We start from the raw sequence: 55,217 nt of genomic DNA, 5'->3' as shown, positions 1-55,217 counted from the left end.
TCTACATGTCCTCGCAGGGGTTCTATCGCTTCGCCGCGACCGACACCGCGCCCGAGGATTACGCCCCCCGCGCGATTTCTTGGGTCATGGCGGGAGGGCTGGCCGCGGCGATCATCGGCCCGGCCATCGTGCGCGGGACCGATGGGCTGACGGCGGTGCCGTTCCTTGCGACCTATATGGCGGTGATCGGGCTGAACCTGGTCGGTCCCTTCCTGTTCGCATTTCTCGACATCCCGAAACCCCCGGCACCTGCGGCCGATGCCGCCGCACCACGCCCCATGTTCGAGATCGTGAAGCGCCCCGCCATCGCCGTCGCGATGATCTGCGGGATGGTGTCCTATGCGCTGATGAACCTGGTGATGACCTCGACGCCGCTGGCGGTGGTGGGCTGCGGCTTCGCGCCGTCAGACGCGGCCAATATCGTCAGCGCGCATGTGCTGGCCATGTTCGCGCCGAGCTTCGTGACAGGCCACCTGATCGCCCGCTTCGGCGCCGAGCGGATCGTCGGCGCGGGGCTGGTGATCCTCGCCCTGGCGGGAGGGGTGGCCCTGTCGGGGGTCGAGCTGGGGCAGTTCTTCCTGGCGCTTATGCTGCTGGGGATCGGCTGGAACTTCGGTTATATCGGCGCGACCGCCATGCTGACCCGCGCCCACGCGCCCGAGGAACGGGGACGGGTTCAGGGGATGAACGATTTCTTCGTCTTTGGGGGGGTGTTTCTGGCCTCTCTGTCGTCCGGCGGGCTGATGAACTGTGCGGGCGGCTCGGTTCAGGCGGGCTGGAACGCGGTGAACCTGGCGATGCTGCCGTTTCTGGTATTGGCCGGTGGCGCGCTGATCTGGCTGGTCATGCGCCCGAAAGAGGCCTGAGCGCTGCGCCGTGAGGACCGGGGGCTTCACGCCCCCGGACCCCCGTGGGATATTTGGACCAAGGCAAATCAGAGCAGGGTTTTCTGCTCGGGCGGGGGGGTGCGGCGTCGGGGCTTGTCGGCGGCCGGGCGTGCCTCGATCCGGGCATCGGCGAATTCGATCTGGAATTGCGGCGCGCGGGCGGCGGCGGCGGCGCTGGTGATCAGCCCGTCCGGACCGTGGACGACGGCAAAGCCGCGCTTGAGCGTTTCCTTGTAGCCGAGCGTCTGGCGGATACGGTCGAGCCGGATCAGCGCGTCATGGCGCTGGCGCTGGCCCCGTTTGAGCGCGGCGTCGAGGCGATGGGAAAGGTCTGTCAGACGGGCATCCTGCTGCGTGATGGCGCGGCGTGTGGTGGCCGTGACGCGCCGCAGCGAGGCGTCGAGCCGTTCCTGAAGCTGGGTCAGGCGGTCGCGCGGGCGTTCCAGCCGCCTGAGCCGCGCCTGATCCAGCCGCGCCGCGATGCGATCCAGCCCGTGGCGCTTGGCTTGCGTGAACTGGCGAAGCGTCGCGGAAGGCATCGGCCGTAGCGCGAGCCGGTTTCGGCGCGATTGCAGCCAGAGCCGCAGCGCCGGTTCGAGCCTTGCGCCTTGCAGATCAAGGCGCTGGCGCGGCCCCTCAGTCAGGGCGGCGGGGCGACCCATCGCGCGGGCCAGATCGCGCAGGCGCTGGCGGGGGCGCTGGATCCCTTGGGCATTGGCGCGCAGCATCCGGGCGCCGGTCTCGGCCAGCCGCGCGGCCAGATCGGCGCGGACGGGAACGGCCATCTCAGCCGCTGCCGTCGGCGTGGGCGCGCGCCGGTCGGAGGCGAAGTCGATCAGCGTCGTGTCGGTTTCGTGCCCCACGGCCGAGATCAGCGGGATCGCGCTGTCGGCCGCGGCGCGGACGACGATTTCCTCGTTGAAGCCCCAAAGATCCTCGAGGCTGCCCCCTCCGCGCGCCACGATGATCAGGTCGGGCCGCGGGATGGCCCCACCCGGTGTCAGCGCGTTCAGGCCCCTGATCGCGGCGGCGACCTGCGGCGCGCAGCCCTCGCCCTGAACGGCCACGGGCCAGATCAGGACGCGGCTGGGGAAACGGTCGCGCAGGCGGTGCAGGATGTCGCGGATCACCGCCCCCGATGGCGAGGTGACGACCGCGATCACGCGCGGCAGGAAGGGCAGCGGCCGCTTGCGGGCTTCGTCGAACAGACCCTCGGCGGCCAGCGCCTTGCGGCGCCGTTCCAGCATCGCCATCAGCGCCCCCGCGCCCGCAGGTTCGATCTGGTCCACGATCATCTGGTATTTCGACTGGCCCGGAAAAGTGGTCAGGCGGCCGGAGGCGATGACCTCCATCCCCTCTTCGGGGCGCTGGATCAGGCGGGCGGCCTGGCCCTTCCAAGTGACGGCGGCCAGCACGGCGCGGTCATCCTTGAGGTCGAAATAGAGATGCCCCGACGACGGCCGCGAAACGCGCCCCACCTCGGCCCTGACGCGGACGCGGCCGAACTGATCCTCGATGCTGCGCTTCACCGCGCCGGACAGTTCCGAGACGGTGAATTCATGCGCGTTGCTGCCCGGCGCGGGCTCGTCCTCTAGCAGGTCCATGTGGCTTGTTCCCTTTCGCGACGCAGACTAGAACGCCGCAGGACCAAGCGAAAGGGCGGCAGATGAATATCCTGATCCTGGGCGGCGGCGGGCGTGAACATGCGCTGGCCTGGGCGATCCGGCAGAACCCGAAATGCGACCGGCTGATCGTGGCGCCGGGCAATCCGGGCATTGCGGGCGTCGCGGAATGCGCCGATCTGGATATCCTGTCGCGCGTGCAGGTGCTTGAATTCGCCCAAGAGAACGCCATCGACTTCGTGGTGGTCGGCCCCGAGGCGCCGCTGGCCGCGGGCGTGTCGGATGCGCTGCGCGACGCGGGTTTCCTGGTCTTCGGCCCCAGCCAGGCGGCGGCGCAGCTGGAAGCATCGAAGGCCTTCACCAAGGAAATCTGCGATGCCTGCGGGGCCCCCACGGCGGCCTGGGCACGGTTCGACGCGGCCGGCCCCGCGCGCGATTACGTCACCACGCAGGGCGCGCCCATCGTGGTCAAGGCCGATGGGCTGGCGGCCGGCAAGGGCGTCACCGTGGCCGAAACCGTGGAACAGGCCCACGACGCCATCGACGCCATCTTCGACGGTGAGTTCGGCGACACCTCGGTCGTGATCGAGGAGTTCATGGCCGGCGAAGAGGCCAGCTTCTTCATCCTCTCGGACGGGACGGATTGTCTGGCCATCGGCACCGCGCAGGACCACAAGCGCGTGGGCGATGGCGACACCGGGCCGAACACGGGCGGCATGGGCGCCTACAGCCCGGCCCCAGTGCTGACGCAGGCGATCCAGGATCAGGTCATGGCGCAGATCGTGCGCCCGACCATCGCGACAATGGCCGCGAAAGGCACGCCTTTCCAAGGGGTTCTCTATGCCGGGCTGATGATCGACCAGGGCCGCGCGCGGCTGGTGGAATACAATGTCCGCTTCGGAGACCCGGAATGCCAGGTCCTGATGATGCGCCTTGGCGCCCAGGCGCTGGACCTGCTCCTGGCCTGCGCCGAGGGGCGGCTGGCCGAGACCTGCGTCACATGGGCCGACGATCACGCCCTGACCGTGGTCATGGCCGCCGAGGGCTATCCGGGCGACTACGAAAAAGGCAGCGCGATCAACGGGCTGAACGCATTGCCCGAGACCGGCTTTCAGATGACGTTCCATGCCGGAACGGCGATCAGGGATGGTCAGATCGTCGCCAGTGGGGGCCGCGTTCTGGCCTGCACCGGGCGCGGCGCGACCCTGGCCGAGGCGCATCAGCGCGCCTATGCCCTGATCGACGCGATCGACTGGCCGCAGGGCTTCTGCCGCCGCGATATCGGCTGGCGGGCCCTGTAACCGACCGTGCACCCGATGTGCACCGTGCGTACACAGGCATGACATCAAAGGAAAAAACCGGCCCGCCCCTCTGGCGCGCCGGTTTTCTCTTCTTCTTCACTCAAATATCCCCGCCGGAGGCATCCGACGGCGCGGCCTGGATCAGGCGGTCGAATAAAGTCCCTCGTAGATCGGCAGCAGGGTGTCCGTCTCGAACAGACTGCTGACCGAGGTGCCGTTCCAGATGTTCAGGACCGCCTGCGCGAACATCGGCGCGGTCGGCACGATGCGGATATTGGGCGCGTTCTTCACCGCTTCGGTCGGCTGGATCGAATCGGTGATCACCAGCGACTTCATCACCGATTTCGTCACGCGATCGACCGCCGGACCCGACAGGACGCCATGGGTGATATAGGCATGGACCTCGGTCGCGCCATTGTCGGTCAGAACCTGCGCCGCCTTGCAGAGCGTGCCGGCCGTGTCGCAGATGTCGTCCACGATGATGCAGGCCTTGCCCGATACGTCACCGATCACGGTCATCTCGGCCACTTCGCCCGCCTTCTCGCGGCGCTTGTCCACGATGGCCAGCGGCGCACCGATCCGGGTCGCAAGCTCGCGCGCGCGCGCCACGCCGCCGACATCGGGCGAGACGACCATCAGATCGCCCATCCGGCCCTTGAAGTGATGCTGCACATCCAGCGCAAAGACCGGCGCGGCATAGAGGTTGTCCACCGGAATGTCGAAGAAACCCTGGATCTGGGCGGCATGCAGGTCCAGCGTCAGGACGCGGTCCACACCGGCCTCGGTCAGAAGGTTCGCCACCAGCTTGGCGCTGATCGGCGTGCGGGCCTTGGCGCGGCGATCCTGGCGGGCATAGCCGAAATAGGGGATCACGGCGGTGATGCGCGCGGCCGAGGACCGTTTCAGCGCATCGACCATGATCAGCAGTTCCATCAGGTTGTCATTGGCCGGGTTCGAGGTCGGCTGGATGATGTACATGTCCTCGCCGCGGACATTCTCGTAGACCTCGACGAAGATCTCGGCATCGTTGAACCGCTCGACCCGCGCATCCAGCAGGTTCACGCTCATGCCGCGATGCATGGACATGCGCCGGGCGATGGAATGCGCCAGCGGGCGGTTGGCATTGCCTGAGATCAGCTTGGGTTCGGTCATGACGGGCATGGAGGGCGGCCTTTGGCGGTTGCGTCAGATTGCGGCTGCCTTAGCACCGCGATAGCCTGCGGGCAAACCCGGAAATAAGGACAGGTCATGGCGCATATCGACTATTACCTCGGCACGATCAGCCCCTGGTGCTATCTGGCGGGCGAAAGGCTGGAACAGATCGCGGCCCGGCACGGCGCGACGATCACCTACAAGCCGCTGGATCTGATGCAGCTCTTTGACCGGACGGGGGGCGTGCGCCCCGCCAACCGCCATCCCAGCCGCATGGAATACCGCGCGCAGGAATTGCCGCGTTGGGCCGATCATCTGGGCATGGCGCTGAACCTGAAACCCGCGCACTGGCCGGTGAACATGGCGCCCTCGTCCTATGCGATCATCGCCGCGCAAGAGGCGGGCGGCGGCGATCTGGGCGGGCTGGTCCAAGGCTTTCTGCGCGCGGTCTGGGCCGAGGAACGCGACATCAGCGACGATGCCGTCATCCGCGACATTCTGGGCGCGCATGGTTTCGACCCTGCCCTGGCCGACAAGGGCCTGTTCGTCGGCGCCGAGACCTATGGCCGCAATCTGGAACAGGCGGTCGAGGCCGGGGTCTTTGGCGCGCCCTTCTATGTGGTGCGCGAGACCGGGGCGCGGTTCTGGGGTCAGGACCGGCTGGATTTCCTGGACCGGCATCTGGCGGACGCATGAGCGGGCTGAACATCCGCCATTGGCCGGGCGATCCCGACCGCCCGGCATTGGCGCTGCATTGCATGATGGGCAGCGCGGGCGGCTGGGCGCCGGTCGCGGCGGCGCTGGCGGGCGCGGTCGATCTGCGCGCCTTCGACATGCCGGGCCACGGGCGCAGCGATCCGTGGCAACCGGGGCCGGAGGGGCCGGACTACCACACGGCGGTCACCCGTCTGGCCGCCGCGATGATCGAGCGCCCCCTGGATTTGATTGGCCACAGTTTCGGCGCGACCGTGGCGCTGCGCATCGCGGTCGCCGCACCCGAGGCAATCCGGACCCTGACCCTGATCGAGCCGGTCCTGTTTGCCGCAGCGCCCTCGGCCGAACAGGATGCGCTGGATGCGCGTCTGGCCGAACTTCTGGAAGCAGGGCGCGACGCCGAGGCGGCCTCGGCCTTTCTGGCGGTCTGGAACGGGCAGGATCTGGACGCCCTGCCCCCGCCGATCCGTGCGCAGATGGTGCGCCAGATCCGGCTGGTGGCCGAGACCGGCCCCGCCTTGCGCGGCGACAGCGCCCGAATCCTGCGCGAGGGCGGGCTGGAATCGCTGGATGCGCCGGTGCTGATCGTGGCTGGCGGCGACAGCCCCCCGGTGATCCATGCCATCGCGGATGCGCTGGCCGCGCGGCTGCCCGATGTGGGGCGCGCGCTGATCCCCGGCGCGGGGCATATGGCGCCCATGACCCACCCCGCGCAGGTGGCGGGGCTGATCGGCGCCAATCTGGAACGCGGCTAGAGCAGGAAGTCCTGATCGTCGGGCAAGGCGCCGATCGCCGTCCACTGGACGCGCATCCGCGCCACCCGGCTGTCGCCCCATGTCTTGAACACCAGGTCGAACCCGGCCGAGGTCACGTTCTCGACCCCCAGATCGCCGCGCTGGTTGGTGCTGCCGTCGATGTCCCACATGGAGGGCGCGACCTGCACGGCGGGCGGGGTCAGGAAGCGTTCGGGAAAGACGACGCTCTGTCGGGTCACGCGCTCTCCTTCGCCGGTCCAGAGGGGGCCGCCTGTGTCGTAATCTGTGACAAGCATGACCATGCCCTGGCTGACGCCGATCTCGGACGAGTGAAAACGCAACATGACAACTCCGGTGGTGAAGACGGGCACAAGATAAGCACCCGGCGCGGGAAAGCAAAAGCCCCGGCGCAAGACCGGGGCCGATGCCGCGACGCCCGAGGGCGCGCTGAAGCGTTTTCCGGCGATCAGTCGGGCACGGTGGACTGGTTCGGGTCCAGTCCGATATGCGTGCCCATGGCGACCATGTCGCCCACCAGCTTGACGGCGGCGGTCACGGCCTCTTCGCCCACATGCTCGCGGCGCGATTCGGCGCTTTGCTGCGCACGGCGGGCCTGGGCCAGCATGTCGTTATAGACAGCCTGCGTCAGTTCGGCGCGCGGATGACCGCGTTCGGCCAGCAGGCTGACCGACTCGGCGTTGATCTCGGCAAAGCCGCCGGTCACGGCGAATTCGCTGGTGGAACCGTCGGCACCGACCAGCACGACCATGCCGGGGCGCAGGGTGACGATCGCGGGCGCATGGCCGGGCATGGCGGTCAGATCGCCATTGCTGCCCGGCAGGCGCACCTCGCGCACGGGAACGGAGGCAAGCCTCCGTTCCGGCGACACGAGGTCGAACTGCATCGTATCGGCCATCTTGCCCCCTTATGCCGCTTCGGCGGCCAGACGCTGCGCCTTGGCTTTCACTTCCTCGATGTCGCCAACCATGTAGAAGGCGGCCTCGGGCAGGTGATCGTATTCGCCGGCAACCACGGCCTTGAACGAGGCGATGGTCTTTTCCAGCGGAACCTGCACGCCGTCCGAACCGGTAAAGACCTTGGCCACGTCGAAGGGCTGCGACAGGAAGCGCTGGATCTTGCGCGCCCGGGCCACGGTCAGCTTGTCCTCTTCGGACAGTTCGTCCATCCCGAGGATGGCGATGATGTCCTGAAGCGACTTGTACTTTTGCAGGATACCTTGGACGTCACGGGCGACCTGGTAATGCTCCTCGCCGACGACGGCGGGGTCCAGGATGCGCGAGTTCGAGTCCAGCGGGTCCACGGCCGGGTAGATGCCCAGTTCCGAGATCGCGCGCGACAGAACGGTCGTGGCGTCGAGGTGGGCAAAGGTCGTGGCAGGCGCCGGGTCGGTGAGGTCGTCGGCCGGAACATAGACGGCCTGGATCGAGGTGATCGAGCCGTTCTTGGTCGAGGTGATGCGTTCCTGCATCGCGCCCATGTCCGTGGCCAGCGTCGGCTGGTAGCCCACGGCCGAGGGGATGCGGCCCAGAAGCGCCGACACCTCGGAACCCGCCTGCGTGAAGCGGAAGATGTTGTCGACGAAGAACAGAACGTCGGTGCCCGAGGCATCGCGGAACTGTTCGGCCAGCGTCAGGCCGGTCAGCGCCACGCGCATCCGCGCCCCCGGGGGCTCGTTCATCTGGCCGTAGACCAGCGCCACTTTCGATTCGGTCAGGTTGTCGGGGACGATAACGCCCGACTCGACCATCTCGTGATAGAGGTCGTTGCCCTCGCGGGTCCGCTCACCAACGCCTGCGAACACGGAATAGCCCGAGTGCACCTTGGCGATGTTGTTGATCAGTTCCATGATCAGAACGGTCTTGCCCACGCCGGCGCCGCCGAACAGGCCGATCTTGCCGCCCTTGGAGTAAGGCGCCAGCAGGTCGATGACCTTGATGCCGGTGACAAGGATTTCCGACGAGGTCGCCTGCGCCGCGAAGTCGGGCGCGGGCTGGTGGATGGCGCGGGTCTCGGTCGCGGTGATGGATGCGCCCTCGTCCACGGGCTCGCCCACGACGTTCAGGATGCGGCCAAGCGTCACGTCGCCGACCGGCACCGTGATCGGGCCGCCGGTGTCGCGCACGGCCTCGCCGCGGACCAGACCTTCGGTCGCGTCCATGGCGATGGTGCGGACGGTGTTCTCGCCCAGGTGCTGTGCGACTTCCAGAACCAGCTTCTTGCCGTTGTTCTCGGTCTCCAGCGCGTTCAGAATCGCGGGCAGGTGGTTGTCGAACTGCACGTCAACGACGGCGCCGATCACCTGCGTGATTTTACCAGTGGCCTCTGCCATGTTTCACCTCTGCGTTACGGTCAGAGCGCCTCGGCGCCCGCAATGATTTCGATGAGTTCCGTGGTGATCGCGGCCTGACGCGAGCGGTTGTACTGCGTCGTCAGCCGGTCGATCATGTCGCCCGCGTTGCGCGTGGCGTTGTCCATGGCACTCATCCGCGCGCCCTGTTCGGACGCCGCATTTTCCAGAAGCGCGGCGAAGATCTGCGTCGCGACCGAGCGCGGCAGCAGTTCGGCCAGCAATTCCTCTTCGCCCGGCTCGTATTCATAGAGCGCGTTGGCGGGGGCCGCATCCGCGGGCACCTCGGCGGGGATCACCTGCTTCGCGGTCGGGATCTGGCTGATCACGGTCTCGAAGCGGTTATAGAAGATCGTCGCCACGTCGAAGCTGCCCGCGTCGAAGCGCTGGAGCAGGTCGTCGGTGATAATGCGCGCCGTGTCGTAGCCCACGCGCTTGACCTCGGAGAGGTCCACGTGATGCACGAAAAGATCGCCGTAATCGCGTTTCAGCTGCTCGCGGCCCTTCTTGCCGACGGTCAGGATCGCGACCTGCTTGCCTTCGCCCCGCAGACGGTCGGCATGCTGGCGGGCCAGCTTGACGATCGAGCTGTTGAAGCCGCCGGCAAGGCCGCGTTCAGCGGTCATCACCACCAGCAGGTGACGCTGATCGCTGCCCGTCCCGGCCAGCAGGCGCGGCGCGCCCGCCTGGCCTGCCGCATTCGCGGTCAGGCCAGCCATGACGGCCGACATGCGGTCGGCATAGGGGCGCGCGGCTTCCGCCGCCTCTTGCGCGCGGCGCAATTTGGCGGCGGCGACCATCTGCATCGCCTTGGTGATCTTGCGCGTGTTCTTGACGCTGCCGATCCGGTTCTTGAGATCCTTGAGACTGGGCATCTATTCCCCCTCTCAGGCGCGGGTGCGGTTGTATTCGTCCAGCGCCGCCTTGATCGCATTCTCCAGATCGCCGCTGACCTTGCGGTCGTTGCGGGTCATGTCGTCCAAGAGGTCGGACTTCTGGCTGCGCAGGAACTGGATCAGGCCCTCTTCCCAGGCGACGACCTCCTTGACGGGGACGTTGTCGATATAGCCCTTGGTGCCGGCATAGATCACGATGACGATCTCGGCGTTGGTCAGGGGGCGATACTGGGGCTGCTTCATCAGCTCGGTCAGGCGCGCACCGCGGTTCAGCAGGCGCTGCGTCGCGGCGTCGAGGTCCGAGCCGAACTGCGCGAAGGCCGCCATCTCGCGGTACTGGGCCAGTTCCAGCTTGACCGGACCGGCGACGGATTTCATCGCCTTGGTCTGGGCGGCCGAACCCACGCGGCTGACCGACAGACCGGTGTTCACGGCCGGGCGGATGCCCTGGAAGAACAGTTCGGTTTCCAGGAAGATCTGGCCGTCGGTGATCGAGATCACGTTGGTCGGGATATAGGCCGACACGTCGCCCGCTTGCGTCTCGATGATCGGCAGAGCGGTCAGCGAACCGGCGCCGTTATCCTCGTTCAGCTTGGCCGAACGCTCGAGCAGGCGCGAGTGCAGGTAGAACACGTCACCCGGATAGGCTTCGCGCCCGGGCGGACGGCGCAGCAGCAGCGACATCTGGCGGTAGGCCACGGCCTGCTTGGACAGGTCATCATAGATGATCAGCGCGTCCATGCCGTTGTCGCGGAAATATTCGCCGATCGCGGTGCCGGAATAGGGCGCCAGGAACTGCATCGGCGCGGGGTCCGAGGCGGTCGCGGCGACGACGGTCGTGTAGGCCATGGCGCCGGTTTCTTCCAGCTTCTTGACCAGCTGGGCGACGGTCGAACGCTTCTGACCCACGGCGACGTAGATGCAGTGCAGCGTCTTCATGCCCTCGGCCTCGCGGCCGTTATAGCTCATCTGGTTCAGGATCGTGTCCAGGGCGATGGCGGTCTTGCCGGTCTGGCGGTCACCGATGATCAGCTCGCGCTGGCCACGGCCGACCGGGATCATGGCGTCAACCGACTTGAGGCCGGTCGCCATCGGCTCGTGCACCGATTTGCGCGGCATGATGCCGGGGGCCTTGACGTCGGCCACGCGACGCTCGGTCGCCTCGATCGGGCCCTTGCCGTCGATCGGGTTGCCGAGGCCGTCCACGACGCGGCCCAGCAGGCCCTTGCCGACCGGAACGTCCACGATCGAGCGCGTGCGCTTGACGGTGTCGCCTTCCTTGATCTGGCGGTCATCGCCGAAGATCACGATACCGACGTTGTCGGTCTCGAGGTTCAGAACCATGCCGCGGACGCCGCCGGGGAATTCCACCATCTCGCCGGCCTGGACCTTGTCCAGACCATAGACGCGGGCGATCCCGTCGCCGACCGACAGCACCTGGCCGACTTCAGCAACTTCGGCGTCCTGGCCGAAATTCTTGATCTGCTCCTTGAGGATCGCCGAAATCTCGGCAGCCTGGATTCCCATTATCCGACCTCTTTCATGACATTCTGAAGGGAAGCGAGCTTCGAGCGGACCGAGCTGTCGATCATCTGCGAGCCCAACTTGACAATCATGCCGCCGATGAGGGTCTCATCGACGCGCGTGTTCAGCTTGACCGTCTTGCCCGATTTCTCGGCCAGGGTCGCCTTGAGCCGTTCCTGCTGCTCGTCGCTCAGGGCGACGGCGCTGGTGACTTCGGCGGTGACCTCGCCGCGCGCATCCGCGATCAGCGCGGCCAGGCGCTCGGCCAGCTGCGGCAGCACGAACAGGCGGCGGTTCTTGGCCATCAGCTGCAGCGTGTTGGCCATGACCGGCGACAGGCCCATCTTCGACGCGATCGCGGCGATGGCGGTGGCCTGTTCGGCGCGGGAGTATTTCGGGCTGGAGATCAGCGCGCGGAGATCGGCGCTGTCGGCCAGGGCGGCGGCCAGGCTCTCGGTCTCGCGGGCGAGGCTGTCGATCTGCCCCTCTGCCATCACGATGTCGAAAACGGCCTGCGCGTAACGCCCGGCGATGCTGTGGGACATGGAAACAGAGTTGGCCACGGTCATCCTTTACGGTTTGCGCAAACCCCACTGGCGGGCCGGATGCGAAATCCGGTCTGTCATGGGGCGCGGGTCGCGGTCGCGCGGCTTTTGGAGGGCCGCCCGGAATTCTGCGGCGTCTCTAGCAGCAGTTTCACCGCCCGGCAACCGTCATGCACACGCAGATGCGAGCCTGTGCGACAAAGGTCGCGGCTGACCTGTTTTGACCTTGTGGATAGCGCCAACACCCCCCTTTCGGCGGGGGTTCCATCCTGCGGCAGGCTGTCGCACCTGGTTGAAAAGCGGCATTTCCGGTCGGGAATCGGCGCCGACTCAGCCCGCCGCGTCGGGCGGGGATTCGGGCGCTCGGGTCGCCCTGCGCGTCAGGGCGGGCGCGCGCGATGCCGGGGCCGCGCGGCCCGGCAGGGGCCGGGCGACACCGTCGAGGATTTCGAGCGGGCTCGGCACGCGGATCTTCAGACCCGGCCCGACCGGCGCACGGCTCTGCTTGGCCAGCTCCACCAGCACCACGCCCGCGATCAGCACGCGGCTGATCCTCAGCCCGGTCCGTTCCCAGAACTGCGCGCTGCGCAGCCAGAAGCGGCGGTCCGAGGGCGGGATATAGACCGCCGAGCCGTGCCATTCCGGCTGAAAGCCCGCATGGCGCATCTGGGTCTCGATCTGGCCGGCCGTGTAGGCCCGCCCCGAACCGAAGGGCGTGCGCTCGGACGCGGCCCAGAGCCCGGCGCGGTTCGGCACCATCACGATGACGCGCCCCCCCGGCCCCAGGCAGCGCCATGCCTCGGCCAGAAGCTGGCGCGGATGCTCGCTGCCCTCGATCCCGTGCAGCATGACCAGCCGGTCGATGCTGCCGGTCTCGACCGGCCAGGCGGTCTCGTCGCAGAGGACCGAATGGTTGGGCAGGCCCGCGGGCCAGGCCATGACCCCCTGCTGGCCGGGCATCAGCGCGGTGACGCGCCGCGCATGGGCCAGATAGGGCCGCAGAAGCGGCGCGGCGAAGCCGTAGCCCGCGACGTTCATCCCCGTCGTCGCGGCGGGTGTCCAGCGTTCCGTCAGCCGATCGCGCAGGATGCGCTGGACCACGCGGCCCAATGCGCGCTGGTAGTAGAAGCGTCTCAACTGGTCGATGTCGTGATGCATTGCGCCCCGGCCCGGCATTTGTCAGGCTAGAGGACCACAAGGAGAGGGCTTTGCCAATGCCGCTGGATCTGGTCACGCTGCGCTGTCTGCGCGACAATTACGCCTATCTGCTGCATTCCGAGGCAGGAACCGTGCTGATCGACGCGCCCGAGGCGCAGCCCATCCTGACCGAATTGTCGGTGCGCGGCTGGGGGCTGGATGCGATCCTGCTGACCCATCACCATGACGACCACATTCAGGCCGTGCCCGAACTGGTCGCGGCCACCGGGGCGCGTGTGATCGGGGCGGCGGCGGACGCCCATCGCCTGCCCCCGCTGGATGTGAGCCTGGTTCCCGGCGAGCCGCTGGAGGTTCTGGGCGAGCCGGTCGAGATCCTCGACGTGTCGGGCCACACGATCGGGCATCTGGCCTTTCACTTCCCGCAAAGCGCGCTGGCCTTCACCGCCGACAGCCTGATGGCGATGGGCTGCGGGCGCCTGTTCGAGGGGGACGCCGCGATGATGTGGGCCAGCCTGTCGCGGCTGGACGCCCTGCCCGGCGAGACGCTGATCTGCTCCGGGCACGATTATTGCAGCGGCAATGCAGCCTTCGCCCTGACGGTCGATCCCGACAATGCGGCGCTGCGCGAGCGGATGCGGGCCATCGCCGAGGCGGAGAGCCCCTGCGCGCCGGCGACGCTGGCTCTGGAACGGGCGACGAACCCCTTTCTGCGCGTTGACGCGTTGCGCGGGGGGCTGGGGATGGAAGGCGCGGATGACGCGGCGGTCTTCGCCCGGCTGAGGAGCATGAAGGATGCGTTCTGACCATCACGATGCGGGCCCTGCCCTTGAAACGATGCCCGCCGCATCACATCTGCCTCATCCGTGGGAAAAACGGCGGCATGGGACGAATTGCCTCTTGATGCCGGGCGAAATCCACCAAATCTTAATCACATCGTGACAGTCTGGGCAGGTGGGCAGAACGCGGCCCATACCGCCAGCCGACTGACAGGAGACGACCCGTGCCAAGTTTCTCGACCACCCTGGAACAGGCCATTCACCAGGCTCTTGCGCTGGCAAACGAGCATCGCCACGAACTGGCGACGCTGGAACACCTGCTGCTGGCGCTGACCGAGGAACCGGACGCCGTCAAGGTGATGCGGGCCTGCAATGTCGATCTGGACGAGCTGCGAAGCACGCTGGTCGATTTCATCGAGGACGATCTGTCCACGCTGATCACCGATGTCGAAGGCTCGGAGGCGGTGCCGACCGCGGCCTTCCAGCGGGTGATCCAGCGCGCCGCGATCCACGTCCAGAGCTCGGGTCGGCAAGAGGTGACGGGCGCCAACGTCCTGGTCGCCATCTTCGCCGAACGTGAATCGAACGCGGCCTATTTCCTGCAGGAAATGGACATGACGCGTTACGACGCGGTGAACTTCATCGCGCATGGCGTGGCCAAGAACCCGTCCTTCAACGAGCCGCGCAAGGTCATCGGCGCCGAAGAGCCCGAGCAGAAGGCCGAAGCCGCGCCCGAGGCCAAGGACGAGACGGCGCTTGGCAAATATTGCGTCGATCTGAACCAGAAATCCCGCAAGGGCGACGTGGACCCGCTGATCGGCCGCGAATCTGAGGTCGAGCGCGCGATCCAGGTTCTCTGCCGCCGCCGCAAGAACAACCCGCTGCTGGTGGGCGATCCGGGCGTGGGCAAGACCGCGATTGCCGAGGGGCTGGCGCTGAAGATCACGCGCGGCGAGACGCCGGACGTGCTGGCGGGCGCCACCATCTTTTCGCTGGACATGGGCGCGCTGCTGGCCGGCACCCGCTATCGCGGCGATTTCGAGGAACGTCTGAAAGCCGTCGTGAAAGAGCTTGAGGCCCATCCCGACGCGATCCTCTTTATCGACGAGATCCATACCGTGATCGGCGCGGGGGCGACCTCGGGCGGGGCGATGGATGCCTCGAACCTGCTGAAGCCCGCGCTGGCGGGCGGCAAGCTGCGCTGCATGGGCTCGACCACCTACAAGGAATACCGCCAGCACTTCGAAAAGGACCGCGCGCTGAGCCGCCGGTTCCAGAAGATCGACGTGAACGAGCCTTCGGTCCCGGACACGATCAAGATCCTCATGGGCCTCAAGCCGCATTTCGAAAAGCACCACGACCTGCGCTACACAAACGAGGCGATCAAGTCGGCGGTGGAACTGGCCTCGCGCTACATCAATGACCGAAAGCTGCCCGACAGCGCCATCGACGTGATCGACGAGGCGGGGGCCGCGCAGCATCTGGTCGCGGAAAGCAAGCGGCGCAAGACGATCAGCCCCAAGGAGATCGAGGCCGTGGTGGCCAAGATCGCCCGCATCCCGCCGAAGAATGTCAGCAAGAACGACGCCGAGGTCCTGCGCGATCTGGAAAGCACGCTGAAGCGCGTGGTTTTCGGCCAGGACAAGGCGATCGAGGCGCTGTCCTCGGCCATCAAGCTGGCGCGGGCTGGCCTGCGCGAGCCTGAAAAGCCCATCGGCAACTACCTCTTTGCGGGCCCGACCGGCGTCGGCAAGACCGAGGTGGCCAAGCAGCTGGCCTCGACCCTCGGTGTGGAACTCCTGCGCTTCGACATGTCGGAATACATGGAGAAACACGCGGTCAGCCGCCTGATCGGCGCGCCTCCGGGCTATGTGGGCTTCGATCAGGGCGGGCTTCTGACCGACGGCGTGGACCAGCACCCGCATTGCGTGCTGCTGCTGGACGAGATCGAGAAGGCGCATCCGGATGTCTACAACATCCTGCTGCAGATCATGGATGCGGGCCGTCTGACCGACCATAACGGGCGGCAGGTCGATTTCCGCAACGTGATCCTGATCATGACCTCTAATGCGGGCGCATCCGATGCCGCCAAGGCCGCGATCGGCTTTGGCCGCGACCGGCGCGAGGGCGAGGACACGGCCGCGATCGAGCGGACCTTCACGCCCGAATTCCGCAACCGTCTGGACGCGATCATCAGCTTCGCGCCTCTCTCGCGCGAGGTGGTCGTCCACGTTGTCGAGAAGTTCGTGCTGCAACTGGAAGCGCAGTTGATGGACCGCAACGTCCATATCGAGCTGACGCCCGAAGCCGCCGACTGGCTGGCCGAAAAGGGTTACGACGACCGGATGGGCGCCCGCCCGCTTGGACGCGTGATTCAGGAGTACATCAAGAAGCCTCTGGCCGAGGAGTTGCTGTTCGGCCGTCTGACCAAGGGGGGCATGGTCCGCGTGAAGATCGAGGAGGACAAGCCCGCCTTCGACATCACCGGCCCCGAGACGCCGCGCCTCGGCAAGACGAAGACGCCTCTTCTGACCGCCGAATAGCGCGTCAAGGCCGCCCGGAAGACCATGCTCCGGGCCGGGCGGCCGCACCCTGCCACGCAGGCCCGTCCCGTTTGGGACGGGCCTGCGCTTTTGAACGGTCTCGCCGGGGCGAAAGCCCCGACCCCCGCTTTGACCGCCGCATATCCTCGGCGGGAATGCTGTAACGCGGCATGGTGCAGGTCGCGCCCTGCCCGTCCAGAGGACCTCTGCGACCGCGGCGGCCAGAGCCGCTGCGATCTGGCACCGCTACATCTGAAGCCAGCCGCCATGCCTGTTGTAGCGGGCCGAGATCCGGCCATCCTCCAGCGCAAGCAGGTGCAGCCATCCGTTGTCGAACAGCGCCCGCAGCCCATCATGGCGCGACAGGATCTCGGACAGGGCGTCCAGCGGCGCCTCGACCATGACGCTGAGGCGCAACGGTTCGTGCGCCAATGCCTCGCCGTCATGGATCGCCTGCCAGGGCAGGCCCGGACGCAAGAGCCCGCCATTGCCCTGCACGACGCCGATCCCGCCGACGACGTTGTGGATCAGCTTGTTGCCGCCACCGAAGATGTCGGGCGCGACAGCCGATCCGTAATATTGCAGGCTGATCCAGCTGGCCACGACGACCGGCGCGGTCAGGATCAGCTCCAGCGTGGCGAAACCGTCATCCTGCCGCCAGTCATAGCTGTGCAGGAAGGCCCGGCCCGACAGGTCGCGGCCCGCCGTCGCCTCGCGCGGGGCGGCGATGAAGGCGGCGCAACCCGCAAGGCCCCATTCGGGGCGGATCTCGGCCCAGTCATGGGCGCGATTGGCGATGGTCGCCGCGCTGGCGCCGGGCAGGCGCGCGGCGCGTTCGGCCCGCGCCAGACCTGTCGCGCGGTCAAGCCAGGCGCGCCCCTGCGTCAGGTCGGCGCGGTGCGACAGCGGCAGCGCCTCGTCGAACAGGGTGATCCGGTCGGTCGTCGTGTCATGCAGACCCGCCACGAACAGCGTGTCCGAGGGCAGATCGATCCCCCGCGCAGGCAGGCCCGCCCGCGTTTCGGGATCGTTCAGCAGCCCCGCCAGCAGCCGGGCCGAGACCGCACCGGTCTGCCCCCCGCAGGCGCCGCAATGATAGCCGCTTTCGTGAGGGTTGTTCGTCACATGGGCGCCGTGGCCCACCAGCAGGATCAGCCGCGCATGACCGCGCGTCAGGCTCATGGCGCGCAGGACGGCGGCGGCGGTATCGGCCTTGGTCGCCGGATCGGGGGCCGGGTCCAGACGCGGCGCGGGGCCGTGGCCCGGATGCGCGCCCGCCCGGCCAAGCGCCGCGCCCAGCAGTTTCAGCCCATAGGCCGGGCCCGCCGCCTCGACAAAGGCAAAGGACGAGACGGCCGCCTGCCGGAAGCGGCCCCAAGCCCGTTCGGCACGCGCGCCGATCCGGGCGCGCTGTTCGATCGCCGGGGCGGCGTGACTGGTCGCGGTCATGGCGGGGTTCAGAAGGACCGGCAGATGCGTCTCGGCGCGGTCGCTGCCATGCGGCAGATGCGCGACGGGCAGGCCGAAGAAACCCGCGAAACCAAGAGTCTGGATGCCGGGATCCTGCGCCTCCAGCGCGCGGCGGAACACCTCGGACCGCACGTCGATGCAGAAGGCTGCCTGCATGGCGGGCCGGGCGGGCGCGGGGCGCGGACCGCTGAGCAGCGCCGCCAGCCTGCGCTGATGGGCGCGTTCGGCGGCGTCCTGCAGGATCGTGTCCAGCACGGTGTCGGCATCGGGGGCGACGGGCGCCTCATGCGCGGCGACCACCTCGGCCCAACGCGCGGCCAGCGCCGGGTCGCGGGCCAGAAGCGCCTCGTCCCAGATCAGGCGGATCGCCAGCAGGTCGGTCAGCGCCGCATCCGAGCCGCCCTGCATCTCGGCCTGCCAGAGCAGCCAGCGCGCGTGCTGCGACCAGCCGCCAAGCTGGATCAGCAGCGCGTGAAAGAGGGTCGGCGCGGCGGCCTCGGACAGGCCAAGCGCGTCGCAGGCCCGCAGGATGGCGCGTTCGGCCGTGTCGGGACTGGCCGCGACATGGGCGCAAAAGCCGCCGAGGCCCGCGATTTCGGGCGTCAGGTCATGGCTGGCCCAATCGCGCCAGCCCGCCAGCGCACCCCGCCCCGGCGCGGGCGTCCAGAGCGCCTGCCCCCGGTCGAAATGCCCCGCAGCCCACAAGCCGATGCTGCGCGTGATGACCATGGGCCAGTCGATGCCGTCGGCCTGTGCCGCCAGCTCGGCCAGGCTGGGCAGAGCGCGCAAAGGCGCGGCGGGCCGCGTCATCGCGGCCTTCAGCGCCTGCAGGCTGGCAGGTTTCAGCGCCCAAGGGGACGCAGCCAGCGCCTGTTCCAGGTCGGTGTCGGTGATCGCGCCTGACGCGACGGCTGCCGCGTGGCCTGCCCGGTCCGGGATGATCCGCGCGCCCGAGACCCGCGCCAGCCTTGCGGCGGCGGTAGCCAGATCCTCGCCGGTCTGGCCCAGCATCGGGTTCACGGCGACGGTCGCGTCCAGCGGAAATGCCGGGGGGATGGCGCGGGCTGCGGCCTCGGCTGCGGCCAGAAGGTCGGTGGCGCGCCGGGGCGCGATCTCGATGGGTTTGAGGAACATCATGCCTCTCCTTTGGCTTGGGTGGCGCCGGACCGGCGGAAGCCGCCGATCAGCCGGTCAAGGACCGCGTTCAGGTAAAGCCCGTTGGCCAGATGGACGCGCAGCCCCGCCGCCGCAGGGTGATGCGCCCAGAGCGGGAACAGCGCCTGCGCAAAGGCCACGAGGCCGAAGGACAGGACCGCCAGCACGATCAGCGCCCATTCCAGCGCGCCCGCCTGCGGGGTCGCGGGCAGATGCGCCCCCCAGGCCAGCGAGGCCAGCGCGTGAAAGCCGAAATAGGCCAGCGCCGCAGCGCCCGAGGCCGTCACCATGCGCCGCGTCAGCGCCGCGGGCGCGCTGTCGGCCAGACCTTGGGCGACCAGATAGGCCACGCCGAAGATCAGCATCGCGCCCAGCGCCAGCGCCTGCGGGTTCTTGGGCGCGCCAAGCGCCGCAAAGACCCAACCCATCGCCGCGTAAAGCGCCAGCGCCGCAAGGAAGGACCGGCCCACCGCGCGCAGGCCCGGCACCGCGACCGGCCCCGGCTTGCGGGCCGCAGCCACCGCCTGCACCGCCCCGCCCGAGGACAGGAAGGCATGCGCCTTGTAAAGCGAATGCGCCACGATATGCAGCAGCGCCAGCGCCCAGAGGCCCAGACCGCATTGCAGCAGCATGAAGCCCATCTGCGCGACCGTGGACCATGCCAGCGCCGTCTTGACCGCGCTTTGCGTCAGCATGACCACCGCGCCGAACAGCGCCGTGATGCCGCCCGCCATCACCAGCGCGGCCATAGCGCCGGGGCTGGCCTGGACCAGATCGGCCAGCCGGATCAGCAGCACGCCGCCCGCATTGATGATGCCCGCATGCAGCAGCGCCGAGACGGGGGTCGGCGCCTCCATCACCTCGGTCAGCCAGCCATGCAGGGGGAAGGCCGCCGTCTTCAGCAGCGCCGCCAGCACCAAGAGCCCGACCGCGATCCGCGCCGGAAGGTCCAGACCCGAGGCCGCAAGGGCCGAGATCTGCGCCAGATCGGCGGTACCGAACGAGGACCAGAGCAGCATCGCCGCCAGAATCAGCGCCAGATCGCCCATGCCCCAGACCAGAGTGAACTTGGCGGCCGCGCGCCGCGCCTCGGGGCGGCTTGCGTAGAACAGCAGAAGCTGCCTGAGCCCGATCCCCACCCCGATGAAGGCCGCCAGCAGCACGGCAAGGCTACCCGCCTGCACCAGCACCAGGACCAGCGCCAGCACCGTCAGCGTCAGGCCGTGAAAGGCGCCCTCGCGCGGCTCTCCGTCCATGTAGCGGCGGGAATAGCGGATCACGACCCAGCCGACGAAGCCGACCAGCAGCGCCAGCGTGAAGCTGACGGCGTCAAGCCGCAGCGAGATCTGCGCCGCGCCCTGCCCGACCGACAGGACCTGCGCGCCGGTCAACGCGGCATGAAGCGCCGCCGCGCCCGTCAAGGCCAGCGCGGCCAGCGCGGCCAGTTCGGCCTGACGGGGCAGCGCGCCCGGTCGCGCACCGGGCCGCGCCAGTGTTGAGGCCGCCACCGCCAGCAGGATCAGCGGCGCAAGGGCCGCCAGAAAGGGGAACAGGATCATCCGGGAACACTCCGATTGCTGATGGCGCAGAGTTAGGACTTGCGTGACTTTTATAAAATTACATATTTTCGGCGTGATCGTTCTGTTTCATGGATGTGTCATGCTGAACCTGCACCACCTGCGCCTGTTCCGGGCCGTCGCGCTGGACGGCACGCTGACCGGGGCCGCGCGGCGGCTGAACCTGTCGCAATCGGCCCTGTCCACGCAGCTACGCGCGCTTGAGGCCTCGCTTGGCCATGACCTGTTCGAACGGCGCGGCCGGGGCCTCGTGCTGACCGAGGCCGGCCATATCGCGCTGGACCATGCCGAGGCGATCTTTCGCACCGCCGACGATCTGACCGCGACTCTGCGACAGACCGGTCAGGGGCGGCAGGCCCTGCGCGTGGGCGCGCTGGCCACGCTGTCGCGGAACTTCCAGCTTCAGTTCCTGGCGCCCGTGATCGGGCGGGCGGATGTCGAGGTGGTGCTGCGCTCGGGTTCGCTGGCGGAATTGCTGCGGGGGCTGGATGCGCTGACGCTGGACGTGGTGCTGACCAATCTGGCGCCGCCGGGCGATGCGGCAAGCCCCTGGCTGATCCATCATCTGGCCGAACAGCCCGTCAGCCTGATCGGCACGCCCGCCCGGATCGGCGCCGATACGCGGCCTCTGGCGCGGCTTCTGGCCGAGGAGCCGCTGATCCTGCCCACCGGCGACACGGCGCTGCGGGCCTCAATCGACGCGATGCTGGCACGGCTGGGCATCACGCCCCTTGTCGCGGCTGAGGCCGACGACATGGCGATGCTGCGCCTTCTGGTGCGCGAGGATGCGGGTCTGGCGGTCCTGCCCCCCATCGTCGTGCGCGACGAGATCGGCGCGGGCCTTCTGCGCGAGGCCGCACGGCTTGACGGGATCAGCGAGAGCTTTCTGGCCGTGACCCGGCGGCGGCGTTTCGGCAATCCGCTGCTGGCCGATCTGCTGGGGGCCAAGTGACCTTGCCATTTGGCGATCATATCATATATTGATGCCAAAGGAGGACGCCATGCAATTTGCCGCCATCCAAAACATCGCACCACGCCCCGACCTGCCCGCCATCACCGAGGCCGAGGCCGCGGCCCTCGCGCGTGCAACCGTGAACCTGTTCCGCGCATGGTCACTGAGCGATGCCGAGGCGCGCATCCTGCTGGGGGACATGGCGCCACGGACCTGGGCGCGCTGGAAGGCGGGCGATATCGGCCGGATCGACCGCGACCTGCGGACGCGCATGGCGGTGCTGATGGGCATTCACAAGGCGCTGCGGATCATCTTTGCCGATCCCGCGCGCGGCTATGACTGGATCAGGCGCCCCAACGCGGCGCTTGGCGGCGTCAGCGCGCTGGATGTGATGCTACGCGGCGAGATCACCGACCTGATCGACATGCGCGCCTATCTGGACGCTGAACGGGGCGCGTGGTGATCGCGCCTCTACGCCGGGTCACGTGGCAACGCAGCGTCCGCATCATCCGCTCGATCCATCCGCCGATCGACCTGTTCGAGGACATCGCCGACCCCGCCGACTGGGAGGCTCTGGCCTCGGCCGAGGCCAAGCTGAACCCCCGCCTGCGCGAAACCTTGGGTGATCTGACCAAGGTGCCGCCCGCGCGGCGTGTCTCGGGCCCCGGCGCAAGCTGGGTGATGGCGCCCTTCGTCCATTGCTCGACCGCGCGGCCGGGGCGGTTCTCGGACGGCAGTTACGGGCTTTACTATGCGGGCGATAGTTCCGAGGTCGCTCTGGCCGAGACGATCCACCACCACGCGCTGTTCATGGCAGCGACCGATCAGCCGCCGGGCTGGACCTCGCATTTCCGGGAACTGGTCGGGCATGTCGATGCCGATCTGGACGACGTGACCGGGATGGCGCCGCTGCTGGACCCGGTCGATTACCGCGCCTCGTGGGATTACGGCGCAAGGCGGCGGGCCGAGGGGGCGAACGGCATCACCTGGCCCAGCCTGCGCCGGCCCGGCGGGCGCTGCGTGGCGTTCTTCTGGCCCGATCTGGTGCCGATCCCGGTGCAGGGCGCGCATTACGCCTATCACTGGGACGGGCGCGCGGTGGATTACGTCAAGGACCTGGATGCGGGTCGGGTCATGGCGGTCCGCGCGGATTGAGGCGGAACCCCCGCCCCTGCCGAGACGTCTGGTTCATGTGACCGCGCCGACAGGCGCCCCCAGACGAAAGGAACCCTGACATGACCTATCGCACCCCGCGCCTTTTGGCGGGCCTTTGCGCCGCCGCGCTGCTGACCCTTGCCGCCTGCGGCAACAATCCGACCGAACGCGCCGCGACCGGCGGCGCCAGCGGCGCGGTGCTGGCAGGCCCGGCGGGCGCCATCGTCGGCGGCACCGTCGGCGCAGCCACCGCGAACTGACGACGCGAACCTGTCCCGACAGCTGGTCCCCGCCCTTGCGGGGGCCACGCGCTTGGCCTAAATCTGAAAGGCAAGGACAGCGAGGACAGCATAATGGCGATGGAAGCGCATGAGATCGAGGCTCTGATCCGCGCCTCGTTTCCGCAGGCCCGGATCACGATCACGGACCTTGCGGGCGATGGCAACCACTACGCAGCCGAGGTGATCGACGAAAGCTTCCGCGGCCTGAACCGGGTGCAGCAGCAGCGCGCGGTCTATGCGGCCCTTCAGGGCAAGATGGACGGCCCGTCGGGCGATCTGCACGCCCTTGCGCTGACGACCAAGGCCCCCGAATAGGGGCCGAGCCTTTTCCAGATGACCGGCCCGCGCCCGACGCGGCCCAAGACAAGGACAGCCGCCATGAGCGATGTGACGACCCGTATCCGCGAACTGATCGACAGCCATGACGTCGTGCTGTTCATGAAGGGCACCCGCGAAATGCCTCAATGCGGCTTTTCCAGCCGCGTGGCGGGCGTGCTGAACTACATGGGCGTCAGCTACCAGGACGTGAACGTGCTGGCCGATGCCGATATCCGCCAGGGGATCAAGGACTTCTCGGACTGGCCGACCATCCCGCAGCTCTACGTCAAGGGCGAGTTCGTGGGCGGCTGCGACATCGTCACCGAGATGACGCTGTCGGGCGAGCTGGACCAGATGTTCGACCAGAACTCGGTCTCCTATGACAAGGCCGCAGCAGACAAGATCCGCGAAGCCAATGCCTGACCGCGCCGGGCGCGCCCCTCGAAGGGTCGCGCCCGCGCCGCATGTCGGGCGGGCGCGCGCCGCCTGTTCCACGGACTGACAAAGATCATCTTGCCCCACTCGCCTTCCGGTGGAAGGATGAGGCATCATGCAACATTCGGTCCCCTGCTTCATCATCATCGAACGGGACAGCTTCATCGCCGGCGATCTGCGCTGCGGGCTGCTTGATGCCTGTCTCGACTGCCTGTGCCTGCGGACGCCCGACATGGATGGGTGCATGTCGATCCTGCACCATCTGGACGACCGCGCCACAAGGCCCGTCATCATCACCAAAGCCTCGATCGCCGAGATCGATGCTTGTGGCCTGGGTGGGATGGCCGCCGCGCGAGGTTGGCGGCTGGTTCTGCGCCTGGGCTCGGACCCGGTCGAGGCCGTCAGGGCGCGGGGCTGGTTCAGCCTGCCCGCGCCCTTCTCATCGGATGATATCACCTCGCTTGTCCATGCATTGCGGGAGGACGCGACCCCGCCGCTGATGCGCCGCGCGTGATGCACAAAGGGGCGGCTCGCGCCGCCCCTGTTACGTGCTCGTGTTCGCCGCCCGATCAGGGCAGGTCATCGGGGTCGATATCGGGCCGCTTGCGCCGTTCCGAAAGGTTCGAGGCGATGGCCACACCGACGGCAAAGGCACCGATCAGCTTGGCCATGCTGCCCGCATCCGTATTGGCCGCGCGTCTGGCGCTGGCCGAGGCGTTGCGGACGCTGCGCTTGGCGTCGCGGCGCCGTTCGGGCGTCAGGCCGACCGCCTGCATCGTGTCGCGCACCGTGCCGAAGACCCGGCGTTCCGCGTCATTGGCCATCTTCGAGGCGCGATAGCTGGCCTCGTCCATGACCGCATGAGCCTTGTTGCCGGCCATGTCCATGACACGTGCGGCCTCGGTCCGGGCACGGTCCGCCGCGATGTCTGCGGCCAGCGACAGGCGGGCCTCGACTTCGCGCTTGAGATCGTCGCTGGTGGGCATGGGCTGGCGCGGCTTCGAGGCCACGATCAGCACCAGCGCCAGAACCAGAAGCAGACCGGCCACGGCAAGCGATGCCAGCGTCGACCCCCAGCCCAATTCATGGGCCAGGAAGGACCAGAGCGCCGCGACGAGGAAACCAAGCGCCACCGCACCCAGAATGCCCGCCCCGACCTTCAGCCCGGTCCCGCGCAGGCGGTCCTTGACCGCAAGCTGCATCTTATGCGCGAAGTCGAACATGCCGCGCCTCAGCGACGCGAGACGAGCAGGCCGACCAGAAAGCCGATCCCGGCCGCGATGCCAAGGGCCTGCGCGGGATTGCGGCGGACCATCTCGGTCACTTCGTCATAGCGTTCTTCCGCATAGGCGGCAGCGTCATGGGCGTGGCGCTGGCCGGTTTCGTAGAGACGCTCGGCCTCGTGGCGGGCCTTGTCGGCATATTCGCGGCCCGCAGCGATCGCGCCGTCGGCCAGTTCGGCACCGCGCTCCCTCAGGCGCTCGGCGCCGGAATTGTCGGCAAGGTCACGCGCGGTTTCGCGGACCTGATCGCCAACCTTGCGGGCGCCCCGTTCCAGATCGTCGCGCGCCTCGCGGGTGGCGGCCTTGGCGTCGCGTGCCGCGTCGTCGGCAGAGATGTTCTGTGCCATGGTGTTCATCCTTTCAGGCTGTCTTGTCACCTTCGAAGCACCAACACGGGCCTGCGACAGAATGTTCCGCTGCACACGCAGAAAAAACGCGGCCCTGGGTCGCGGAACGTCACGTCGCAATGAAAGGAGGATGGTACCGCCTGCCCGGCTCGAACGGGCGACCTCTAGATCCACAATCTAGCGCTCTAACCAACTGAGCTAAGGCGGCACAGGGCGGTTCTTTAGCCCCGGCGGCGTCCCGTTGCAAGCCCTGCTTGCCGCGAAAATGCGTCCGCGCTACAGAAAGTGCCAACCGCAGAAAGGAACCAGCCGTGGGCATCAACAGCGAAAGCGACATCACCGCGAATCTGCAGATCGGCCCGACGGATCAGGGCATGGTCCGCATCTACATCCAGGGCGAGGGCGTGGACCTGCCGATGGATTTCGACCCCGACGAGGCGATGGAGATCGCCGAGGAACTGATCGCCGCCGCCGAGGTCGCCCGCGACGGCGCCAAGCCTAGGCGCCGCTGAACGCGCCGGGATCGGCGGCCGCCTGCAAGCGCAGGGCCGCCGCCCGCGCGAAATCGCGCATCAGTCGGTTGCGTCTTGCGCCGGGCAGGCGTGTTTCGGGCGCCATGCGCGCGATCTCGGCCCCGAACGGGTCGGCAAGGATCAGGCCCGTCCCCTCGGGCAGCAGATCGGCGGGGAAATCGGCGTCAACCGCCCAGAAATACCGGTCGCACCAGTCCAGATAGCCTTGCCATTTCCGGTCGGCGGTGAAATCAGCGCGGCTGCTCTTGCATTCGACCACCCAGATCTCGGACCGGGGGCCAAGGCTCATCACATCCACCCGCAGCCCGCGCGCAGGCACGAATTCCGTCAGCACCGCATGATCCAGGCTGCGCAACAGCCGCCCCACCCCGCGCGCAAGGCGCTGGCCGGGCGTGGCGGGCAGAAGAAGGGCATTCTTAGAAGGGGCGTTCATCCGGGCAGGATAGAACAAGCGTAGAACATCGGCAAGCATCCTGGATGCCCGCGGCTGCTTGCCCCTGCCTCGGCCGGGGGCTAGCGTCTGCCGACCGCGAATCTGCCCGCCAGCGAAAGGCAACCATGTTCGATATCGTGCTGCTTTTCGTTGCGGGCGTGCTGGGGGGCATGCTGAACGCGGTTGCGGGCGGCGGCACCTTCATCACCTTTCCCGCGCTGGTCTTCACGGGCGTGCCGCCGGTCGCGGCCAATGCCACGACGACGGTGGCCGCCCTGCCCGGCTATCTGGCCGCCGCCTGGGGCTTTCGCCGCGACATCCGCGCGATGGAGGGCGCGCCCCTGCTGCGCGTCACGATCTGGACGATGGCCGGGGGCGCGGTGGGTGCGGGCCTGCTGATGGTCAGCTCGAACGAGGGCTTTGCCATGCTGGTCCCGTTCCTGCTGCTGCTGGCGACGGTGGTCTTCACATGGTCGGATCAGGTGCGCCAGGCGGCCTCGCGCTGGCGCAGCATGGTGACGCCGTTCGGGCTTGGCACGCTGTTGCCGATGGCGGTCTATGGCGGCTATTTCAACGGCGGGCTGGGCATCATCATGCTGGCGGTCTTTGCCATGTGGGGCATGACCGACCTGCACCAGATGAACGGGCTGAAAAGCTGGCTCAGCTTCGCGCTGTCGGTGATCGCCTTTGCCGTCTTTGCGGCGGGCGGCAGCATCGTCTGGGGTCCGGCCGCGATCATGGCGCTTGGCACGATCATCGGCGGCTATTCGGGCGCGCCCGTCGCGCGGCGCATCCCCCGGCACATCCTGCGGCTGCTGATCGCCTTTGTTGGCTTCGGCATGACCGCGATCTTCTTCTGGCGTCTCATTCAAGGAGCATGAACATGAGCGACATCAAACGCATCGAGACCGGCCCCCGCATGAGCCAGGCGGTCATCGCCAACGGCTTCGTCTTTCTGGCCGGGCAGGTGGGCGAGCCCGGCACCTCGGTGACGGACCAGACCAAGGCCGTGCTGGCCCAGATCGACGCGCTGCTGGCCGAGGCCGGGACCGACAAGACGCGCATCGTGTCGGCGCAGATCTGGATGGCCGACATGGCCGATTTCGCGGAAATGAACGCGGTCTGGGATGCCTGGGTGCCGCAGGGCCACACCCCCGCCCGCGCGACCGGCGAATCGGCTCTGGCGACGCCCGACTACAAGGTCGAGATCATCGTGACCGCCGTTCTCTGATCGCGGTCAGGACCGAGCGCGCCGCGCGAAGGCCCGGCGCCTCGCCCCCGCGGCCCAGCCGCTCCATGGTCAGCTCCATCGCGTCAAGCTGCGCCATGCGGGCGGAGGGGTCCTCCAGCACCTGTTGCAGCGCGCGCGCCAGCGGGTCGGGCTGACAGGCGCGGCCCAGGAATTCCGGCACGCTGCGCGTCTCGCTGACCAGATTGACCAGCGTGACCGTGTCGGTCCGCAGCAGGAAGCCGATGATCAGGCGGCTCAGCGGCGCCATGTCATAGCCGATCACCATCGGCACCCGGTTCGCCGCCAGTTCCAGACTGACCGTCCCCGAGGCCGCCAGCGCCAGATCGGCGGCGGCAAAGGCCGCGCGCTTTTCGTCTGCCTCTTCGATGACGATGGGCGCGGTGGGCCAGCGGCGCGTCATCTCGCGCACCATCCCCGCCACGCCCGGCACGGTGGGCAGCGCCACGCGGATTTCCGGCACCCGGTCGCGCAGGCGCATCAGCGCCTCGTCAAAGCGGGCGCCAAGACGGGCGACCTCGCCCCGGCGCGATCCGGGCAGGCACAGGACCAGCGGCGTCTCGGGCGCGATGCCGTGGGCGTTGCGGAACAGGGCCGCCTGATCGGGGCCTGCGACGGCCTCGGTCGCGATGGGGTGGCCCACGAAATCGCAGGTCATGCCGGCGGCCTGCATATAGGGCGGCTCGAAAGGCAGGATGGCCAGCACATGGTCGATGACGCGTGCCATCTTTTGCGCGCGCCCCGCCCGCCACGCCCAGACCGACGGCGCGACATAGTGGATCATCGGCAGGTCTGGATTGCCGGGTCGGGCCAGACGCGCCACGCGCAGGCAGAAATCGGGGCTGTCTATGCCGATCAGCGCGTCGGGCGCGGCCTTTGTCACGGCGGCGGCGGTCTGGGCGATGCGCCGCTTCAGCGCGCGGTATTTCGGCAGGACCTCCATCAGCCCCATGACGCTGAGTTCGTCCATCGGGAACAGGCTGTCCAGCCCCTGCGCCTGCATGGCAGGCCCGCCCACGCCGACGAATTCCGCCTGCGGATCAAGGATCTTCAGCCCCGCCATCAGGGCCGCGCCAAGCTGGTCGCCCGAGGCCTCGCCCGCGATCAGGAAGAACTTCATGCCGGTCCGCCTGTGATTGCCTTGGGTTCAGGGGTAGTCGATCGGGGCCGGACAGGCCAGCCCTTCACGCCGCAGCGGGCGGGCATGCCCAGAGAAACAGCCCCTCTGCTTCGGCGCGGCGCAGAGCTTCCTCGCGGTCAAGCAGGATGACGCCGCCCGCTTCCCATGCGATGCCGGCAAGGCCCGCGCGCGCGGCCTGGGTCACGCTGTCGGGGCCAAGGGTGGGCAGGTCGATGCGGCGATCCTGTCCGGGTTTCGGCGCCTTGTAAAAGACGCCCCGCGCCCCGTTCGGATCGGGCCGCAGACCCGCATGACGGGACGCAAAATCCAGCATCGCCGCCGTGCCGGGCAGGGTTTCCAGCGCAAGGCAAAGGCCCTGCGCCACCACGCAGCCCTGTCCCAGATCCAGCGCGCCGGTGGCGGCAAGGATCTCGGCCGCGCGCGCCGCGTCGCGGCGGTCATGGGGCGATGGCTCACCCGTCAGCACACTCGGTCCGGGGACCAGATCGGGGCAGATTTCCGCGACAGAGGAGATACTTAGACCATGCTCCTCAAATATTTCAAGGACCGTCCGCAGCGCCGCATCGTCTCCCGACTGCATCGCCTGAAGGATGCGCGGGACCAGTTGCGCGGTGCGCGGATCAAAGGCCTCGGGGTCCAGACGCGGGCGGCGGACGGCGCCGGCAAAGACCACCCGGCTGACGCCCTGATCCAGCAGGTGATCCAGAAACGGCACCAGACGTTCCAGCCGAAAGGGGGTGGCGGGGATCGGGGGCGCGAAGCCCTCCAGCGCGTGGACAAGGGGCGCGTCCAGCGCGGCGGCGACCAGAGGGGCCAGCCGCCCCTCGCCGGCGATGATGGCGGTGCGGGTCATCGGGCCTCGCTTGCGGGACGCGGCGTCAGGAAGCTGCGATCCGAGGGGCCGAGGATGAAGTCCAGCACCTCGCGCGTGCGGCCGGTGCTGGTGTCGTGCCGCGCCCGCGCCGTGTCGCGGAACGAGCCCTGCGCCAGATCGCCCAGAAGCGCGCGCAGTTCCGAAATCTCGGCGCGCGAGGCGCCCCGGCGCTTGAGGCCCACCAGGTTCAGCCCGTCCAGATGCCCGCGCGGCCCCTGCACCAGACCATGCGGGATCACGTCCGCCGTGACCATCGTGACCGCGCCGATCATCGCGCCCTGCCCGATCCGCACCCATTGATGCACGCCCGACAGCCCGCCCACGATCACGTCATCGCCCAGCACACAATGCCCCGCGACCGAGGCATGGTTCACCAGGATCACCCGATCCCCGATCATGCAATCATGCGCCACGTGGCTGCCTGCCATGAACAGCCCGTCATCGCCGACCTGCGTCAGTCCGCCGCCGCCTTCGGTGCCGGGGTTCATCGTCACATGTTCGCGGATCCGGTTACGCGCGCCGATCACCAGCCGCGTGCTTTCGCCCTGAAACTTCAGGTCCTGCGGCACCTCGCCGATCGAGGCGAAGGGAAAGACGACCGTCTCGGGTCCGATCGAGGTGTCGCCCGCGACGACGACATGGGATTTCAGCACCACCCCGTCACCCAGCCGCACCTTGGGGCCGACCACGCAGAAGGGGCCGATCTGGACGCCCTCGCCGATCTGGGCCCCGGGTTCGACCACGGCCATGGGGTGGATGCGGGTCTCAGCCATCGGTCTTGAGATCCATCATCGCGGTGAATTCGGCCTCGGCGGCCATCTGGCCGTCAACCTTGGCCTCGCCGCGGAACTTCCAGATCTTGCCGCCCGCGCGCTTGACGGTGACGTGCAGTTCCAGAACGTCGCCCGGCACGACCATGCGGCGGAACTTGCAGGCGTCGATGCCCATGAAATAGGTCAGCAGGGGCTTGTCCACCACATCAAGGCTGATCCCCACGACCACGGCCGAGGTCTGAGCCATCGCCTCGACGATGGTCACGCCCGGCATGATCGGCTGGGCGGGGAAATGGCCCTGGAAATGCGGCTCGTTGCAGGTGACCATCTTGATCCCCACCGCGCTTTCGAAGGGCACGATGTCGCGCACCTTGTCGATGAACAGGAAGGGGTAGCGATGGGGAATGATCCGCTTGATCAGCGAAAGATCGGCCTCGGTATAAGGGGCGGGATTGCGCGTTGCGTCAGCCATTTGCGTTCCTTCGGGGCTTTCCGGCCCCGGACGGGGCGTTGCCCAAGGGGTTACCAATCGGGCCGTGCCTTGGCAAGCACGGCCCCCTTATGCCGGCGCCCGGCGGCCCAGACGACCGCCCTCGCGCAGCCAGCCCGTCAGGATCAGCCCGGCGATCAGACCCAGCCAGGCCCACCCGGGCAGCAGCGGGCGGCGCTCCAGCCCGGTGACGCTGGCGGCGTCGCGGGGCGTGACGCCGATCCACGGCCCGGAGATCGCGCGGCCCTCGGCGCGGCGGCCCGGGCGGATCTGGCGCAGGTCCGGCACGCCGTCGGAAAGGCGCTGCACCGATCCGCCCGACGCCGCGACCAGAGGCTCCAGCAGCGGCGCGGCGGCGACGGTTTCCTCGAATTCGCGCGGCGCGCGCGGGCCGATGGCCACGACGCGGCGCACCTGCCCGTCATCCAGCCGGTATAGCCCCGCCTCGGGCGCGGTCCAGCGCGCCGTAAAGCGGCCCGGTCCGTCGGGGGTCAGCGCGATCTCCTCGGTGCCGCCATCGGGGCGGGTCACGGTCAAAGGCGGCGCGGTCTCGGCCATGGAACGCCGGGTCAGGACCAGATCGCTGCCCGAGACATCGGCCAGCAGGGTCTCTTCCTCCAGCTCGGGTTCCTTCATCGACCAATGCGCGATGCGGCGCAGCAATTCCAGCTGCGGGCCGCCGCCCTCGAAGCCGCGCCCCCAGAGCCAGACCTGATCGGATGTCAGCAGCGCCACGCGCCCCTCGCCCACGCGGTTGAGGATCAGCAGCGGCGCGTCCTCGGCCCCGGTCATCACGACCTGCGCGCCGGGCTCGGGCACGGTCTCGGACAGGCGCAGCCAGCGGCCCCATTCGGGGGTGTCGGAACCGCCCAGACCTGCCGTGACGGGGTGGCGCCGACCGTCATCGGTCAGCGTCGGCAGATAGGGCGCGTCGATCACCCGTCCCGTCGGGCGAGCGGGCAGGACCGGCCCCAGAGGCGAACGGTTGAGGCTTTCGACCCCCGCCATTTCCGGCCCAGCCGCGACAAGGATCGCACCGCCGTTTTCGACATAGCGGGCGATGTTGCGGTAATAATCGGGCGGCAGGATGCCGCGCACGCGGTAGCGGTCGAAGATGATCAGGTCGAAATCCTCGATCCGTTCCAAAAACAGCTCGCGCGTGGGAAAGGCGATCAGCGACAGCTCGTTGACCGGAACGCCGTCGAACTTGTCGGGCGGGCGCAGGATGGTGAAGTGGATCAGGTCCACCGCCGCATCCGATTTCAGCAGGTTGCGCCAGGTGCGTTCCCCCGCATGAGGCTCGCCCGAGACCAGCAGCACGCGCAGCCGGTCGCGCACGCCGTTGATGCTGATGGCGGCGGCATTGTTGCGGTCGGTCAGTTCCGGGGGGCTGGCCTCGGGCGCGTCCATGACGATCTGCACGACGTTCTGGCCCGCATGACCCAACGTGACCGGCAGCGTCATCGACACCCCCACCGGGACCGAGACGACCAGCGGTTCCTCGCCGTCCAGAGAAATCCGCAGCGTGGCGGTCGCCCCCGGACCGGGGGGGACGCGGCCCTGATCCTCGATCCGCAAACGGATCTGGATCTCTTGCCCGATCAGGCCGAAGGCGGGGGCTTCCTCGATGACCAGGCGGCGGTCCCAATCCTCGGGCTGGCCCGTCAGCAGGACATGCAGCGGCGCGGGCAGGGTCTCGGGCAGCATCGGCGCGTCATGCAGGCGCCCGTCGGTCAGGGCGATCACCCCGGCCAGCCTTTCGGCGGGCTCGGCGGCGACGGCGCGGGCCAGTTCCGCGCCCAGAAGCGTGCCGTCGGGATCGTCGCCAAGCGTCACGCGGCGCAGTTCGGTGCCCGGCAGCGCCAAGGCGGCCCGGGCCAGCACCTCGGCGGCCTCGTCCATCTGCGCGGCGCGGCCCGGCAGGTCCTGACTGGCCGAGCGGTCCTCGACCAGGATCACGATGTCGGACAGGGCGTTGCGGGTCGCGGTCTCAAGCGCGGGACCGGCCAGCGCCAGCGCGGCGGCCAGACCGGCAAGGCCCCGCCAGCCCCAGCCGCGCAGACCCCGCCACAGCGCGAAGCCCGCGACCAGCACCGCCAGCGCAGCCAGTGCCGCAATCGCCCACCAGGGCAGGGCCGGATCGAAGCGCAGGGCGGTCATCGGGACGGGATCTCCTCTGTCCGCAGGCGTTCCAGCAATTCGGGCACGTGGACCTGATCGGATTTGTAGTTCCCGGTCAGCACATACATGATCAGGTTGATCCCGAAGCGATAGGCCATCTCGCGCTGGCGTTCCCCTTCCCATCCCCGGCCGATGGGATAGAGCGGCGCGCCGTTATCGTCGATGGCCCAGGCCTCGGCCCAGGAATTGCCGCCGATCACCACCGGCGTCACGCCGTCATTCAGCTGACGAAAGGGCATCCCGGCCTCGATCTCGGCGCCGACGGGCGGGGCCTCGACCCAGACCGCATTGCCCATCCAGCGGCCCGGAAAATCACCCAGCAGGTAAAAGGTGCGCGTCAGGACGTGATCATCAGGCACCGGCGCCAGCGGTGGGATGTCCAGAGGCGAGGCCAGACGGCGAAGCGGACCCGACATGTCCGGCCCGCCCACCCCCGTCAGATCGCCGTCGCGCGTGTCGAAGAGGATCATCCCCCCGGATCTCAGGAACGCGTTCAACCGCAGATAGGCGCGCGGGCCGGGCATGGGCTGGCTGTCGGTCACGGGCCAGTAGAGAAAGGTCAACAGCGACAGGTCGTCGGTTTCCAGATCCACGCCGATGGGGCGGCCCGGCTCGACCGAACTGCGCTGGCGCAGGGCGAGAGACAGCCCCCAGAGCCCGCGTTCCGAGGCGCGGTCCACATCTGGATCGCCGGTCACGACATAGGCCAGCGCGACCTCGCCCGCCGCACGCATCAGGTCGGGGTCCAGATCCTGAGCCTGCGCGGGGGGTGGCGCGGTCAGGATCAGACCGGCCAGCAGCGCGGCGGCGATCCGCCCGCCCCGCGCCGCAAAGGCCGAGGCCAGCGCATCCAGCGCCATCAACAGCGCCGCCAAAGCCAGCAGCGGGCCGCGCAGGCCAAGCCCCTGCCCCGCGCCCGCATCCTCGATCCGGGCGCCGGGCCATTCGGCAGGGACGATCGGCGCGCCCGCGTTCAGCGCCTGCACACGCTCGCCCGCCGCATAGATCCCGGCGGGGCGGTCATGGGCGGGGCCGCGCGCCAGATCATCGGCGGCGACCGGCGACAGCCCTTCGGGCGGCAGGGCGCGGCCGAAACCGTCCAGCACGACCTGCGGCGTCCAGAAGGGCGCCTCGCGCGGATCGCTTTCGGTCGCGGGGGCGCTGCGGGCGGTGGCGACAAGGCGGGTCAGCATCTCGACGAAGAGGCCCGACAGCGGCAGGTTCGACCATTCGGGATTGGCCGAAACATGGAACAGCACGACCTGCCCCTGCCCAAAGCGGTCGCGCGTGACCAGGGGCGTCATGTCCGACAGGGTGGCAATCGTGCGCTCGGCCAGATCGGGGCCGGGCTGCGCCATCAGCTGCGCGCGGATGGTCACGTCATCCGGAGGGGTCAGGCCGCCGAACACACCGTCGCGCGCAAAGGGCGCCAGCCCCCGCGGATCGCCCCAGCTCAGCGCACCGCCAATGTCGCGCCCGCCCTGACGCAGCGGGACGGGCAGCAGCAATTCATCGGTCAGGCGGTCGTAGCCCGCCATGCGCGGCCCGGCAAAGCGGATCAGCAGCCCGCCGCGATCCACCCATTCGGCCAGTTCGCCGATCTCTGACAGTTGCACCTGATCGATCAGGATCACGACATCGAGCGCGGCGTCCAGAACGTCGCCCAGACCGCCCTCGATCAGATCGGCCGAGGGGGCCAGCGCCTGCCGGACGTAATGGGCGGGCGACAGAAGCTGCTGGCCCTCGACCTGCCCGGCCATGTCACCGACCAGCGCCACCTTGCGCCGCCGCACGCTGTCATCGGCCAGAACCACCGCCCCGGCATGGCTGGCGCCCTCGATCTGAAAGCGGGTGACGCGGTTGCGCTGTTCGGGCGGCAGGTCCAGCGCGACGGGACGGCTGCCCGCATCGGGGGCGCCGGGGATCAGGCGGGCCAGTTCGCGTTCGATCCCCTGCGGGTCGGGGCCGATGGCCAACACCGCCGCGCCCTCGCCGTGAAGGCGCAGGACCGGCGCGTCGGGACCGGGTTCCAGCGTCAGCGCGCCCAGCCCAGGGGCAGGCGGCACGACGGTCACATCGCCCAGCCCGTCCAGCGCCTGAAACCATGCCGCGCGCGTGGGGTGATCCTGCCCGTCCGACAGCCACAGGACAGACAGCGCGCCGGGCGGCAGGTCCGACAGCGCAGGCCCCGGATCGTCGGGCAGTGCCGAGGGGAAGGCGCCGGGCCGCGCCCCGCGCAGCCGCGCCAGCAGGCTGTCGGCGGGCTGGAAGCGCAAGGCCTGCGCCCCGTCGCGCCCGTCGGCCATCAGCAGCGCGGCAGGTCGGCCTGCGCCCGCGGCCTCGGTCAGGGCGCGTTCGGCGCGGGCCTGCCCCGTGGGCCAGTCGGGCGCGGCGCCCCAGCCCGCATCCATCACCACCAGAAGCGGCCCCGAGGCCGGCAGCAGCGGCGCGGGCCGCCAGACCGGACCGGCAAAGGCCAGGATCAGCGCCGCCACCGCCAGAAGCCGGATCAGCAGCAGCCACCAGGGCGTGCGCCGCGCGGTCGTGCTGCGATCGGCCAGACCCGCCAGCAGCGCGACACCCGGAAAGGTCACGCGCTGCGGCGCGGGCGGGATCGCGCGCAGGATGACCCACAGGACCGGCAGCGCGACCAGCGCCGTCAGGACCCAGGGCGCGGCAAAGCCGATCGGACCCAGAAGCAGCATCAGCGCCCCATCATCTGCCAGAGTGCGGTCAGGCTGCCCGCAGGCGCGTCGCCGGTCGAGGCATGCGCGACAAGCCAGCCCGCGGCCCCCGCCTGCGCGGCCAGCCAGTCGCGCCGTTCCGCCAGCCGCGCCAGATAGGCGCCCCGCAGCCCGCCCGCATCGCGGCTTTCGTGACGCAAAGCGCCTGATTGGGACCGGAACATGACCGCGCCGTGATAGGGAAAGCTTTCCTCGTCGGGGTCCAGCAATTGCAAGATCACCCCGGTCGTGCCCAGACCCGCCGCCTGCGCCAGAAAGCCCGGCAGCCAGTCGGGTTCAGCCAGGAAATCCGCGATCAGGACCACGCGCTGATGGGGCCGCAGCGCGCCCGGATCGGGCGCGTCGGCATCGGCCTCGGAGCCGGGCGCGGCGGTCAGCGCCTCGGCCAGACGTTCGGCCTGAAGGCGGCCGCTGCGGGCGTTCTGGCCCAGCAGGCCCACCCGCTCGCCCCCGCGCAGCATCAGCATGCCCAGCGCCAACGCCAGCAGACGCGCGCGGTCGGCCTTGGTGGCGCGGTCGGGGGCACCCGAAAAGGCCATGCCCTGTCCGCCCGAGACCCAGATCGCGGCGGTCTGGGCGGTCTGCGCCTCGCGGTCGCGGACGAATTCCTGATCCGACCGGGCCGAGCGGCGCCAGTCGATCGCGCGCAGCCCGTCGCTGGACGAGGCCGGGCGGTATTGCCAGAAATCCTCGCCCGGACCGGCGCGGCGCAGCCCATGCGCGCCGGGCGAGACCTGCGCGGCCAACTGCTCGGCGGCAAGGATCAGGCCGGGCAGGTGCAGGCCCGCGGTCTCGGCGCGGGCGCGAAGCTCGGCGGCGCTGGCGGGCGGCTGCGGGCTCATGCGGCGCGCAACTGGCCCACGCGCTCGGCCAGAAGGCGGGCGATCACGGCGTCCAGCGTCTCGCCACGCGCGCGGGCGGCGAAGGACAGCGCCATGCGGTGCCGCAGGACGGGCGGGGCCATCGCCACGACATCATCCAGCGTGGGCGCGAAACGCCCGTGCAGCACGGCACGCGCCCGCGTCACCAGCATCAGCGCTTGCGCCGCGCGCGGCCCCGGACCCCAGACCAGCGCGTCGTTCACGAAGGCGGCCGTTTCGGGCGCGCCGGGCCGGGCGGCGCGGACAAGATCCAGGATCGCCTCGACCACGGCCTCGCCCACGGGCATCTGGCGGATCAGGCGCTGCGCGGCCAGCAGGGTCTCGGGGGTGAAGACGGCATGGGGCGCGCCCTCTTCCAGCCCGGTCGTGGCCAGCAGGATTTCGCGCTCGGTCGCGCGGTCGGGATAGCCCACGTCGATCTGCAGCAGGAAACGGTCCAGCTGCGCCTCGGGCAGGGGATAGGTGCCCTCCTGCTCGATCGGGTTCTGGGTAGCCAGCACGTGAAAGGGGCGCCCAAGCGGGCGGTGCTGGCCGCTGATCGTGACCTCGCGTTCCTGCATGGCCTGCAGCAGCGCGGATTGCGTGCGGGGGCTGGCGCGGTTGATCTCGTCGGCCATCAGAAGCTGGGTGAAGACCGGCCCCTCGATGAAGCGGAAGGCGCGGCTGCCATCGGGGCGGGCATCCAGAACCTCGGAGCCGAGGATGTCGGCGGGCATAAGGTCGGGGGTGAACTGGATGCGCTGGCTGTCCAGACCCAGCACCGTGGCCAGCGTATCGACCAGCATCGTCTTGCCCAGACCGGGCTGGCCCACCAGCAGCGCATGGCCGCCCGCAAGGATCGCGGCCAGAACCTGTTCGACCACGGCGTGCTGGCCGACAAAGCGGCGTTCGGTCGCGTCGCGCGCATCGGCCAGCAAGGCGGCCAGCGCGTTTACCTCGACCACGAGATTTTCGTCCGACGACATGACAATGCCCTTTCGCTGCTTTATGCCAACATAACAGGATGACGGGAGGCAACCAGACAGAATGGCGCAAGAGGGTGACAAAAGCGTGAGGGCGCCGACATCGGCCGAGGCCCTGGCCGAAGCTGCGCGACTGGCCGGCAAGGCTGGCGGATTGCCGCCTGTCCACCTGTGGAACCCGCCTTTCTGCGGTGATCTGGACATGGAGATCCGCGCCGACGGCAGCTGGTTCTACAACGGCACGCCCATCGGGCGCCCGGCGATGGTGCGGCTGTTCTCGACCATCCTCAAGCGCGAGGGCGACCGCTATTTCCTTGTCACCCCGGTCGAGAAGGTCGGCATCCGGGTCGAGGATGCGCCCTTCGTCGCCGTGGACGCCACCATCGCGCCTGACGCGATCACCTTCGTCACCAATGTCGGGGACACGGTCGTCGCGGGGCCGGATCACGCGATCATCCTGCGCGGTTCGGCGGATCAGCCCCGGCCCTATCTGCATGTACGCGCGGGTCTCGAGGCGCTGATCGACCGCAAGACCTTCTACCGGCTGGCCGCCGCCGCGTCCGAGGGCGAACAGGGCCGTGCGGGCGTCACCTCGCAGGGCCGGTTCTTCGCGCTGGAGCCCTGATCATGCCGCGTTTCGCAGCCAATCTGTCGGTGCTGTTCACCGAATTGCCGATGCTTGAACGCTTCTCCGCCGCGGCCGAGGCCGGGTTCGAAGGGGTCGAGATCCTGTTCCCCTATGATCTGGCCACGCGCGATCTGTCGCGCGCCGCCATCGCCGCAGGCATGGAGATCGTGCTGATCAATGCCCCGCCCCCGAACTGGACTGGCGGGCCGCGCGGCTTCGCCGCTGTGCCGGGCCTCGAGGAGCGGTTCCGGCGCGATTTCGAACGCAGCCTGCGCGTGGCCGAGGCGCTGCGCGTGCGCCACATCCACCTGATGGCGGGCCGCGCCGAGGGCCCCGAGGCCCATCGCGTCCTGATCGAGAACCTGAAATGGGCGGTCGAACGCGCCCCCCATGCCAGCCTGACCATCGAGCCGAACAACACCGATGACATGCCGGGCTCGTTCCTGTCGAACTACGATCAGGCACTCGAGATCATCGACATCGTCGCGGCGCATAATCTGGGGCTGCAGTTCGACGCCTATCACGCGCAGGCGATCACCGGCGACATGATGGCCTGCTGGCATCGCGTGGCGCCTCTGGTGCGGCATGTCCAGATCGCGGGTCATCCCGGACGGCAAGAGCCTGACGACAAGGGGCCGGATCAGGGCGCGATCGATTATCCGGCCTTTTTCCAGCTGCTGGACGAATGGGTCTATCACGGCTGGGTCGGCGCCGAATACACGCCCCGCGCCCTGACAACCCAAGGGCTGGACTGGCTGCGCGCCGCGCCCCGGCGGATCGACTAGGCCCGGACGGCGGGTCCCCGCCACCGGCGCGCGCCGTCGCGCGGGGCAGGAACCCGCAGGCCGGTCCGGTTGTTGGCATCACAGAACAGACATCTGTGCCTGCCGCGCCCGACGGGCCGGACCAACCGAAGAAGGAAATACCATGAATTCGATCATCTACATCATCGGCCTTGTCGTCGTCGTCATTTTCGTGCTGTCCTTCCTGGGACTGCGCTGAGGCGCCGACGGCGCGGGCCGCTGCACAGCCCGCGCGCAAAAAATAGCCCTTCAGGCGGGCTTCGGTCGCGTGACCGGGGCCCGTTTTCGAATTGTCACTGGCCTTTGCAGCCCACATCCGCTAGGGCAGCCGCGAATTGCAAAGAAGGCCGCCATGGATATCCGCAACATCGCCATCATCGCCCACGTCGACCACGGCAAGACGACTCTCGTCGATCAGCTGCTGCGCCAGTCGGGGGCCTTCCGCGAGAATCAGGCCGTCGCGGAACGCGCGATGGACAGCAACGACATCGAACGCGAGCGCGGCATCACGATCCTTGCCAAGGCGACATCGGTCGAATGGAAGGGCACGCGCATCAACATCGTGGACACGCCCGGCCACGCCGATTTCGGCGGCGAGGTCGAACGCATCCTGTCGATGGTCGATGGCGTCTGCCTGCTGGTCGATGCCGCCGAAGGCCCGATGCCGCAGACCAAGTTCGTGACCTCGAAGGCCTTGGCGCTTGGCCTGCGCCCCATCGTGGTGCTGAACAAGGTCGACAAGCCCGCAGCCGAGCCGGACGATGTGCTGAACGACGTGTTCGATCTGTTCGCCAACCTTGGCGCCAATGACGAACAGCTGGACTTCCCGCATGTCTATGCCTCGGGGATCGGCGGCTGGGCCGACGCGACGCTGGACGGCGAGCGCAAGGACATGTCGGCCCTGTTCGACCTGATCCTGAAGCACGTGCAGCCGCCCAAGCAGGTCGAGCGCGCGGCCGAGCCGTTCCAGATGCTGGCCACCACGCTTGGCGCCGACCCCTTCCTGGGCCGCCTGCTGACCGGCCGGGTCGAGGCGGGCACTGCCAAGGCAGGCGACACGCTCAAGGCGCTGTCGCGCGATGGCGAGCGGCTGGAGCAGTTCCGCATCAGCAAGATCCTGGCCTTCCGCGGCCTGACCCAGACCCCGATCGATGTGGCCGAGGCCGGTGACATCGTGACCATCGCCGGTATGTCCAAGGCGACCGTGGCCGACACGCTCTGCGCGCCCGAGGTGGACACCGCCCTGCCCTCGCAGCCTATCGATCCGCCGACCATCAGCGTCACCTTCGGCATCAATGACAGCCCGCTGGCCGGTCAGGACGGCAAGAAGGTGCAAAGCCGCGTCATCCGCGAGCGCCTGATGCGCGAGGCCGAGGTCAACGTGGCCATCAAGGTCGAGGATACGCCGGGCGGCGAGGCCTTCGTCGTCTCGGGTCGCGGCGAATTGCAGATGGGCGTGCTGATCGAGAACATGCGCCGCGAGGGGTTCGAACTGTCGATCTCGCGCCCGCGCGTGATCTTTTCGGAAGAGAACGGCCAGCGCATGGAGCCGATCGAAGAGGTCATCATCGACGTCGATGACGAATATACCGGCGTCGTGATCGAAAAGCTGACCGGAGAGCGCAAGGGCGATCTGGTCGACATGCGCCCCGCAGGCGTCGGCAAGACCCGCATCATCGCCCATGTCCCCGCCCGCGGCCTGATCGGCTATCAGGGCGAGTTCATGACCGACACGCGCGGCAACGGCGTGCTGAACCGCATCTTCCACGGTTGGGCGCCTTACAAGGGCGCGATCCAGGGCCGCCGTCAGGGCGTTCTGATCAGCATGGAGAACGGCGTTTCGGTCGCCTATGCGCTGTGGAACCTGGAAGAGCGCGGCAAGATGTTCATCGGCGCGCAGGAACAGCTTTATACCGGCATGATCATCGGCGAACACTCGCGCGACAACGACCTGGAAGTGAACCCGCTGAAGGGCAAGAAGCTGACCAACGTGCGCGCCTCGGGCACGGACGAGGCCGTGCGCCTGACGCCCCCGGTCCGCATGTCGCTGGAAGAGGCCATCGCCTATATTAACGACGACGAACTGGTCGAGGTCACGCCCAAGAACATCCGCCTGCGCAAACGCTATCTGGACCCGCATGAGCGCAAGCGCCAATCGCGCGCGGACGCCTGATTGACTAGAACTTGAAGCATTCCCCGGGCCGTTCTGACGGGCCGGGGAATTCGCATTGAGGCAAGGCGCTGATTTGTCTGCTCAATTTCTTGCCCGGACAATAAGCAAAGATTCGGCCCGCAGTCCGTGACACCGCCGCCCGGGCGCCAACTTGGCCTTGTCAAGCGCGCGGCGAGACCCCATTTTCGTACTGCTTGGTTTTCGGTTTTTTCCTGTCGTCGCGTTTGCTTGTTCAACCGAGTCACGGGATGGTCAGGGGCATGATGACAAACAGCTTCCCACGGCAGACGGCATCCTTGCACGAGCGCGCCATGGCCGCCTCGCTGCAACTGACCGACAGCCTGGGCCAGGTGCCGTCGCTGGCGCAGGTGGTCGCGTTGATCGACGTGCCCAAGGGCAGTATCGACCCCGCCTTTTCCGAAGGTCGGGATCTGCTGATCGCCGCCATCGAGCGATCCCTGACGATCCTCATCGACGATTGCACCCGCGCGGTGGTCAAGGTCGACCCCGAAGACCCCGTGGCGCAGTTCACCGCCATCGGCGAGGCCTATCTGGAATGGGCCAGCCGACATCCCGCGCAGTTCCGCCTGCTGGCGGACACCCGGCGGCTGGATTACCGAACCGTGCCCCGGCTGCGCCGCTATGTGGACAGCCTGAACGAGCTGATGTCGCGGCTTCTGCTGCGCGCACGCGATCAGGGTCGCCTTCATCCGCGCGAAGATATCGAGATGCTGGTCCTCTCGTCGCGTTGTTTCGCGATGGGCGCGGCCAGCATGATCGTGGACGGGCGTCTGGACGCAACGGACGGGCTTGGCGCCGCGAAACGGATGATGCGCGACTTCGTTCTGAGGATGGCACGCAGCAGCAGGCCCTGAGCGGGCGGCACCCAGACCTTCAGCAGCCCTGCGCGACGGAATAGCCCCTTTCGGCGCACCGACCCTTGGGTTATGTCCGTCCCCACGCCCGGAAAAGATGGAAAGCAGCACCCGTGACCGATTACATCATCAAGGACATCGCGCTGGCCGATTACGGCCGCAAGGAACTGGACATCGCCGAGACCGAGATGCCGGGCCTGATGGCGCTGCGGGCCGAATATGGCGACAAGAAACCCTTGGCCGGCGCCAGGATCGTGGGCAGCCTGCACATGACCATCCAGACCGCCGTCCTGATCGAGACGCTGACCGCGCTTGGCGCGGATGTGCGGTGGGCCTCGTGCAACATCTATTCGACCCAGGACCATGCGGCGGCCGCTATCGCCAAGGCGGGCGTGCCGGTCTTTGCGATCAAGGGCCAGAGCCTCGAAGAGCATTGGGATTACCTGGATCGGTCGTTCCAGTTCCCCGAAGGCCCCAACCTGATCCTCGACGATGGCGGCGATGCGACGCTCTATGTCCTGCTAGGCGCGCGCGCCGAGGCCGGGGAAGAGATCATCCCCGTCCCGCAATCCGACGAAGAGGCCGTGATCAAGGCCCAGATCGCCAAGCGGATGGCGCAATCGCCCGGCTGGTTCACCAAGATGCGCGACCAGATCGTCGGCGTGTCGGAGGAGACGACAACCGGTGTCCACCGCCTGTATGACCTGATGAAGAACGGCCAGCTGCCCTTCCCGGCGATCAACGTGAACGACAGCGTGACCAAGTCGAAATTCGACAACAAATACGGCTGCAAGGAATCGCTGGTCGATGGCATCCGCCGCGCGACCGACGTGATGATGGCGGGCAAGGTCGCCGTCGTCTGCGGCTATGGCGATGTGGGCAAGGGTTCCGCCGCCTCGCTGCAAGGCGCGGGCGCGCGCGTGAAGGTGACCGAGGTCGATCCGATCTGCGCGCTGCAGGCCGCGATGGACGGGTTCGAGGTCGTGACGCTGGAGGATGTGGCGGCGACCGCCGACATCTTCATCACCACCACCGGCAACCGCGACGTGATCCGGCTGGAGCATATGCGCGAGATGAAGGACATGGCCATCGTCGGCAATATCGGCCATTTCGACAACGAAATTCAGGTCGCGGCCCTGCGCAACCACAAATGGACCAACATCAAGGACCAGGTGGACATGATCGAGATGCCCTCGGGCAATCGCATCATCCTGCTTTCGCAGGGGCGCCTGCTGAACCTGGGCAACGCGACGGGCCATCCGTCCTTCGTGATGTCGGCCAGCTTCACCAATCAGGTGTTGGCCCAGATCGAGCTGTGGACAAAGGGCGACGACTACAAGCCCGGCGTCTACATTCTGCCCAAGGCGCTGGACGAAAAGGTCGCCCGCCTGCATCTGGAGAAGATCGGCGCGAAGCTGTCGACCCTGTCGCCCGAACAGGCCGCCTATATCGGCGTGACGCCGGAAGGCCCCTTCAAATCCGATCATTACCGGTATTGAGCGCATGACCGAATACACGACCTTCACCTCGGAATCCGTGTCCGAAGGCCATCCTGACAAGATCGCCGACCAGATCAGCGACGCCATTCTGGACGCCATCCTGGCCGAGGACCCGCGTGCCCGCGTCGCCTGCGAGACCATGGTCAAGACCGGCGTGGCGATCATCTCGGGCGAGATCACGACCAGAGCCTGGGTGGATCTGGAATCCATCGTGCGCGGCGTGATCAACGATATCGGCTATACCAGCAGCGATGTGGGCTTCGACGGCGCGACCTGTTCGGTGATCAACATCATCGGCAAGCAATCCCCCGAGATCAACCAGGGCGTTGACCGCGAAAACCTGGAGGAACAGGGCGCGGGCGATCAGGGGCTGATGTTCGGCTATGCCTCGGACGAGACCGACGTGCTGATGCCTGCGCCCATCACCTATGCCCACCGGCTGGTGGAACGTCAGGCCAAGGTGCGCCGCGACGGCACCCTGCCCTGGCTGCGGCCCGACGCGAAGTCGCAGATCACCATGCGCTACGGCGCCGATGGCCGCCCCGAGGCGATCGACGCCGTGGTCCTGTCCACCCAGCACAACCCCGAGATTGCGCTGGCCGACCTGCGCGAGGCCGTGATCGAAGAGATCATCAAGCCGGTCCTGCCCGCCGCATGGCTGTCGGCGGACACCAAGTTCTTCATCAACCCGACCGGCAAGTTCGTGATCGGCGGGCCGGTGGGCGATTGCGGCCTGACCGGGCGCAAGATCATCGTGGACAGCTATGGCGGCATGGCCCGACACGGCGGCGGCGCCTTTTCGGGGAAAGACCCGTCCAAGGTGGACCGCTCGGCGGCCTATGCGGGGCGTTGGGTCGCCAAGAACATCGTCGCCGCCGGGCTTGCGACGCGCTGCGAAATCCAGGTGAGCTATGCGATCGGCGTGGCCGAGCCGACCTCGATCAGCCTCAACTGCTTTGGCACCGAGACGGTGCCGGTGGAACGGATCGTGGCCGCCGTGCGCCGCGTCTTCGACCTGCGCCCCTTCGCCATCATCCGCGAGCTGGACCTGCTGCACCCGATCTATCGCCCGACGGCCAGCTATGGCCATTTCGGGCGCCAGCCCTATGCGCTGGCCGGGGCCACGGCCTTCAGCTGGGAACGCACCGACCGGGCCGAGGCCCTGCGCGACGCCGCAGCCTGAGACAGCAAAAGGGCCGCCCCGGACGGGCGGCCCTTTTCGATTCCGGCACTGGCACATCCCTCAATAGGCCATCATGCCCCAATAGCGGGTGCCGGTGATCGGGCGGCTCTCATTGGCCAGAAGGAAACCGGAAATCACCCGGATCACGCCCCAGACGGCCAGAAACACCCAGATCAGAAAGCCGATGCCCACAACCATCGTGATCATCGCCAGCAGGCCGATGGCGAGACTGATCCAGAAGGTACGGATCTGGAAGGTCAGATGGCTGTCCGCGACCTCGCTGCCGCCGCGCGCGATATAGGCGTAGACCACCCCGATCAACGACGGAATGGCCGAGAAATAGCCAAGCGCATAGAGCGCATAGATGATCTTGGCCGGCATCATGTCAGGTTCGCGGGTCTCTGTCAGTCGGGTCATGCTTGAGGGTCCCCTCCATAAAGCTTGCGTGCGCGATCCTCGAAGGCGCGCACGATACGGGACATGGCCTCGTGAAAGACCACGCCGATCAGCTTCTGCAGGATAGCGTTGCGGAATTCGAAATCCACGAAGAAATCGACATGACAGCCGCCTTCCGGACGGTCGACAAAGGTCCAGCCGCTGCGCATGTGCTTGAAAGGGCCATCCAGATATTCGGTGTCTATCCGCAATTTCTGCTGGTCATCCTCGGGCCATAGCAGCACGCGGCTGCCGAAGCGTTCGCGAAAGACCTTGAAGCTGATCACCAGATCGGCGGCGATCTCTTCGGCGCCCTCGGCGGTGGGCCGGCGCGACCGGATGCGCGCAGCGCTGTTCCAGGGCAGGAACTGGGGATAGCTTTCGATATCCGCGACCAGATCGTACATCTGGCGGGCCGTATAGGGCAGGTCGCGGCTGTCCTGATGGTGGGGCAAGGCGGTCTCTTGTGTTTCAGCGCGGCGTCTGGTTCGAATTCGACCCGGGATTACAGCGAGGGGCTGGCATGAACAACATGGTGTGGCTGCTCAGGGCGGTGAAATGGGCGCGAAACCCGCCAAGTGCGCGGACGGTGCGGCTGGTCCTTGCCGTGATCGGCCTCGCGCTGCTGGTCGTGCTGATCGAATGGCTGGGGCTTTGGCCCGACTGGGCGACGCTGGATCAGGGCCGCGCCCCGCGCCTGCCGCGATGACCGGACTCAGCGGCGCCGCTTGCGTTCGATCCGGACAGGGACCGGGCGCGGGCGCGGTGCCGCCAGCCGCAGGGTGATGGCGAACGCCGTCAGCGTTCCGATCAGGGTCAGTGCAATCAGGGTCATCGAAACCTCCGTCTTGGCCCGAAGATCGGCACGGACCGCACGATTTTGAACGTGTCATATTGCCTCGGGCCGCGCCAGTGGCAAAACGTCCCGCCCCACGCGGTCCCGACACGTCCTTTAACGCAGCTGGTGCGTCCGATGTTCCCGCATCACGCCCATGCGAGCGCCAGGCCGAGGGGCTTGACCTCGCGGCTGGCAGGCGGGATGACCCTTGCAACGATAATCCGAGGGGCACGATGCTGCGCAGGCTTTACGACTGGACCATGGGCCTTGCCGGCCATCCCCGCGCCGATGCGGCCCTGTTCGGGGTCAGCTTCGTCGAAAGCTCGGTCTTTCCGATCCCGCCGGACGTGCTGATGATCCCGATGGTGCTGGCCCAGCGCGCCCGCGCGCTAATCATCGCGACGATCTGCACGGCGGGTTCGGTGCTGGGGGCGCTGCTGGGCTACTGGATCGGCGCGGCGCTGATGGACAGCGTCGGCCAGTGGGTGCTGACCGCCTATGGCAAGGAGGACGCCTATGCGAGCCTGACCGCGCAATTCGCGCTGCATGGCGGCTGGGCGGTGCTGATCGCGGCGGTGACGCCCTTCCCCTTCAAGGTCATCACGATCTTTTCGGGCGCGGTGGGCTTTTCGCTGCCGCTGTTCATCGCCACCTCGATCCTGGGCCGGGCGCTGCGCTTCTTCATCGTCGCGGGCCTTCTGTGGCGCTTCGGCGAGCCGATCCGCGACTTCATCGAGCGGCGGCTGGGCCTGGTGTTCACCATCTTCATGGCCTGCCTGATCGGCGGCTTTCTGGTCCTGGGGGTTCTATGAACGGCACGCAGCTTTCTCTTCTGGCCGGGGCGGGCTCGGGTTTCCTGCTGATCGCCGCGCTTGGCTTTCAGGCGGCGGGCTATGCGCCTTGCGAATTGTGCATCCTGCAACGCTGGCCGCATGTGGCGGCTGTCGCCGTGGCGGGGCTGGTCTGGCTGACGGGCCGGGTGCGGGCGCTGGCGGTTCTGGGCATGATCGCGGCCGGCGCGGCGATGGGGCTTGCGCTTTACCATGTCGGGGTCGAGATCGGCTGGTGGCAGGGTCCGGCGCATTGCTCGGGCGGCGTCGGCGACCTGGCGCAGCTGTCCACGGCCGAGCTGATGACCCGCCTTCAGGCCGCCCCCGTGGTGCGCTGCGACGAGGTCGCCTGGCGGTTCATGGGCATCTCGATGGCGGGCTGGAACGCGATCCTCTCGGCGGGTCTGGCGGGGCTGTGGCTGCTGGCCGCGCGCAAGGGTAACAAACCCGCCTGAAACGCCATTCAAGGCGCTGAAAAGACGGGGGCAAGATTGCCCCCCGCCCCCCTGTCGGCTATACCTCGGACCAACAAGATGTTGAGGACGACCCGTGGCCGACACCCCAGAAGACGATCTGCCCGAAACCCCCGAGACCGGCGAGGAAACCACCGCCGAAACGCGCGTGGTGATGCATCACGACGGGCCGGTGATCGACATTTCCTCCGAGATGCGGACCTCGTATCTGGATTACGCGATGTCGGTCATCGTCAGCCGCGCGATCCCCGATCTGCGTGACGGGCTGAAGCCGGTGCATCGCCGCATCCTCTATGCGATGAACGAGGGCGGCAACACCGCCGACAAGCCTTATCGCAAATCGGCCCGCTCGGTCGGTGACGTGATGGGGAAATACCACCCCCACGGCGACAGCGCGATCTATGACGCGCTGGTGCGGATGGCGCAGGACTTTTCGATGTCGCTGCCGCTTCTGGACGGTCAGGGCAATTTCGGGTCCATGGACGGCGATGCGGCGGCGGCGATGCGCTACACCGAGGTCCGCATGGACAAGGTGGCGAATTACCTGCTGATGGATATCGACAAGGACACGGTCGATTTCCAGGACAACTACGACGGCAAGGACCGCGAGCCGACCGTCCTGCCCGCGCGCTTTCCAAACATGCTGGTCAACGGCGCGGGCGGCATCGCCGTGGGCATGGCCACCAACATCCCGCCCCACAATCTGGGCGAGGTGATCGACGCCACGCTGGAGCTGATCGAGAACCCCGACCTGCCGACCGAACGCCTGCTGGAGATCATTCCCGGCCCCGATTTCCCGACCGGCGCCACGATCCTTGGCCGCTCGGGCGCGCGCAAGGCCTATCTGGAAGGGCGCGGCAGCGTGCTGATCCGGGCCAAGACCCATATCGAGGAACCCAGAAAGGACCGCTTCGCCATCGTGGTGGATGAGATCCCCTATCAGGTGAACAAGTCCACCCTGATCGAACGGATCGCCGAACTGGCCAAGGAAAAGAAGATCGAGGGGATTTCCTCGGTCCAGGACGAATCCGACCGTCATGGCGTGCGCGTGGTCGTGGAACTCAAGCGCGACGCGACGCCGGATGTGGTGCTGAACCAGCTGTTCCGCTTCACCCAGCTTCAGACGACCTTCGGCTGCAACATGCTGGCGCTGAACGGCGGCAAGCCCGAGCAACTGGCCCTGCGCGATTTCCTGAGCCACTTCATCACCTTCCGCGAAGAGGTCGTCGCCCGCCGCACCGCCTTTGAACTGCGAAAGGCGCGCGAACGCAGCCATGTCCTGTGCGGTCTGGCCGTCGCGGTCAGCAATGTCGATGAGGTCGTGGCAACGATCCGGTCCTCGGCCGACGCCGCCGAGGCGCGCGAACGGCTGATGGAACGCCGCTGGCCCGCCCATGAGATCGTCGAGTATCTGCGCCTGATCGACGACCCGCTGCACCCGGTGAACGAGGACGGCACCTACAACCTGTCCGAGATCCAGGCCCGCGCCATCCTTGACCTGCGCCTGCAACGCCTGACCCAGATCGGCGTCAAGGAAGTCACCGACGAACTGCAATCGCTGGCCGATGCAATCCGCGACTATCTTGCGATCCTCGCCTCGCGCGAGCGGATCATGGGCATCATCTCGGCCGAACTGCGCGAGGTGCGCGACCTCTTCGCCGTGCCGCGCCGCACCGAGATCGTGGACTGGTCCGGCGACATGCTGGACGAGGACCTGATCGAACGCGAGGACATGGTCGTCACCATCACCTCGGGCGGCTACATCAAGCGCACCGCGCTGGCCGAGTTCCGCAGCCAGCGCCGGGGCGGCAAGGGCCTGTCCAGCATGGCGACCAAGGAAGACGACGTGGTCACCACGCTGTTTGTCGCCAACACCCATACCGAACTTTTGTTCTTCACCACCGACGGGATGGTCTATCGCCTCAAGACCTGGCGGCTGCCGCTTGGCGGGCGGACCGCCAAGGGCAAGGCCATCGTGAACATCCTGCCCATCGATCCGGGCGTTTCCATCGCCGCGCTGATGCCGGTCGATGCGCCCGATACCGAATGGGAGAATTATCAGGTCATCTTTGCCACCTCGCAGGGTGACGTGCGCCGCAACGCGCTGTCGGACTTCACCAGCGTTCGCGCGAACGGCAAGATCGCCATGAAACTGCCCGAGGGCGTCAGCCTGATCGGCGCACGCATGGCGACCATCGACGACGACGTGATGCTGCTGACCGCGCAGGGCCGTGCGATCCGCTTCCCGGCGACGGCGGTGCGGGTCTTCAAGGGCCGCGATTCGACCGGCGTGCGCGGCATCCGTCTGGGCGATGACGACAGCGTCGTCAGCATGGCCGTGATCCGCCATTTCGAGGCCGACCCGGCCGAGCGCGCCGCCTATCTGAAGATGCGCCGCGCGGTCGCCGGCGCGCTGGATGACGGCGCCGAGGCCGACGAGGACGAGGAAGCAGCAGAGGCTTCGAGCGAGGGCAGCATCACCCAGGAACGCTATGCCGAGATGTCGGCGGCCGAGGACCTGATCCTGACCATCACCGCGCGCGGGGCGGGCAAGATCAGCTCCAGCCACGATTACCCGGTGCGCGGGCGCGGCGGTCAGGGCGTGATGGCGATGGACCGCGCGATGCGCGGCGGCGATCTGGTCGCGGCCTTCCCGGTCGAGACGGATGACCAGATCATGCTGGCGACCTCGACCGGGCAGTCGATCCGGGTGCCGGTGGAGGGGATCAGCTTCCGGTCGCGCACGGCGGGCGGTGTCAGGGTGTTCAACACCACCAATGGCGAGGTCGTCGTCTCGGTGGCCCGGATCGCCGAACAGGGCGATAGCGAGGCATTGACCGAAGGGTCGGAAGACTGACACCATAGGCCCGGCCCCATCGCGGGCCGGGCTTTCTTCATCACCCGAGGGGCGACGTGGACCAATCGAACGAATCGGTTTTGCGCGAACGGCTGCAAACCGGATTTCTGGGCATCATCGCCTTTTCGCTGCTGCTGTTCATGCTGGTCCAGGCGCGCTTCATCCTGATCTCGCTGGCCATCGCGATCATCCTGTTCTCGCTGACCTCAGATGCGATCCACGCGATCTCGACCCGGCTCAAGGTGCCGAACTGGCTGGCCACGACGCTGGCGCTGATCGCCATCGCGCTTGGCATCCTGTGGGTCTCGACCACCATCGTCGCGCAAGTCAACGAGATCGTGTTCCTGTCGATCACCTATGCAGAACGCGCGCTGGTCGCCCTGCCCGCCCTGACCGAACGTCTGGGCCCCGAGGCGCAGGAACGCATCATGCTCACGATCACGAACTTCAACATCACCGGCTGGATCCGGTCGCTGGCCGGACAGGCGGGCGGCATCCTGCAGGGCAGCGTGCTGGTGATCCTGTTCGTAGGCTTCATGTTCGCCGAGCGCGTCTGGTTCCCGCTGAAGGTCGAGCGCCTGACCGAGAATGCCGACAAGGCCGTGCAGGTCCGGCGCATCATCTCGTCGATCATGCACCGCGTGAACCGCTATCTGGTCGTCAAGACCGGGGTCAGCGCGGTCACATCGGTACTGGTCTACGCGATCTTCCGCACGGCGGGTCTGGAACTGGCAATGGCCGTCGCCATCCTGACCTTCATCCTGAACTTCATCCCCTCGGTCGGGTCGATCATCGCGACGGCCGTCGCCACAATCCTGGTCTTCGTGCTGACCGGCGACATGACCGTGACCGCGATCATCGGCGTCTCGATCACGCTGGTGCAATTCGTGATCGGCAATGTGCTGGACCCGATGCTTCTGGGGCAGACGCTGCGCCTGTCCAGCTTCGGGATCATCCTGTCGCTGGCCTTCTGGGGCGCGGTCTGGGGCATTCCGGGGATGTTTCTCGCCGTGCCGATCATGGTCGCGCTGATGATCGTCTGCGCCCATGTGCCCTGGCTGCGGCCCGTCGCCGTGATGCTGTCGCGCGAGGGGCTGCCCGATGACGGCAGCGGCGACCCGGTCGAGACCGCGCCAAGCCGGATCAGCGGCGGCGCGGCCTGACGCCTAGCGCGCGTCCAGATCGGCCTCCGGGGTGTCATCCGCGGCAGGCAGGGCACGGGCGGTTTCCTGACGCGCCGCGGCGATGCGCGGATCGGGCTGGCCCGCCAATGCCGTGGGAGCGGTTTCGCGGGGGCCGGGATGACCAGGCAGGGCTTCCGGATTGCGTAGCCAGATGTCGCGCTGCGCGAAGGGTATCTCGATCCCTTCCTCGGCAAAGCGGCGCGCGATCTCGTGCAGCAGATCCGAGGTGACGCCAAGCCCGGTGCCCACATCGGCCAGGATCGCCCGGATTTCGAAGTCCAGCGAATCGGCTCCAAGCGCCCGGAACAGGATCGAGGGCGGGGGATCGATGGCAACCAAAGGGTGATCTTCGGTGATCTCGCGCAGCACACGCTCGACCTTGCGTGTGTCGCTGCCATAGGCGACGCCGACCGGAATGATGATCCGCCCGATCTTGTTGTGGCGCGTCCAGTTCGTGACCGGCTGACTGATGAAGTCGCTGTTCGGGACGATCACCTCGGTCCGGTCGAAGGTCTCGACCAGGGTCGAGCGGATCGAGATGTTCTTGACGATGCCCTGCTGGCCGCCCGCACTGACCCAGTCGCCCACGCTGACCGGGCGTTCGATGAGCAGGATGATCCCGCTGACGAAGTTCGACACGATGTTTTGCAGGCCAAAGCCGATGCCGACCGACAACGCGCCCGCGACGATGGCAAAGGCCGACAGGTCGATCCCCGCCGAGGTGATGGCGATCAGCGCCGCGATGAAGATCCCGACATAGCCAAGGCCCACCACGACCGCATTCTGGCCGCCCGCGTCCAGCCGCGTCTTGGGCAGGATCGAGCTGCGGAAAACGCCCTGCACCGCGCGCGTGATGCCGTAGCCCACCGCAAAGACGATCAGCAGCATCAGCACCGCGCCCGGCGACAGCGTGACCCCGCCGAGGCTGAAACCGGCAAGGAAGCGCTGCCAGTACTCGCCCAGCTCGCTGGTCGAGGCGCCCCAGATCACCAGGAAAAGCGGGATCGATAGCAGAACCAGCGCAAAACCGATCAGCAGCGGCGCCAGACCCTCGCGGGCGCCTTCGGCCCCGCGCTGAAGCAGGTAGAAAAGGTCCGCGATGAAATCCTGCATCAGGATCAGCAGCGCGATCAGCGCCAGCGACAGAAGCCAGGGCCAGACCATCAGGTTGCCCAGGTTCACATAGCCCGCCGCCGTGACCACGATGGCCAGCGGCCCGATGATCCGCGTCAGCCGGCCGGCCCAGGCCATGACCCAATGGCGATAGGACAGGTCCTGCGTCACGGCTTCTCGCGTCAGGCGGCGCAGGATATTGCCCAGCCGCACCATCGCCAGACCCGCCAGCGTGATCAGCACCAGATGCCAGACCCCTGCCCCGGCCTCGGGGAACAACAGCGGCACGCGGCTGACCTGCGCCTCGCCCTGTTCATAAAGCCCGGCCAGCGGCAGCGCGGCCCGGGTCAGAAGGTGATGAGCCGCGAAAAGGATCGCGAGGGCGCGGACCACCCGCCCCGCCGAGACGCGCGCTTGTTCGGTCATCTGCAACGAAGTATAGGCGATCGCTTTCTGCGGAAACAACGAGCGCGCCAGCCAGATGCCGCCGAACAGGATCACCGCCGACATGGGCAGCGCGTTCAGGAAGGGCGTCGTCCAGGGACCGGGCAGGCCTGTCGCCTGCAGCGCGTTGATCAGCAGCGCGACCCCGATCATCGGAATCGCGATCTGGCCGAGCGAGGTGACGAAGGCCAGCACCGCGCGCGAATGGTCCGAGGCCCGGACCGAGAGGCGCGAGGGCAGCGAATCGACCCAGGCCCGACCATAGGTCAACAGCGCCAGCGCGGCGAGAAGATAGGCGATGGCCGCGGGGAGCTTGGGCCGCAGGGCAGTGATCGTTTCGGGACCGACCTCGCGCAGGACGATCTCGGCGCCCACGCCCTCGGCCAGGGACAGCCCGGCCGAGGCCGCCTGAGCCCAAGACCCCGGCAGCAGCGGCGAGGGCGTCTGCTTGGTCAGTTCCAGGGCCTGACGCTGGCGGATCACCTCGTCGATCTGGGCGATCACGGAATTGGCGCGGCTGACCGCCTCGGCGGCGGCCACGCGCGGGGCCTGCGCTGTGGCAAGCTGCTGGTTCAGTTCGGTACGGCGCGCGGCGGTTTCCTCGGCCTCGGTCTCGCCTTCGGCGGGGGCGGCGCCGAGGGCGTCGATCTGGCTGCGCAGGGTCGCGATGCGTTCGGCGTTGACGCTCTGCCCCTGCCGCAGCTGGTCGCGCCATTCAACGATCCGCGCGCGGGTCTGGGCCAGCTGTGCGTCGGTCGCCTGAGGGTTGACGATCAGGTCCTCGGCCCGTTCGGCGACCAACTCCCATGTCTGGTAGTTGATCGCCTGTTGCTGCTGTTGGGCGGCAAGCGGAAAGGCCAGCGCCATGGTCAGGACCATCAGCGCCGCAGCAAGAACAGATCGGAACATTGTCACCCTTCGTAAACTTCGGGCAGCGAGGGCGCACCGCGGGTCAGCCACTCCGGCACCGGCAGCCCCTTGGCCCGCAGGAATTCCGGGTTGAACAGCTTCGTCTGGTAGCGGGTTCCATAGTCACACAGGATCGTGACGATCGTGTGGCCCGGCCCCATCTCGCGCGCCATGCGGATCGCGCCCGCGACGTTGATCCCGGAAGAACCGCCAAGGCACAGCCCTTCGTGTTCCAGCAGATCAAAGACGATGGGCAGCGCCTCGCTGTCCGGGATGCGCCAGCTGAAATCGGGGGTGAAGCCCTCGAGGTTCGCCGTGATGCGGCCCTGGCCGATGCCCTCGGTGATCGACGAGCCCGGGCTGTCGAATTCGCCGGTCGTATAGAAGGAATGCAGCGCCGCGCCCTCGGGATCGGCCAGACCGATCTTGACCCCGCGCGGGGCCAGCGCCATCGCCACGCCCGCCAGCGTGCCGCCCGAGCCCACCGCGCAGGTGAAGCCATCGACGCGGCCCTGGGTCTGGTCCCAGATTTCGGGACCGGTCGTCTCGATATGGGCCTGTCGGTTGGCGACGTTGTCGAACTGGTTGGCCCAGATCGCGCCGTTGGGTTCGGTCCGCGCCAGAGCCTCGGCCAGACGGCCCGAATAGCGGACATAGTTGTTGGGGTTCTTGTAGGGCGCCGCCGGAACCTCGACCAAGGTCGCGCCGGCCAGACGCAGCATGTCCTTCTTTTCCTGGCTCTGCGTCTCGGGGATCACGATGACGCTGCGAAAGCCCATCGAGGCGCCAACCAGCGCCAGACCGATTCCGGTATTGCCCGCCGTGCCTTCGACGATGGTGCCGCCGGGCTTGAGAAGACCACGCGCCACCGCGTCCTTGATGATATAGAGCGCAGCCCGGTCCTTGACCGACTGGCCGGGGTTCATGAACTCGGCCTTGCCCAGGATCTCGCAGCCGGTTTCCTCGCTGGCGCGCTTCAGACGGATCAGGGGCGTGTTGCCGATCGCATCGGCCAGATCAGAACAGATTCGCATGGCGATCGACCTTCTTCCGGTTGTTGTGACGTTGAGGTTTACCTACACATGCCCCCGCCCGAGGGGCAAGCCCACTGACCTGCTGCCTTTGGACTCAGCGTTCGCAGGCCAGCCCTTCAGGGGTTGGGTCCTAGTTCGACCATCGACGATCCTCGGACGGAGAGAGGTGGTTCCGGGAATTTGAACAGCTTGGATAGGTGGGTTTTCCGCGTAACAGCAGCATGATGCTGCGATCGAGGAGAAGACCATGGCAAGACGACCGCGCCGGAACCACAGCCCGGGATTCAAGGCGAAGGTGGCAGTAGCCGCGATCAAGGGCGAGAAGATCCTGATCGAGTTGGCACAGGAATTCGACGTTCATCCAAACCAGATCAAGCAGTGGCGCGATCAGCTGCTCGAGGGCGCGACCGGTGTGTTTGGGGAAGCCTCGAAGGCCGAGCCGGAACCCACTATCGATGTGAAGT

At 67.8% G+C, this 55,217-nt stretch carries 53 protein-coding genes, 1 tRNA gene and 2 pseudogenes (1 of these 56 running past the window's edge); 28 read left to right on the top strand and 28 right to left on the bottom strand.

Annotated elements, in window-relative coordinates; all coding sequences use genetic code 11:
- A protein-coding gene (locus tag ACTZWU_RS03350) for an MFS transporter (protein ID WP_444735945.1) crosses the window boundary here: on the top strand, positions 1-866 show its 3' portion. The gene continues 304 nt to the left of window position 1, outside the view; the window shows 866 of its 1,170 coding nt (coding positions 305-1,170); its start codon lies beyond the left edge, outside the window; it ends in the stop codon at positions 864-866.
- A 68-nt stretch (positions 867-934) separates the two neighbouring features.
- Here the strand turns inward: ACTZWU_RS03350 and xseA are convergent, their stop codons facing one another.
- The gene (gene xseA, locus ACTZWU_RS03345) at positions 935-2,491 is read right to left on the bottom strand and encodes an exodeoxyribonuclease VII large subunit (protein ID WP_444735944.1); all 1,557 of its coding nucleotides are present in this window, start codon (positions 2,489-2,491) and stop codon (positions 935-937) included.
- Between the two features lie 62 nt (positions 2,492-2,553).
- Between xseA and purD the strand changes: the two genes are divergently transcribed.
- The gene (gene purD / locus ACTZWU_RS03340; protein WP_444735943.1) at positions 2,554-3,810 is read left to right on the top strand and encodes a phosphoribosylamine--glycine ligase; all 1,257 of its coding nucleotides are present in this window, start codon (positions 2,554-2,556) and stop codon (positions 3,808-3,810) included.
- A gap of 141 nt (positions 3,811-3,951) precedes the next feature.
- Here purD and ACTZWU_RS03335 read toward each other — a convergent pair whose 3' ends face one another.
- Positions 3,952-4,971 carry a ribose-phosphate pyrophosphokinase gene (locus tag ACTZWU_RS03335; RefSeq protein ID WP_444735942.1) on the bottom strand — a complete coding sequence of 340 codons (1,020 nt, stop codon included), beginning with the start codon at positions 4,969-4,971 and terminating at the stop codon, positions 3,952-3,954.
- Between the two features lie 87 nt (positions 4,972-5,058).
- On the opposite strand from ACTZWU_RS03335, the gene ACTZWU_RS03330 reads away from it, so the two are divergent.
- Together ACTZWU_RS03330 and ACTZWU_RS03325 are read left to right on the top strand one after the other, a co-directional pair.
- The gene (locus ACTZWU_RS03330; protein WP_444735941.1) at positions 5,059-5,658 is read left to right on the top strand and encodes a 2-hydroxychromene-2-carboxylate isomerase; all 600 of its coding nucleotides are present in this window, start codon (positions 5,059-5,061) and stop codon (positions 5,656-5,658) included.
- Entirely contained in the window at positions 5,655-6,431 is a 777-nt protein-coding gene (locus tag ACTZWU_RS03325; protein ID WP_444735940.1) for an alpha/beta fold hydrolase, read from the top strand. Before ACTZWU_RS03330 ends, ACTZWU_RS03325 begins: the two co-directional genes overlap by 4 nt.
- On the opposite strand, the gene ACTZWU_RS03320 is transcribed toward ACTZWU_RS03325, so the two are convergent.
- From ACTZWU_RS03320 to ACTZWU_RS03290, 7 genes are all read right to left on the bottom strand, one after another.
- Positions 6,428-6,775, bottom strand: coding sequence for an H-type lectin domain-containing protein (locus ACTZWU_RS03320; RefSeq protein ID WP_444735939.1), 348 nt, complete (start codon positions 6,773-6,775; stop codon positions 6,428-6,430). The two genes, ACTZWU_RS03325 and ACTZWU_RS03320, sit on opposite strands and share 4 nt — an antisense overlap.
- Positions 6,776-6,897: 122 nt before the next feature.
- Complete coding sequence (locus ACTZWU_RS03315) at positions 6,898-7,347, bottom strand: F0F1 ATP synthase subunit epsilon (RefSeq protein WP_444735938.1); 450 nt, start codon at positions 7,345-7,347, stop codon at positions 6,898-6,900.
- A 9-nt stretch (positions 7,348-7,356) separates the two neighbouring features.
- Complete coding sequence (gene atpD / locus ACTZWU_RS03310; RefSeq protein WP_444735937.1) at positions 7,357-8,781, bottom strand: F0F1 ATP synthase subunit beta; 1,425 nt, start codon at positions 8,779-8,781, stop codon at positions 7,357-7,359.
- A 20-nt stretch (positions 8,782-8,801) separates the two neighbouring features.
- Positions 8,802-9,674 carry a F0F1 ATP synthase subunit gamma gene (locus ACTZWU_RS03305; protein WP_444735936.1) on the bottom strand — a complete coding sequence of 291 codons (873 nt, stop codon included), beginning with the start codon at positions 9,672-9,674 and terminating at the stop codon, positions 8,802-8,804.
- Positions 9,675-9,686: 12 nt separating this feature from the next.
- On the bottom strand, positions 9,687-11,222 hold the full coding sequence (gene atpA / locus ACTZWU_RS03300; protein ID WP_444735935.1) for a F0F1 ATP synthase subunit alpha: 1,536 nt from the start codon (positions 11,220-11,222) through the stop codon (positions 9,687-9,689).
- Positions 11,222-11,788 carry a F0F1 ATP synthase subunit delta gene (locus ACTZWU_RS03295; protein WP_444735934.1) on the bottom strand — a complete coding sequence of 189 codons (567 nt, stop codon included), beginning with the start codon at positions 11,786-11,788 and terminating at the stop codon, positions 11,222-11,224. Before ACTZWU_RS03295 ends, atpA begins: the two co-directional genes overlap by 1 nt.
- A 306-nt stretch (positions 11,789-12,094) precedes the next feature.
- The gene (locus tag ACTZWU_RS03290; protein WP_444735933.1) at positions 12,095-12,922 is read right to left on the bottom strand and encodes a class I SAM-dependent methyltransferase; all 828 of its coding nucleotides are present in this window, start codon (positions 12,920-12,922) and stop codon (positions 12,095-12,097) included.
- A 56-nt stretch (positions 12,923-12,978) separates the two neighbouring features.
- On the opposite strand from ACTZWU_RS03290, the gene gloB reads away from it, so the two are divergent.
- Positions 12,979-13,725 carry a hydroxyacylglutathione hydrolase gene (gene gloB / locus ACTZWU_RS03285; RefSeq protein ID WP_444735932.1) on the top strand — a complete coding sequence of 249 codons (747 nt, stop codon included), beginning with the start codon at positions 12,979-12,981 and terminating at the stop codon, positions 13,723-13,725.
- A gap of 197 nt (positions 13,726-13,922) precedes the next feature.
- Entirely contained in the window at positions 13,923-16,241 is a 2,319-nt protein-coding gene (gene clpA / locus ACTZWU_RS03280; RefSeq protein WP_444735931.1) for an ATP-dependent Clp protease ATP-binding subunit ClpA, read from the top strand.
- A gap of 246 nt (positions 16,242-16,487) precedes the next feature.
- Here the strand turns inward: clpA and ACTZWU_RS03275 are convergent, their stop codons facing one another.
- The gene (locus ACTZWU_RS03275) at positions 16,488-18,845 is read right to left on the bottom strand and encodes a YbcC family protein (protein ID WP_444735930.1); all 2,358 of its coding nucleotides are present in this window, start codon (positions 18,843-18,845) and stop codon (positions 16,488-16,490) included.
- On the bottom strand, positions 18,845-20,425 hold the full coding sequence (locus tag ACTZWU_RS03270) for a proton-conducting transporter transmembrane domain-containing protein (RefSeq protein ID WP_444735929.1): 1,581 nt from the start codon (positions 20,423-20,425) through the stop codon (positions 18,845-18,847). Before ACTZWU_RS03270 ends, ACTZWU_RS03275 begins: the two co-directional genes overlap by 1 nt.
- A 100-nt stretch (positions 20,426-20,525) precedes the next feature.
- On the opposite strand from ACTZWU_RS03270, the gene ACTZWU_RS03265 reads away from it, so the two are divergent.
- From ACTZWU_RS03265 to ACTZWU_RS03235, 7 genes are all read left to right on the top strand, one after another.
- Complete coding sequence (locus ACTZWU_RS03265) at positions 20,526-21,395, top strand: LysR family transcriptional regulator (protein WP_444735928.1); 870 nt, start codon at positions 20,526-20,528, stop codon at positions 21,393-21,395.
- Between the two features lie 49 nt (positions 21,396-21,444).
- Positions 21,445-21,858 carry an MbcA/ParS/Xre antitoxin family protein gene (locus ACTZWU_RS03260; RefSeq protein ID WP_444735927.1) on the top strand — a complete coding sequence of 138 codons (414 nt, stop codon included), beginning with the start codon at positions 21,445-21,447 and terminating at the stop codon, positions 21,856-21,858.
- On the top strand, positions 21,855-22,550 hold the full coding sequence (locus ACTZWU_RS03255; RefSeq protein WP_444735926.1) for an RES family NAD+ phosphorylase: 696 nt from the start codon (positions 21,855-21,857) through the stop codon (positions 22,548-22,550). The genes ACTZWU_RS03260 and ACTZWU_RS03255 overlap by 4 nt, the downstream gene beginning before the upstream one ends.
- Positions 22,551-22,630: 80 nt before the next feature.
- A complete protein-coding gene (locus tag ACTZWU_RS03250) occupies positions 22,631-22,810 on the top strand; it encodes a hypothetical protein (RefSeq protein ID WP_444735925.1) in 180 nt (59 codons plus the stop codon).
- Positions 22,811-22,903: 93 nt separating this feature from the next.
- Positions 22,904-23,146: a BolA/IbaG family iron-sulfur metabolism protein gene (locus tag ACTZWU_RS03245; RefSeq protein ID WP_444735924.1), complete on the top strand. Its 243-nt coding sequence runs from the start codon at positions 22,904-22,906 to the stop codon at positions 23,144-23,146.
- A 63-nt stretch (positions 23,147-23,209) separates the two neighbouring features.
- Positions 23,210-23,572: a Grx4 family monothiol glutaredoxin gene (gene grxD, locus ACTZWU_RS03240; RefSeq protein ID WP_444735923.1), complete on the top strand. Its 363-nt coding sequence runs from the start codon at positions 23,210-23,212 to the stop codon at positions 23,570-23,572.
- A 127-nt stretch (positions 23,573-23,699) separates the two neighbouring features.
- Complete coding sequence (locus ACTZWU_RS03235) at positions 23,700-24,098, top strand: hypothetical protein (protein WP_444735922.1); 399 nt, start codon at positions 23,700-23,702, stop codon at positions 24,096-24,098.
- A 55-nt stretch (positions 24,099-24,153) separates the two neighbouring features.
- Here the strand turns inward: ACTZWU_RS03235 and ACTZWU_RS03230 are convergent, their stop codons facing one another.
- The 3 genes from ACTZWU_RS03230 to ACTZWU_RS03220 all read right to left on the bottom strand — a co-directional run bounded on the left by ACTZWU_RS03230 (position 24,154) and on the right by ACTZWU_RS03220 (position 25,422).
- Complete coding sequence (locus ACTZWU_RS03230; protein WP_444735921.1) at positions 24,154-24,807, bottom strand: phage holin family protein; 654 nt, start codon at positions 24,805-24,807, stop codon at positions 24,154-24,156.
- Between the two features lie 8 nt (positions 24,808-24,815).
- A complete protein-coding gene (locus ACTZWU_RS03225) occupies positions 24,816-25,214 on the bottom strand; it encodes a DUF883 family protein (protein ID WP_444735920.1) in 399 nt (132 codons plus the stop codon).
- A gap of 131 nt (positions 25,215-25,345) precedes the next feature.
- Positions 25,346-25,422, bottom strand: a tRNA-His gene (locus tag ACTZWU_RS03220).
- Positions 25,423-25,525: 103 nt separating this feature from the next.
- On the opposite strand from ACTZWU_RS03220, the gene ACTZWU_RS03215 reads away from it, so the two are divergent.
- Complete coding sequence (locus tag ACTZWU_RS03215; protein WP_444735919.1) at positions 25,526-25,726, top strand: DUF6324 family protein; 201 nt, start codon at positions 25,526-25,528, stop codon at positions 25,724-25,726.
- On the opposite strand, the gene ACTZWU_RS03210 is transcribed toward ACTZWU_RS03215, so the two are convergent.
- On the bottom strand, positions 25,713-26,180 hold the full coding sequence (locus ACTZWU_RS03210; RefSeq protein WP_444736413.1) for an MmcB family DNA repair protein: 468 nt from the start codon (positions 26,178-26,180) through the stop codon (positions 25,713-25,715). The two genes, ACTZWU_RS03215 and ACTZWU_RS03210, sit on opposite strands and share 14 nt — an antisense overlap.
- A gap of 125 nt (positions 26,181-26,305) precedes the next feature.
- Between ACTZWU_RS03210 and ACTZWU_RS03205 the strand changes: the two genes are divergently transcribed.
- Together ACTZWU_RS03205 and ACTZWU_RS03200 are read left to right on the top strand one after the other, a co-directional pair.
- The gene (locus ACTZWU_RS03205) at positions 26,306-27,061 is read left to right on the top strand and encodes a sulfite exporter TauE/SafE family protein (protein WP_444735918.1); all 756 of its coding nucleotides are present in this window, start codon (positions 26,306-26,308) and stop codon (positions 27,059-27,061) included.
- 2 nt (positions 27,062-27,063) lie between these two features.
- Positions 27,064-27,411: a RidA family protein gene (locus tag ACTZWU_RS03200; protein ID WP_444735917.1), complete on the top strand. Its 348-nt coding sequence runs from the start codon at positions 27,064-27,066 to the stop codon at positions 27,409-27,411.
- On the opposite strand, the gene lpxB is transcribed toward ACTZWU_RS03200, so the two are convergent.
- The 9 genes and pseudogenes from lpxB to ACTZWU_RS03155 all read right to left on the bottom strand — a co-directional run bounded on the left by lpxB (position 27,389) and on the right by ACTZWU_RS03155 (position 37,478).
- Positions 27,389-28,549: a lipid-A-disaccharide synthase gene (gene lpxB, locus ACTZWU_RS03195; RefSeq protein ID WP_444735916.1), complete on the bottom strand. Its 1,161-nt coding sequence runs from the start codon at positions 28,547-28,549 to the stop codon at positions 27,389-27,391. The two genes, ACTZWU_RS03200 and lpxB, sit on opposite strands and share 23 nt — an antisense overlap.
- 64 nt (positions 28,550-28,613) lie before the next feature.
- Positions 28,614-29,423 (bottom strand): LpxI family protein, encoded by an 810-nt coding sequence (locus ACTZWU_RS03190; RefSeq protein WP_444735915.1) that lies wholly within the window; start codon positions 29,421-29,423, stop codon positions 28,614-28,616.
- Positions 29,420-30,217 (bottom strand): acyl-ACP--UDP-N-acetylglucosamine O-acyltransferase, encoded by a 798-nt coding sequence (gene lpxA, locus ACTZWU_RS03185; RefSeq protein ID WP_444735914.1) that lies wholly within the window; start codon positions 30,215-30,217, stop codon positions 29,420-29,422. The genes ACTZWU_RS03190 and lpxA overlap by 4 nt, the downstream gene beginning before the upstream one ends.
- Positions 30,210-30,689: a 3-hydroxyacyl-ACP dehydratase FabZ gene (gene fabZ / locus ACTZWU_RS03180; protein ID WP_444735913.1), complete on the bottom strand. Its 480-nt coding sequence runs from the start codon at positions 30,687-30,689 to the stop codon at positions 30,210-30,212. The genes lpxA and fabZ overlap by 8 nt, the downstream gene beginning before the upstream one ends.
- 87 nt (positions 30,690-30,776) lie before the next feature.
- Positions 30,777-32,867 (bottom strand): glutamine amidotransferase, encoded by a 2,091-nt coding sequence (locus ACTZWU_RS03175; protein ID WP_444735912.1) that lies wholly within the window; start codon positions 32,865-32,867, stop codon positions 30,777-30,779.
- Positions 32,864-33,586: pseudogene (locus ACTZWU_RS03170) on the bottom strand (DUF4159 domain-containing protein); the annotation flags it as partial. The gene ACTZWU_RS03175 and the pseudogene ACTZWU_RS03170, both read right to left, overlap by 4 nt.
- 1,761 nt (positions 33,587-35,347) lie before the next feature.
- Positions 35,348-35,593 (bottom strand): annotated as a pseudogene (locus ACTZWU_RS03165) (BatA domain-containing protein); the annotation flags it as partial.
- Positions 35,593-36,474 carry a DUF58 domain-containing protein gene (locus ACTZWU_RS03160; RefSeq protein ID WP_444735911.1) on the bottom strand — a complete coding sequence of 294 codons (882 nt, stop codon included), beginning with the start codon at positions 36,472-36,474 and terminating at the stop codon, positions 35,593-35,595. The pseudogene ACTZWU_RS03165 and the gene ACTZWU_RS03160, both read right to left, overlap by 1 nt.
- Positions 36,471-37,478: an AAA family ATPase gene (locus ACTZWU_RS03155; protein WP_444735910.1), complete on the bottom strand. Its 1,008-nt coding sequence runs from the start codon at positions 37,476-37,478 to the stop codon at positions 36,471-36,473. Before ACTZWU_RS03155 ends, ACTZWU_RS03160 begins: the two co-directional genes overlap by 4 nt.
- A gap of 61 nt (positions 37,479-37,539) precedes the next feature.
- On the opposite strand from ACTZWU_RS03155, the gene ACTZWU_RS03150 reads away from it, so the two are divergent.
- The 6 genes from ACTZWU_RS03150 to metK all read left to right on the top strand — a co-directional run bounded on the left by ACTZWU_RS03150 (position 37,540) and on the right by metK (position 44,636).
- Positions 37,540-38,100: a DUF1285 domain-containing protein gene (locus tag ACTZWU_RS03150; RefSeq protein ID WP_444735909.1), complete on the top strand. Its 561-nt coding sequence runs from the start codon at positions 37,540-37,542 to the stop codon at positions 38,098-38,100.
- A 2-nt stretch (positions 38,101-38,102) separates the two neighbouring features.
- Positions 38,103-38,888 carry a hydroxypyruvate isomerase family protein gene (locus ACTZWU_RS03145; protein ID WP_444735908.1) on the top strand — a complete coding sequence of 262 codons (786 nt, stop codon included), beginning with the start codon at positions 38,103-38,105 and terminating at the stop codon, positions 38,886-38,888.
- Positions 38,889-39,258: 370 nt separating this feature from the next.
- Positions 39,259-41,079: a translational GTPase TypA gene (typA, locus tag ACTZWU_RS03140; protein ID WP_444735907.1), complete on the top strand. Its 1,821-nt coding sequence runs from the start codon at positions 39,259-39,261 to the stop codon at positions 41,077-41,079.
- Positions 41,080-41,342: 263 nt separating this feature from the next.
- The gene (locus tag ACTZWU_RS03135) at positions 41,343-41,954 is read left to right on the top strand and encodes a TetR-like C-terminal domain-containing protein (protein WP_444735906.1); all 612 of its coding nucleotides are present in this window, start codon (positions 41,343-41,345) and stop codon (positions 41,952-41,954) included.
- A gap of 113 nt (positions 41,955-42,067) precedes the next feature.
- Positions 42,068-43,453, top strand: a complete 1,386-nt coding sequence (gene ahcY, locus ACTZWU_RS03130; RefSeq protein WP_444735905.1) for an adenosylhomocysteinase — start codon at positions 42,068-42,070, stop codon at positions 43,451-43,453.
- Positions 43,454-43,457: 4 nt separating this feature from the next.
- Positions 43,458-44,636, top strand: a complete 1,179-nt coding sequence (metK, locus tag ACTZWU_RS03125) for a methionine adenosyltransferase (RefSeq protein ID WP_444735904.1) — start codon at positions 43,458-43,460, stop codon at positions 44,634-44,636.
- 60 nt (positions 44,637-44,696) lie between these two features.
- Here metK and ACTZWU_RS03120 read toward each other — a convergent pair whose 3' ends face one another.
- Positions 44,697-45,053: a DUF4870 family protein gene (locus tag ACTZWU_RS03120; protein ID WP_444735903.1), complete on the bottom strand. Its 357-nt coding sequence runs from the start codon at positions 45,051-45,053 to the stop codon at positions 44,697-44,699.
- Positions 45,050-45,526, bottom strand: a complete 477-nt coding sequence (locus ACTZWU_RS03115) for a type II toxin-antitoxin system RatA family toxin (protein WP_444735902.1) — start codon at positions 45,524-45,526, stop codon at positions 45,050-45,052. The genes ACTZWU_RS03120 and ACTZWU_RS03115 overlap by 4 nt, the downstream gene beginning before the upstream one ends.
- 68 nt (positions 45,527-45,594) lie before the next feature.
- On the opposite strand from ACTZWU_RS03115, the gene ACTZWU_RS03110 reads away from it, so the two are divergent.
- From ACTZWU_RS03110 to ACTZWU_RS03090, 5 genes are all read left to right on the top strand, one after another.
- On the top strand, positions 45,595-45,780 hold the full coding sequence (locus ACTZWU_RS03110; protein ID WP_444735901.1) for a hypothetical protein: 186 nt from the start codon (positions 45,595-45,597) through the stop codon (positions 45,778-45,780).
- Between the two features lie 362 nt (positions 45,781-46,142).
- Positions 46,143-46,721, top strand: a complete 579-nt coding sequence (locus ACTZWU_RS03105; protein ID WP_444735900.1) for a YqaA family protein — start codon at positions 46,143-46,145, stop codon at positions 46,719-46,721.
- The gene (locus ACTZWU_RS03100; RefSeq protein WP_444735899.1) at positions 46,718-47,194 is read left to right on the top strand and encodes a disulfide bond formation protein B; all 477 of its coding nucleotides are present in this window, start codon (positions 46,718-46,720) and stop codon (positions 47,192-47,194) included. The genes ACTZWU_RS03105 and ACTZWU_RS03100 overlap by 4 nt, the downstream gene beginning before the upstream one ends.
- A gap of 172 nt (positions 47,195-47,366) precedes the next feature.
- On the top strand, positions 47,367-50,069 hold the full coding sequence (gyrA, locus tag ACTZWU_RS03095) for a DNA gyrase subunit A (protein ID WP_444736412.1): 2,703 nt from the start codon (positions 47,367-47,369) through the stop codon (positions 50,067-50,069).
- 56 nt (positions 50,070-50,125) lie between these two features.
- The gene (locus ACTZWU_RS03090; protein WP_444735898.1) at positions 50,126-51,232 is read left to right on the top strand and encodes an AI-2E family transporter; all 1,107 of its coding nucleotides are present in this window, start codon (positions 50,126-50,128) and stop codon (positions 51,230-51,232) included.
- A 3-nt stretch (positions 51,233-51,235) separates the two neighbouring features.
- Here the strand turns inward: ACTZWU_RS03090 and ACTZWU_RS03085 are convergent, their stop codons facing one another.
- Positions 51,236-53,719 carry a DUF3772 domain-containing protein gene (locus tag ACTZWU_RS03085; protein WP_444735897.1) on the bottom strand — a complete coding sequence of 828 codons (2,484 nt, stop codon included), beginning with the start codon at positions 53,717-53,719 and terminating at the stop codon, positions 51,236-51,238.
- A 2-nt stretch (positions 53,720-53,721) separates the two neighbouring features.
- Complete coding sequence (locus tag ACTZWU_RS03080; RefSeq protein WP_444735896.1) at positions 53,722-54,753, bottom strand: cysteine synthase A; 1,032 nt, start codon at positions 54,751-54,753, stop codon at positions 53,722-53,724.
- Positions 54,754-55,000: 247 nt separating this feature from the next.
- Between ACTZWU_RS03080 and ACTZWU_RS03075 the strand changes: the two genes are divergently transcribed.
- Positions 55,001-55,217 (top strand): transposase (locus tag ACTZWU_RS03075; protein ID WP_444735895.1); only part of this gene is annotated, 217 nt, incomplete at its 3' end.

The sequence above is a fragment of the Paracoccus sp. NSM genome (assembly GCF_052379855.1).
Classification (GTDB): domain Bacteria; phylum Pseudomonadota; class Alphaproteobacteria; order Rhodobacterales; family Rhodobacteraceae; genus Paracoccus.
The sequence above is the reverse complement of the archived record's forward strand: the minus strand, read 5'-3'. Positions and strand labels throughout refer to the sequence as shown.

Excerpts from the sequence above, each read along its gene's own strand:
- ACTZWU_RS03080 (WP_444735896.1), bottom strand. The coding sequence starts at position 54,753 with ATGCGAATCTGTTCTGATCTGGCCGATGCGATCGGCAACACGCCCCTG.
- ACTZWU_RS03110 (WP_444735901.1), top strand. The coding sequence starts at position 45,595 with ATGAACAACATGGTGTGGCTGCTCAGGGCGGTGAAATGGGCGCGAAAC.
- ACTZWU_RS03250 (WP_444735925.1), top strand. The coding sequence starts at position 22,631 with ATGACCTATCGCACCCCGCGCCTTTTGGCGGGCCTTTGCGCCGCCGCG.
- lpxB (WP_444735916.1), bottom strand. The coding sequence starts at position 28,549 with ATGAAGTTCTTCCTGATCGCGGGCGAGGCCTCGGGCGACCAGCTTGGC.
- gloB (WP_444735932.1), top strand. The coding sequence starts at position 12,979 with ATGCCGCTGGATCTGGTCACGCTGCGCTGTCTGCGCGACAATTACGCC.
- lpxA (WP_444735914.1), bottom strand. The coding sequence starts at position 30,217 with ATGGCTGAGACCCGCATCCACCCCATGGCCGTGGTCGAACCCGGGGCC.
- ACTZWU_RS03230 (WP_444735921.1), bottom strand. The coding sequence starts at position 24,807 with ATGTTCGACTTCGCGCATAAGATGCAGCTTGCGGTCAAGGACCGCCTG.
- ACTZWU_RS03290 (WP_444735933.1), bottom strand. The coding sequence starts at position 12,922 with ATGCATCACGACATCGACCAGTTGAGACGCTTCTACTACCAGCGCGCA.
- ACTZWU_RS03200 (WP_444735917.1), top strand. The coding sequence starts at position 27,064 with ATGAGCGACATCAAACGCATCGAGACCGGCCCCCGCATGAGCCAGGCG.
- ACTZWU_RS03270 (WP_444735929.1), bottom strand. The coding sequence starts at position 20,425 with ATGATCCTGTTCCCCTTTCTGGCGGCCCTTGCGCCGCTGATCCTGCTG.
- gyrA (WP_444736412.1), top strand. The coding sequence starts at position 47,367 with ATGCATCACGACGGGCCGGTGATCGACATTTCCTCCGAGATGCGGACC.
- ACTZWU_RS03305 (WP_444735936.1), bottom strand. The coding sequence starts at position 9,674 with ATGCCCAGTCTCAAGGATCTCAAGAACCGGATCGGCAGCGTCAAGAAC.
- ACTZWU_RS03315 (WP_444735938.1), bottom strand. The coding sequence starts at position 7,347 with ATGGCCGATACGATGCAGTTCGACCTCGTGTCGCCGGAACGGAGGCTT.
- ACTZWU_RS03260 (WP_444735927.1), top strand. The coding sequence starts at position 21,445 with ATGCAATTTGCCGCCATCCAAAACATCGCACCACGCCCCGACCTGCCC.
- purD (WP_444735943.1), top strand. The coding sequence starts at position 2,554 with ATGAATATCCTGATCCTGGGCGGCGGCGGGCGTGAACATGCGCTGGCC.
- atpA (WP_444735935.1), bottom strand. The coding sequence starts at position 11,222 with ATGGGAATCCAGGCTGCCGAGATTTCGGCGATCCTCAAGGAGCAGATC.
- ACTZWU_RS03190 (WP_444735915.1), bottom strand. The coding sequence starts at position 29,423 with ATGACCCGCACCGCCATCATCGCCGGCGAGGGGCGGCTGGCCCCTCTG.
- ACTZWU_RS03120 (WP_444735903.1), bottom strand. The coding sequence starts at position 45,053 with ATGACCCGACTGACAGAGACCCGCGAACCTGACATGATGCCGGCCAAG.
- ACTZWU_RS03205 (WP_444735918.1), top strand. The coding sequence starts at position 26,306 with ATGTTCGATATCGTGCTGCTTTTCGTTGCGGGCGTGCTGGGGGGCATG.
- ACTZWU_RS03295 (WP_444735934.1), bottom strand. The coding sequence starts at position 11,788 with ATGACCGTGGCCAACTCTGTTTCCATGTCCCACAGCATCGCCGGGCGT.
- xseA (WP_444735944.1), bottom strand. The coding sequence starts at position 2,491 with ATGGACCTGCTAGAGGACGAGCCCGCGCCGGGCAGCAACGCGCATGAA.
- ACTZWU_RS03335 (WP_444735942.1), bottom strand. The coding sequence starts at position 4,971 with ATGCCCGTCATGACCGAACCCAAGCTGATCTCAGGCAATGCCAACCGC.
- ACTZWU_RS03145 (WP_444735908.1), top strand. The coding sequence starts at position 38,103 with ATGCCGCGTTTCGCAGCCAATCTGTCGGTGCTGTTCACCGAATTGCCG.
- ACTZWU_RS03105 (WP_444735900.1), top strand. The coding sequence starts at position 46,143 with ATGCTGCGCAGGCTTTACGACTGGACCATGGGCCTTGCCGGCCATCCC.
- ACTZWU_RS03100 (WP_444735899.1), top strand. The coding sequence starts at position 46,718 with ATGAACGGCACGCAGCTTTCTCTTCTGGCCGGGGCGGGCTCGGGTTTC.
- ACTZWU_RS03175 (WP_444735912.1), bottom strand. The coding sequence starts at position 32,867 with ATGACCGCCCTGCGCTTCGATCCGGCCCTGCCCTGGTGGGCGATTGCG.
- ACTZWU_RS03325 (WP_444735940.1), top strand. The coding sequence starts at position 5,655 with ATGAGCGGGCTGAACATCCGCCATTGGCCGGGCGATCCCGACCGCCCG.
- ACTZWU_RS03265 (WP_444735928.1), top strand. The coding sequence starts at position 20,526 with ATGCTGAACCTGCACCACCTGCGCCTGTTCCGGGCCGTCGCGCTGGAC.
- atpD (WP_444735937.1), bottom strand. The coding sequence starts at position 8,781 with ATGGCAGAGGCCACTGGTAAAATCACGCAGGTGATCGGCGCCGTCGTT.
- ACTZWU_RS03275 (WP_444735930.1), bottom strand. The coding sequence starts at position 18,845 with ATGTTCCTCAAACCCATCGAGATCGCGCCCCGGCGCGCCACCGACCTT.
- ACTZWU_RS03210 (WP_444736413.1), bottom strand. The coding sequence starts at position 26,180 with ATGAACGCCCCTTCTAAGAATGCCCTTCTTCTGCCCGCCACGCCCGGC.
- ACTZWU_RS03085 (WP_444735897.1), bottom strand. The coding sequence starts at position 53,719 with ATGTTCCGATCTGTTCTTGCTGCGGCGCTGATGGTCCTGACCATGGCG.
- typA (WP_444735907.1), top strand. The coding sequence starts at position 39,259 with ATGGATATCCGCAACATCGCCATCATCGCCCACGTCGACCACGGCAAG.
- ACTZWU_RS03135 (WP_444735906.1), top strand. The coding sequence starts at position 41,343 with ATGACAAACAGCTTCCCACGGCAGACGGCATCCTTGCACGAGCGCGCC.
- ACTZWU_RS03320 (WP_444735939.1), bottom strand. The coding sequence starts at position 6,775 with ATGTTGCGTTTTCACTCGTCCGAGATCGGCGTCAGCCAGGGCATGGTC.
- ACTZWU_RS03160 (WP_444735911.1), bottom strand. The coding sequence starts at position 36,474 with ATGAGCCCGCAGCCGCCCGCCAGCGCCGCCGAGCTTCGCGCCCGCGCC.
- ACTZWU_RS03225 (WP_444735920.1), bottom strand. The coding sequence starts at position 25,214 with ATGGCACAGAACATCTCTGCCGACGACGCGGCACGCGACGCCAAGGCC.
- ACTZWU_RS03245 (WP_444735924.1), top strand. The coding sequence starts at position 22,904 with ATGGCGATGGAAGCGCATGAGATCGAGGCTCTGATCCGCGCCTCGTTT.
- ACTZWU_RS03150 (WP_444735909.1), top strand. The coding sequence starts at position 37,540 with ATGGCGCAAGAGGGTGACAAAAGCGTGAGGGCGCCGACATCGGCCGAG.
- fabZ (WP_444735913.1), bottom strand. The coding sequence starts at position 30,689 with ATGGCTGACGCAACGCGCAATCCCGCCCCTTATACCGAGGCCGATCTT.
- ACTZWU_RS03155 (WP_444735910.1), bottom strand. The coding sequence starts at position 37,478 with ATGTCGTCGGACGAAAATCTCGTGGTCGAGGTAAACGCGCTGGCCGCC.
- ACTZWU_RS03235 (WP_444735922.1), top strand. The coding sequence starts at position 23,700 with ATGCAACATTCGGTCCCCTGCTTCATCATCATCGAACGGGACAGCTTC.
- metK (WP_444735904.1), top strand. The coding sequence starts at position 43,458 with ATGACCGAATACACGACCTTCACCTCGGAATCCGTGTCCGAAGGCCAT.
- ACTZWU_RS03330 (WP_444735941.1), top strand. The coding sequence starts at position 5,059 with ATGGCGCATATCGACTATTACCTCGGCACGATCAGCCCCTGGTGCTAT.
- grxD (WP_444735923.1), top strand. The coding sequence starts at position 23,210 with ATGAGCGATGTGACGACCCGTATCCGCGAACTGATCGACAGCCATGAC.